This is a genomic window from Variovorax sp. GW458-11-26-14-LB1, from assembly GCF_059423965.1.
Window position 1 is genome coordinate 1 of the sequence record NZ_JBWKYW010000054.1, and the last position, 48,335, is coordinate 48,335.

Annotated in this window: 46 protein-coding genes and 1 tRNA gene; 28 read left to right on the forward strand and 19 right to left on the reverse strand. The window is 68.3% G+C overall.

All coding sequences use genetic code 11. The features are described from left to right. The first annotated feature begins 113 nt into the window (after positions 1-113). Together AC07YS_RS26510 and AC07YS_RS26515 are read left to right on the forward strand one after the other, a co-directional pair. Entirely contained in the window at positions 114-1,091 is a 978-nt protein-coding gene (locus AC07YS_RS26510) for a LysR family transcriptional regulator (RefSeq protein ID WP_493194739.1), read from the forward strand. 56 nt (positions 1,092-1,147) lie between these two features. After that, entirely contained in the window at positions 1,148-1,606 is a 459-nt protein-coding gene (locus AC07YS_RS26515; RefSeq protein ID WP_495269954.1) for a CopD family protein, read from the forward strand. Here AC07YS_RS26515 and AC07YS_RS26520 read toward each other — a convergent pair. From AC07YS_RS26520 to AC07YS_RS26530, 3 genes are read right to left on the reverse strand one after another with little or no spacing between them, the layout of a single operon-like run. Further along, on the reverse strand, positions 1,603-2,061 hold the full coding sequence (locus tag AC07YS_RS26520; protein WP_495269953.1) for a VOC family protein: 459 nt from the start codon (positions 2,059-2,061) through the stop codon (positions 1,603-1,605). The two genes, AC07YS_RS26515 and AC07YS_RS26520, sit on opposite strands and share 4 nt — an antisense overlap. A 13-nt stretch (positions 2,062-2,074) precedes the next feature. Further along, on the reverse strand, positions 2,075-3,313 hold the full coding sequence (locus AC07YS_RS26525) for a CaiB/BaiF CoA transferase family protein (RefSeq protein WP_492699807.1): 1,239 nt from the start codon (positions 3,311-3,313) through the stop codon (positions 2,075-2,077). A gap of 8 nt (positions 3,314-3,321) precedes the next feature. Continuing rightward, on the reverse strand, positions 3,322-4,521 hold the full coding sequence (locus AC07YS_RS26530; RefSeq protein WP_062470370.1) for an acyl-CoA dehydrogenase: 1,200 nt from the start codon (positions 4,519-4,521) through the stop codon (positions 3,322-3,324). 185 nt (positions 4,522-4,706) lie between these two features. Between AC07YS_RS26530 and AC07YS_RS26535 the strand changes: the two genes are divergently transcribed. From AC07YS_RS26535 to AC07YS_RS26550, 4 genes are all read left to right on the forward strand, one after another. Beyond that, positions 4,707-5,609 (forward strand): LysR substrate-binding domain-containing protein, encoded by a 903-nt coding sequence (locus AC07YS_RS26535; RefSeq protein ID WP_095948490.1) that lies wholly within the window; start codon positions 4,707-4,709, stop codon positions 5,607-5,609. 87 nt (positions 5,610-5,696) lie between these two features. Further along, on the forward strand, positions 5,697-6,167 hold the full coding sequence (locus tag AC07YS_RS26540; protein ID WP_495269952.1) for a helix-turn-helix domain-containing protein: 471 nt from the start codon (positions 5,697-5,699) through the stop codon (positions 6,165-6,167). After that, entirely contained in the window at positions 6,160-6,888 is a 729-nt protein-coding gene (locus AC07YS_RS26545; RefSeq protein ID WP_495269951.1) for a nucleotidyl transferase AbiEii/AbiGii toxin family protein, read from the forward strand. The genes AC07YS_RS26540 and AC07YS_RS26545 overlap by 8 nt, the downstream gene beginning before the upstream one ends. Before the next feature lie 95 nt (positions 6,889-6,983). Beyond that, positions 6,984-7,916, forward strand: a complete 933-nt coding sequence (locus AC07YS_RS26550; protein ID WP_070061451.1) for an AraC family transcriptional regulator — start codon at positions 6,984-6,986, stop codon at positions 7,914-7,916. A 35-nt stretch (positions 7,917-7,951) separates the two neighbouring features. On the opposite strand, the gene AC07YS_RS26555 is transcribed toward AC07YS_RS26550, so the two are convergent. Continuing rightward, a complete protein-coding gene (locus AC07YS_RS26555) occupies positions 7,952-8,458 on the reverse strand; it encodes a GFA family protein (protein ID WP_495269950.1) in 507 nt (168 codons plus the stop codon). Between the two features lie 120 nt (positions 8,459-8,578). Between AC07YS_RS26555 and AC07YS_RS26560 the strand changes: the two genes are divergently transcribed. Beyond that, entirely contained in the window at positions 8,579-9,292 is a 714-nt protein-coding gene (locus tag AC07YS_RS26560) for a 2OG-Fe(II) oxygenase (protein WP_495269949.1), read from the forward strand. A gap of 226 nt (positions 9,293-9,518) precedes the next feature. Further along, complete coding sequence (locus tag AC07YS_RS26565; RefSeq protein WP_495269948.1) at positions 9,519-11,483, forward strand: adenylate/guanylate cyclase domain-containing protein; 1,965 nt, start codon at positions 9,519-9,521, stop codon at positions 11,481-11,483. Positions 11,484-11,514: 31 nt separating this feature from the next. On the opposite strand, the gene AC07YS_RS26570 is transcribed toward AC07YS_RS26565, so the two are convergent. Next, on the reverse strand, positions 11,515-11,958 hold the full coding sequence (locus AC07YS_RS26570) for a YbaY family lipoprotein (RefSeq protein WP_095747385.1): 444 nt from the start codon (positions 11,956-11,958) through the stop codon (positions 11,515-11,517). 31 nt (positions 11,959-11,989) lie between these two features. After that, positions 11,990-13,984, reverse strand: coding sequence for an acetoacetate--CoA ligase (locus AC07YS_RS26575; protein ID WP_495269947.1), 1,995 nt, complete (start codon positions 13,982-13,984; stop codon positions 11,990-11,992). A 100-nt stretch (positions 13,985-14,084) separates the two neighbouring features. Between AC07YS_RS26575 and AC07YS_RS26580 the strand changes: the two genes are divergently transcribed. The 7 genes from AC07YS_RS26580 to fahA are packed head-to-tail and all read left to right on the forward strand — an operon-like array spanning position 14,085 to position 20,307. Then, positions 14,085-14,855 carry a TetR/AcrR family transcriptional regulator gene (locus AC07YS_RS26580; RefSeq protein ID WP_495269946.1) on the forward strand — a complete coding sequence of 257 codons (771 nt, stop codon included), beginning with the start codon at positions 14,085-14,087 and terminating at the stop codon, positions 14,853-14,855. After that, positions 14,852-15,799, forward strand: coding sequence for an ABC transporter substrate-binding protein (locus tag AC07YS_RS26585; RefSeq protein ID WP_492738627.1), 948 nt, complete (start codon positions 14,852-14,854; stop codon positions 15,797-15,799). The genes AC07YS_RS26580 and AC07YS_RS26585 overlap by 4 nt, the downstream gene beginning before the upstream one ends. Next, positions 15,796-16,581, forward strand: a complete 786-nt coding sequence (locus tag AC07YS_RS26590) for an ABC transporter ATP-binding protein (protein ID WP_139703481.1) — start codon at positions 15,796-15,798, stop codon at positions 16,579-16,581. Before AC07YS_RS26585 ends, AC07YS_RS26590 begins: the two co-directional genes overlap by 4 nt. Then, a complete protein-coding gene (locus tag AC07YS_RS26595) occupies positions 16,574-17,344 on the forward strand; it encodes an ABC transporter permease (protein ID WP_495269945.1) in 771 nt (256 codons plus the stop codon). The genes AC07YS_RS26590 and AC07YS_RS26595 overlap by 8 nt, the downstream gene beginning before the upstream one ends. Then, a complete protein-coding gene (locus tag AC07YS_RS26600; protein WP_495269944.1) occupies positions 17,341-18,135 on the forward strand; it encodes an ABC transporter permease in 795 nt (264 codons plus the stop codon). The genes AC07YS_RS26595 and AC07YS_RS26600 overlap by 4 nt, the downstream gene beginning before the upstream one ends. A 40-nt stretch (positions 18,136-18,175) precedes the next feature. Further along, positions 18,176-18,982, forward strand: coding sequence for a cyclase family protein (locus AC07YS_RS26605; protein ID WP_095743084.1), 807 nt, complete (start codon positions 18,176-18,178; stop codon positions 18,980-18,982). A 2-nt stretch (positions 18,983-18,984) separates the two neighbouring features. Continuing rightward, the gene (gene fahA / locus AC07YS_RS26610) at positions 18,985-20,307 is read left to right on the forward strand and encodes a fumarylacetoacetase (protein WP_495269943.1); all 1,323 of its coding nucleotides are present in this window, start codon (positions 18,985-18,987) and stop codon (positions 20,305-20,307) included. A 54-nt stretch (positions 20,308-20,361) separates the two neighbouring features. On the opposite strand, the gene AC07YS_RS26615 is transcribed toward fahA, so the two are convergent. The 3 genes from AC07YS_RS26615 to AC07YS_RS26625 form a co-directional block, all read right to left on the reverse strand. Then, positions 20,362-20,437: transfer RNA gene (locus AC07YS_RS26615), tRNA-Gly, on the reverse strand. Positions 20,438-20,500: 63 nt separating this feature from the next. Further along, positions 20,501-21,403: an NAD(P)/FAD-dependent oxidoreductase gene (locus AC07YS_RS26620; RefSeq protein WP_495269942.1), complete on the reverse strand. Its 903-nt coding sequence runs from the start codon at positions 21,401-21,403 to the stop codon at positions 20,501-20,503. Continuing rightward, a complete protein-coding gene (locus AC07YS_RS26625; RefSeq protein ID WP_495269941.1) occupies positions 21,393-21,854 on the reverse strand; it encodes an Rrf2 family transcriptional regulator in 462 nt (153 codons plus the stop codon). The genes AC07YS_RS26620 and AC07YS_RS26625 overlap by 11 nt, the downstream gene beginning before the upstream one ends. 689 nt (positions 21,855-22,543) lie before the next feature. On the opposite strand from AC07YS_RS26625, the gene AC07YS_RS26630 reads away from it, so the two are divergent. Next, positions 22,544-23,455, forward strand: coding sequence for a reverse transcriptase family protein (locus AC07YS_RS26630; RefSeq protein WP_495269940.1), 912 nt, complete (start codon positions 22,544-22,546; stop codon positions 23,453-23,455). A gap of 160 nt (positions 23,456-23,615) precedes the next feature. Then, positions 23,616-24,089: an adhesin gene (locus tag AC07YS_RS26635; RefSeq protein WP_307582592.1), complete on the forward strand. Its 474-nt coding sequence runs from the start codon at positions 23,616-23,618 to the stop codon at positions 24,087-24,089. Positions 24,090-24,189: 100 nt separating this feature from the next. Here AC07YS_RS26635 and AC07YS_RS26640 read toward each other — a convergent pair whose 3' ends face one another. The 5 genes from AC07YS_RS26640 to AC07YS_RS26660 all read right to left on the reverse strand — a co-directional run bounded on the left by AC07YS_RS26640 (position 24,190) and on the right by AC07YS_RS26660 (position 30,496). Beyond that, positions 24,190-24,636: a MaoC family dehydratase gene (locus AC07YS_RS26640; protein WP_495269939.1), complete on the reverse strand. Its 447-nt coding sequence runs from the start codon at positions 24,634-24,636 to the stop codon at positions 24,190-24,192. A gap of 10 nt (positions 24,637-24,646) precedes the next feature. Continuing rightward, positions 24,647-25,927: a benzoyl-CoA 2,3-epoxidase subunit BoxA gene (gene boxA, locus AC07YS_RS26645; RefSeq protein WP_095948536.1), complete on the reverse strand. Its 1,281-nt coding sequence runs from the start codon at positions 25,925-25,927 to the stop codon at positions 24,647-24,649. Between the two features lie 50 nt (positions 25,928-25,977). After that, positions 25,978-27,405 (reverse strand): benzoyl-CoA 2,3-epoxidase subunit BoxB, encoded by a 1,428-nt coding sequence (gene boxB / locus AC07YS_RS26650; RefSeq protein WP_062470322.1) that lies wholly within the window; start codon positions 27,403-27,405, stop codon positions 25,978-25,980. 34 nt (positions 27,406-27,439) lie between these two features. Further along, entirely contained in the window at positions 27,440-29,113 is a 1,674-nt protein-coding gene (boxC, locus tag AC07YS_RS26655; RefSeq protein WP_495269938.1) for a 2,3-epoxybenzoyl-CoA dihydrolase, read from the reverse strand. 438 nt (positions 29,114-29,551) lie between these two features. Then, positions 29,552-30,496 (reverse strand): helix-turn-helix transcriptional regulator, encoded by a 945-nt coding sequence (locus tag AC07YS_RS26660; protein ID WP_489062249.1) that lies wholly within the window; start codon positions 30,494-30,496, stop codon positions 29,552-29,554. A gap of 168 nt (positions 30,497-30,664) precedes the next feature. On the opposite strand from AC07YS_RS26660, the gene AC07YS_RS26665 reads away from it, so the two are divergent. The 9 genes from AC07YS_RS26665 (at position 30,665) to AC07YS_RS26705 (ending at position 39,691) form a co-directional block, all read left to right on the forward strand. Further along, complete coding sequence (locus tag AC07YS_RS26665) at positions 30,665-31,159, forward strand: DUF4863 family protein (RefSeq protein WP_495269871.1); 495 nt, start codon at positions 30,665-30,667, stop codon at positions 31,157-31,159. Continuing rightward, on the forward strand, positions 31,156-32,706 hold the full coding sequence (locus AC07YS_RS26670; protein ID WP_495269872.1) for a 3,4-dehydroadipyl-CoA semialdehyde dehydrogenase: 1,551 nt from the start codon (positions 31,156-31,158) through the stop codon (positions 32,704-32,706). Before AC07YS_RS26665 ends, AC07YS_RS26670 begins: the two co-directional genes overlap by 4 nt. 30 nt (positions 32,707-32,736) lie before the next feature. Beyond that, positions 32,737-34,290 carry a benzoate-CoA ligase family protein gene (locus AC07YS_RS26675; protein ID WP_495269873.1) on the forward strand — a complete coding sequence of 518 codons (1,554 nt, stop codon included), beginning with the start codon at positions 32,737-32,739 and terminating at the stop codon, positions 34,288-34,290. Continuing rightward, complete coding sequence (locus AC07YS_RS26680; RefSeq protein WP_495269874.1) at positions 34,287-35,111, forward strand: alpha/beta fold hydrolase; 825 nt, start codon at positions 34,287-34,289, stop codon at positions 35,109-35,111. Before AC07YS_RS26675 ends, AC07YS_RS26680 begins: the two co-directional genes overlap by 4 nt. Next, positions 35,108-36,283, forward strand: coding sequence for an ABC transporter substrate-binding protein (locus AC07YS_RS26685; protein ID WP_495269875.1), 1,176 nt, complete (start codon positions 35,108-35,110; stop codon positions 36,281-36,283). The genes AC07YS_RS26680 and AC07YS_RS26685 overlap by 4 nt, the downstream gene beginning before the upstream one ends. 105 nt (positions 36,284-36,388) lie before the next feature. Then, a complete protein-coding gene (locus tag AC07YS_RS26690) occupies positions 36,389-37,261 on the forward strand; it encodes a branched-chain amino acid ABC transporter permease (RefSeq protein ID WP_062470301.1) in 873 nt (290 codons plus the stop codon). After that, positions 37,258-38,241, forward strand: coding sequence for a branched-chain amino acid ABC transporter permease (locus AC07YS_RS26695; RefSeq protein ID WP_307582574.1), 984 nt, complete (start codon positions 37,258-37,260; stop codon positions 38,239-38,241). The genes AC07YS_RS26690 and AC07YS_RS26695 overlap by 4 nt, the downstream gene beginning before the upstream one ends. Then, positions 38,238-38,990 carry an ABC transporter ATP-binding protein gene (locus AC07YS_RS26700; RefSeq protein WP_159274280.1) on the forward strand — a complete coding sequence of 251 codons (753 nt, stop codon included), beginning with the start codon at positions 38,238-38,240 and terminating at the stop codon, positions 38,988-38,990. Before AC07YS_RS26695 ends, AC07YS_RS26700 begins: the two co-directional genes overlap by 4 nt. Next, positions 38,990-39,691 carry an ABC transporter ATP-binding protein gene (locus tag AC07YS_RS26705; RefSeq protein WP_062470291.1) on the forward strand — a complete coding sequence of 234 codons (702 nt, stop codon included), beginning with the start codon at positions 38,990-38,992 and terminating at the stop codon, positions 39,689-39,691. The genes AC07YS_RS26700 and AC07YS_RS26705 overlap by 1 nt, the downstream gene beginning before the upstream one ends. Before the next feature lie 86 nt (positions 39,692-39,777). On the opposite strand, the gene AC07YS_RS26710 is transcribed toward AC07YS_RS26705, so the two are convergent. Further along, complete coding sequence (locus tag AC07YS_RS26710; protein ID WP_447739862.1) at positions 39,778-40,863, reverse strand: Shedu immune nuclease family protein; 1,086 nt, start codon at positions 40,861-40,863, stop codon at positions 39,778-39,780. Between the two features lie 231 nt (positions 40,864-41,094). Here AC07YS_RS26710 and AC07YS_RS26715 point away from each other — a divergent pair, with 231 nt between their 5' ends. Next, complete coding sequence (locus tag AC07YS_RS26715; RefSeq protein ID WP_495269876.1) at positions 41,095-43,047, forward strand: sigma-54-dependent Fis family transcriptional regulator; 1,953 nt, start codon at positions 41,095-41,097, stop codon at positions 43,045-43,047. Here the strand turns inward: AC07YS_RS26715 and AC07YS_RS26720 are convergent. Together AC07YS_RS26720 and AC07YS_RS26725 are read right to left on the reverse strand one after the other, a co-directional pair. After that, positions 43,044-44,258, reverse strand: coding sequence for a glycosyltransferase (locus AC07YS_RS26720; RefSeq protein ID WP_495269877.1), 1,215 nt, complete (start codon positions 44,256-44,258; stop codon positions 43,044-43,046). The two genes, AC07YS_RS26715 and AC07YS_RS26720, sit on opposite strands and share 4 nt — an antisense overlap. Then, entirely contained in the window at positions 44,255-44,902 is a 648-nt protein-coding gene (locus AC07YS_RS26725) for a TetR/AcrR family transcriptional regulator (protein ID WP_495269878.1), read from the reverse strand. The genes AC07YS_RS26720 and AC07YS_RS26725 overlap by 4 nt, the downstream gene beginning before the upstream one ends. Positions 44,903-45,127: 225 nt before the next feature. Between AC07YS_RS26725 and AC07YS_RS26730 the strand changes: the two genes are divergently transcribed. Next, entirely contained in the window at positions 45,128-46,942 is a 1,815-nt protein-coding gene (locus AC07YS_RS26730; RefSeq protein ID WP_495269879.1) for an NAD(P)-binding domain-containing protein, read from the forward strand. A 39-nt stretch (positions 46,943-46,981) separates the two neighbouring features. Here the strand turns inward: AC07YS_RS26730 and AC07YS_RS26735 are convergent, their stop codons facing one another. Continuing rightward, positions 46,982-47,692, reverse strand: coding sequence for a Crp/Fnr family transcriptional regulator (locus tag AC07YS_RS26735; protein ID WP_062470280.1), 711 nt, complete (start codon positions 47,690-47,692; stop codon positions 46,982-46,984). A 14-nt stretch (positions 47,693-47,706) separates the two neighbouring features. Then, a complete protein-coding gene (locus AC07YS_RS26740) occupies positions 47,707-48,087 on the reverse strand; it encodes a DUF1090 domain-containing protein (RefSeq protein ID WP_487850390.1) in 381 nt (126 codons plus the stop codon). Positions 48,088-48,335: the final 248 nt, after the last annotated feature.

Consider the following 48,335-nt stretch of genomic DNA (forward strand, 5'->3'; position numbering starts at 1 on the left):
GGATGGGGCGTTTTCGAGGGGTGCCGGCGAGTTTCGGGCGGCGAGCCTCTTGCATCAATGACCGCAAATAAGGATAATCGTTGCATTGAATGCAACACTCGGAGACGACCGCCATGGACGACAAGCTCGACACCCGCCGGGTGCGCTACTTCATGCAGGTGCTCGACAGCGGCTCGGTGCGCGGCGCGGCCGACGTGCTCGACATGGACCCGTCGGCCGTGAGCCGCGCCATCGGCATCCTGGAGACCGAGTGCGGCCTGCCGCTGCTGGAGCGCCACGGACGCGGCGTGGTGCCCACCGACGCGGGCCAGCTGCTGGCCGGCTACGTACGCAGGCAGCAGGGGCAGAAGCAGCACCTGCTGGCGCAGATGGACAGCATCCGCAAGATCGAGAGCGGCCACATCGACATCGTGGCCGGCGAAGGCTATGTCGACTGGCTGATGCGGCACAGCCTGCGCATCTTCATGGCCAGCCACCCGAAGATCACGGTGAACCTCGACGTCGCCAGCACCGACGAGATCGTGCGCCGCGTGATCGAGGAACGTGCCCACATCGGCATGCTGTTCCAGCCGCCGAAGGACGAGCGGCTCACCTCGCACCAGTCGCACGCGCAGCCGATCCAGGCCATGGTGCTGGGCTCGCACCCGCTCGCGCAACTCGATCGCCCGCTGAAGCTGGCCGACCTGCTGCCCTACCCCGGCGCCACGCTGCACCGCAACTTCGGCGTGCGCCAGCACATCGAGGCGGCCGAGATCAGCGAGGGCGTGCGGCTGCCCGCGCTGCTGACCACCACCTCGTTCAGCGCGCTGGGCCACTTCGTGTCGGCGGGCCTGGGCTACACGCTGGGCACGCGCATCTCGCTCACGCCCAACGCCGACCACCCGTCGCTGGTCGAGCTGCCGATGAAGAACCCGCTGCTGTCGCAGGGGCGCTCGCACATCGTGTCGCGCCACGGCCGCCTGCTGCCGCCAGCCGCGGCGGCGCTGCTGCGCCAGGTGGTGGCGGACATGAAGCGCTATGCCGATTCGATCGCGGGCACGGGCATCGGCAAGCCCCGTGCGAGCACGCGCGGGCGCGGCGCGACGGGTTGAAGGGCATGGGGGCTTGCGTTGCGTGCGCGCACGGTTCGGTGTTCTGATCGGACCCCATGTCCTACCTCGCTCCCCTCTTCATTCACCTGCTGTGCGCCGCCTTCTGGGTCGGCGGCATGGCCGTCATGCACTTCGCCGTGCGCCCCGCCGCTGTCGCCACGCTGGAGCCGCCGCTGCGCCTGCGCATGATGGCCGCGACGCTGCGGCGTTTCTTCATCGGGGTGGACGCGTCGGTCACGCTGCTGTTCGCGAGCGGCTTCGCGATGATCCTCGCGACCGGCGGCTTTCGCGCCGTGCACTGGCGCGTCGAGGCCATGATGGGCATCGCGCTCGTGATGGCGGCGGTCTACGTCTACATCCGTGCCTCGGTGTTCCGCGCCCTGCGCCGCGCGGTGGACGACAGCGCCTGGCCCGTGGCGGCGGCGCGGCTCAACACCGTGCGCCAGCTGGTGACGCTGAACCTCGCGCTGGGCGTGGTGGTGTTCGCGGTGGCGGTGATCGGGCGCGGCGCTTAGGCCGCGGGGCCCTTCAGCTCGACGCCGTTGCCATCGGGATCTTCGATGTAGATCGAAGGACCACTGCCTTCGGCCCCAAAGTTGTTCTGCACCTCGCCCTGCACCGGCACGCCGTGCCGCGCCATGCGCGCGCGGATCGCAGCCTCGTCGAAGGGCTCGATGCGCAGGCAGAGGTGATCGACGTTGCGCCCCTCGCGCCCGGCCAGCGCGCCGCCCTGGCGGCCCAGCTTGCCGTCGTGCGTGACGAGGTCGATGAGGCTGCTGCCGGCGCGCAGGTGCACAAGGCCGAGGTCGTCGCGGCGCTTCTCGAGCGTGCAGCCGAGCACGTCGCAGTAGAAGGCCATGGACCGCGCGGCGTCGCGCACGCGCAGCACGACGTGGTCGATGCGCAGCACCGCGAACGGGGCTGCGTCGGTGGCAGTGTCAGGAGACGACGGATCAGGCGGGCGCGTCATGCCCGCCAGTGTGTCAGACCACCCCGGCGGCGCGCAATGCCTCGAAGCGCGTGGCGTCGACGCCCATCTCGGCCAGCACCTCCTGCGTGTGCTGTCCGAGCGCGGGCGGTGCGCGGCGCAGCACCGGCGGCGTGGCCGTGAGGCGCAGCGGGCTGGCCACGCCGGTGATGCTGGCAATGCCGTCGCCCGCATCGCGCGGCAGCGTGACGGCCAGGCCGCGCGACTTGACCTGCGCGTCGTCGAAGGCCTGCGCGATGTCGTTGATGGGGCCGCAGGGCACGGCCTTGTCTTCGAGCAGCGCGACCCAGTCGGCGGTGGTGCGGGTGCGCGTGAGCTCTTCCATCATCGGGATCAGCACGCCGCGGTGTTTCACGCGCAGCGTGTTGGTCGCAAAGCGTTCGTCGGCGGCCCACCCGGCGTGGCCGGCAGCTTCGCAGAAGCGCGCGAACTGGCCGTTGTTGCCGATGGCCAGCAGCATCGCGCCGTCCTGCGTCGGAAAGTCCTGGTAAGGCGCGAGGCTCGGGTGCGTGTTGCCCTGGCGGCCCGGCGCCTTGCCGGTGTTGAGAAAAGCACTCGCCTGGTTGGCGAGGATGGCCATGCCCACGTCGAGCAGCGCCATGTCGATGTGCTGGCCTTCGCCGGTGCGGTCGCGCACCTGCAGCGCCGCGAGGATGGCGGTGCTGGCGTACACGCCGGTGAAGAGATCGGTGAGCGCCACGCCCACGCGCAGCGGGCCGCCGCCGGGTTCGCCGTCGGGGCGGCCGGTGATGCTCATCATGCCGGTCATGGCCTGGATCATCAGGTCGTAGCCGGCGCGCTCGGCGTAGGGGCCGTCGTGGCCGAAGCCGGTCACGCTGCAATAGATGAGGCGCGGGTTGGCCGCGCGCAGGCTTTCCTGGTCGAGGCCGTACTGCTTCAGGCCGCCGGTCTTGAAGTTCTCGACCACGATGTCGGCCTGCGCCGCCATCTGCTGCAGCAGCGCCTGCCCTTCGGGCGTGGCCATGTCGATGGTGACCGAGCGCTTGTTGCGGTTGCAGGACGTGAAGTAGCTGGCCTGGTCGGTGTCGTGGCCGTTCGCGTCCTTCACGAACGGTGGGCCCCAGGTGCGCGTGTCGTCGCCGACGCCGGGGCGTTCGATCTTGACGACGTCGGCGCCCAGGTCCGCGAGGATCTGCGTGCACCACGGGCCCGCGAGCACGCGGGACAGATCGAGGACCTTGATGCCGTCGAGTGCTGCGGGCTTGGTGCTCATGCGTTCGTTCAGTTCGCGAAAGCGGCGATGCCGGTGATGGCGCGGCCGAGGATGAGCGCGTGGATGTCGTGCGTGCCTTCGTAGGTGTTGACCACTTCCAGGTTCACCAGGTGGCGGGCCACGCCGAACTCGTCGCTGATGCCGTTGCCGCCCATCATGTCGCGCGCCATGCGGGCGATGTCCAGCGACTTGCCGCAGTTGTTGCGCTTCATGATCGAGGTGATCTCGACCGCGGCAATGCCTTCGTCCTTCATGCGGCCCAGGCGCAGGCTGCCTTGCAGGCCCAGCGTGATCTCGGTCTGCATGTCGGCCAGCTTCTTTTGAATGAGTTGGTTGGCGGCGAGCGGGCGGCCGAACTGCTTGCGGTCCAGCGTGTACTGGCGGGCGCGGTGCCAGCAGTCTTCGGCGGCACCGATGGCGCCCCACGAGATGCCGTAGCGGGCGCTGTTCAGGCAGGTGAACGGGCCCTTGAGGCCTTGCACTTCGGGGAACGCGTTCTCTTCAGGGCAGAACACGCCGTCCATCACGATTTCGCCGGTGATGCTGGCGCGCAGGCCGACCTTGCCGTGGATGGCGGGGGCGGTCAGGCCCTTCATGCCCTTTTCGAGCACGAAGCCGCGGATCGGGCCGACCGTGCCGCTTTCGCTGACTTCCTTGGCCCACACGACGAACACGTCGGCGATGGGCGAGTTGCTGATCCACATCTTCGAGCCGCTGAGCGAGTAGCCGCCCGGCACCTTCTTGGCGCGCGTGGCCATGCTGCCGGGGTCGGAGCCGTGGTCGGGTTCGGTCAGGCCGAAGCAGCCGATCCATTCGCCGGTGGCGAGCTTGGGCAGGAACTTCTGCTTTTGCGCTTCGGTGCCGAATTCGAAGATCGGCACCATCACCAGCGAGCTTTGCACGCTGGCCATCGAGCGGTAGCCCGAATCGACGCGCTCGACTTCGCGGGCGATCAGGCCGTAGGCCACGTAGTTCAGGCCGGGGCCGCCGTACTGCTCGGGGATCGTCGGGCCGAGCAGGCCGAGCGCGCCCATTTCGCGAAAGATGGCCGGGTCGGTTTCGCCGGTGCGGAAGCCTTCGATGACGCGGGGCGCCAGGCGCTCCTGGCAGTAGGCGTTGGCCGCGTCGCGGATCATGCGTTCTTCGTCGGTCAGTTGCTGGTCGAGAAGAAGGGGGTCGTCCCAGTGGAATTGCGCTTTGGCGGCCATGTGGATGTCTCCGGAAAAGGAAGAAGAAACAAAAGAAGGGGGAATGCGGTCGATCGTAGCCACGCAGGAGGCCCGGTGCAAACGATGAATCCTCACCCAGATATGCGTCTGACGCACATCTTGAGAGATACATCTTGTTGATTTACTGGTGAAACCAATCCGCCAGTCATACACTTCCGGCATACATGCGCCGCAAGATCCCGCCCCTGCAGACCCTCGTGTGCTTCGACGCCGCCGCGCGCCACGAGAGCTACACGCGCGCCGCGCAGGAACTGGCGCTCACGCAGAGCGCGGTGTCGCGCCAGGTCGGGGCGCTCGAGGCCTTCCTGGGCGTGGCGCTGTTCCGCCGCACGCGGCATGGCGTGGCGCTCACGGCCAGCGGCGCCGCCTACGCGCGCCAGATCGCCCGCCGCCTGGAGGCCATGGAGCGCGACACGCTCGACGCCATGGCGCACCAGGGCGAAGGCGGGTCGCTGTCGCTGGCGGCGGTGCCCACCTTCGCCACGCGCTGGCTGGTGCCGCGCCTGCGCGGCTTTGCGGCGCTGCAGCCCGACGTGGTGGTGCACATCGAGACGCGCACCCGCCCCTTTCTGTTCGCCGACGCGGAGTTCGACGCCGCGCTGTACGCCGGCACGCCCGCGCAGGTCGAGAACTGGGCCGGCACGCGCGCGCTGCTGCTCATGCATGAAGACGTGGTGCCCGTGTGCAGCCCTTCGCTGCTGCCCCACGGCAAGGCCGTATCGCCCGAAGCCATCGCACAGATGCCGCTGCTGCAGCAGAGCACCCGCCCCGACGGCTGGCGCCAGTGGTTCGACGCGCAGCAGGTCGACGCGCCCACCGCCCGCGGCGGCCCGCGCTACGAGCTGTTCTCGATCCTCGCCGCGGCGGCCTCACACGGCCTGGGCGTGGCGCTGATGCCGACCATGCTGGTGGCCGACGAACTGGCGCGCGGCGAGCTGGTGGTGGCCTGCCCGCGGCCCTTGTCGGGCGAGCGCAATTACTACCTGGTGACGCCGGAGCGGGCGGACCAGCGGCCGTTGCTGAAGTTGTTCAGTGATTGGCTGTTGGGGCAGGCGCGCGAAGGTTGAAGCAGCCAAAGATGTATCTCGTACTAGACATTTCATTAGTTTTGCCTAATATGAGATACACATATGCCATCCGCCGCCCCGCCGACCTTGGACAGAGCCAACCGACGCCTTGAAGCGTTCGGCCGGCATATCCATGCCCGTCGGAAGTCGCTCAGGATCAGCGCCACCACGGCCGCCGAGGCGGCGGGCATGTCGCGCATGACGCTGCATCGCATCGAACGCGGCGAGCCCTCCGTCACGATGGGGGCCTACATGAACGCCCTGGCGGCATTGGGTCTGGATGTCGAAGTGACGGCGCCGATCGCAGGTACCGCCAAGGAGATGGCGACGCCGGCGTCTTCACACACGCCGACGAAGACCGTCCGGGTGGGCGACTTCGCGCAGTTGCGCCGCCTCGCATGGCAATTGCCGGCGGATGCAGAGCTCACCCCCGAAGAGGCCTGGGGCACCTACGAGCGCAACTGGCGTCACGCCGATCCGTCCGCGCTCGAGGCCAACGAACGCCAGCTGCTGGCCGAGCTGGCCCGCCTGCTGGGCCGAAAGCCACTCGATGTTTGAGCGCGCACACCATCGCCAGGTGGCCGAGGTGCTCGCGGCGCTGAATGCGCCCCTGCTGGCGGACAACCATTGCCTGTTCGGCGGCGGCACCGCCATCGCGCTGCGCCATGGCGAATACCGCGAGTCGGTGGACATCGACTTCCTCGTGTCCGATGTGGCGGGCTACCGTTGCCTGCGCCAGCTCGCCACCAGCAGCGAGGGGCTGCGCGCACTGGCCCGGGAAGGCGCGACCTTGCAGCAGGTCCGCGAGGTGCGCGCCGATCAATACGGCATCCGAAGCGCCGTTCGCGTGAGCGAGACGGACATCAAGTTCGAGATCGTGCTTGAGGCACGCATTGCACTCGAAGCCCCCGGTGCTGCAGACCGCATCGACGGCATCGCCACCCTCACGCCGCTGGACATGGCGGCGAGCAAGCTGCTCGCCAACTCCGACCGCTGGGCCGACGACAGCGTGTTCAGCCGCGACCTGATCGACCTGGCGATGATGCAGCCCGGCAAGCCCTTGCTGCAGCGCGCGGCAAGCAAGGCGCGGCTCGCCTACGGGGACAGCATCGATGCCGATCTTGCGAAGGCGGCCGATGCGCTGCTGGAGCGGCCCGGACGCATGGAGCGGTGCATGCACATGCTGCAGATGACCGCGATTGCGCCGGCCTTGCTGCGAAAGCACATCAAGGCCCTGCTGCCGCGAACGCCGCGCGCGAAGCGCAGCCCCGGCACTTGAGAGACACCCGCTGCGATGTACGACCAGCGGCCGCTGCTGAAGTTGTTCAGTGATTGGTTGCTCGCGCAAGCCCGCCAAGGTTGAGAATGCGCGCCATGCCGCGCGACAGCCGCTCCGAGTACGAATGGCGCATGCACAAGGTGCTGACGCACATCGACGACCACCTGGACGAGGCACTCGATCTCGCGGCGCTGGCCGACGTGGCGCATTTCTCGGCGTACCACTTCCATCGCCTCTTCGCAGCCTGGGCCGGCGAGACGCTGGGCGACTACATCCGGCGCCGCCGCGTGGAGGTGGCCGCGCTGCGGCTCGCGACACAGCCGCGCCTGTCGGTGCTCGAGGCGGCGGTGTCGGTGGGCTTCGGTTCGGGTGAGGCGTTCACCCGCGCGTTCCGCGCGCATTTCGGCAGCGCGCCCAGCGCGTGGCGTGCATCGCACGACTGGTCCTTGCCCTGCGACGACCCCTCACGCAATAGCAATCCTGATCAGATCGCCCTGCACGGCTTCACGAAGAATGGATCTCCATCGCGCAACGCCGCGCATCATCAGGAGCCACCCGTGAATGTCCAACTGATCACCCGCTCTCCCGTCACCATCGCCTACCTGCGCTACACCGGCCCGTTCGGCGCGCCGGTGGGCGCGTTCTGGGCCGAGAAGGCCGCGCCCTGGATCGGCGCGCACAAGCTGTGGTCGCATGCGCGCTACGGCATCAGCCACGACGACCCGAGCATCACCGCACCCGAGCACTCGCGCTACGACGCCTGCGTGGAAGTGCCCGACGATTTCGTGCCCGATGGCGGCTTCCAGAAGACGGTGCTGCCGGGCGGACGCTATGCCGCGCTGCGGTTCCAGGGCCTGCCCGAAGAGATCAACGACGCATGGACGCGCCTCATGCGCGACTGGCTGCCCGCGAGCGGCTTCCAGTTCGACAGCCGGCCCGCGTTCGAGTACTACGCGCCCGACATGGCCTTCGACGAGAAGACGAGCGCGTTCGAATGCGACATCTGCATTCCGATCGCGCCGCTCTGAAAGGCGCGGGACGGCAACTGGTCAGCGCGGCGCGATCAGCCCTTCGCGGGCCGGGCGCCTTCCCGCGCATAAGCTTCGATCATCGCCGGAAAGGCCTCCATCGCAGGCAAGGTGCCGAAGCTGTGCTTCGCAGGCGTCGTGGCCCACGGCAACTTCTCGTCGGTCCAGGTTTCCGCAAAGGGCGCGACCCATTCGTGCCGGTCGAGCATGGTGGCGCGCAGGTTGACGAAATAGTCCATGCCCTCGGTGCGCGTGAACATCCAGCTCTTGCAATGCGGGCAGAAGAAGTGGTGCGACTCCTCGCCGTGCAGCCCGCCGATGACGGGTTCGCCCGACACCACTTCGAAGCCCGGCGTGGGGATGGCCAACGACAGCGAGAACGCACTGGCGCTCATGCGCTGGCAGCCGGTGCAGTGGCAGGCCATGGCCAGCAGCGGCGGCGCGGTGATCCGCAGGCGCACCTGGCCGCAGCGGCAGCCGCCGGTCCAGGGGAGTTGCCAGTCGTTGGCGGTGTCTTGGGGGGTGTGGTTCTGGGTGCTCATTGAATGTGAATGCTTTCAGGCTGGGTCTCCGGGATGATCGCTCAAGCCGGACACTGCCCCACCGAAACCCGCGTCCGAAAACGGCGAGCCCGCACCCGGCGGCCGCGCGACACTGCCCGCATGAGTTCTTCCGTCGCCGCCCGCATCCACGCCCTCGACTGGCCCCGCATCGATGCCGACCTCGCCGCGCGCGGCTGTGCCGTCACCGGGGCGTTGTTCACGCCCGCGGAATGCGCCGCGCTCACGACCATGTACGACGAAGGCGCGCGCTTTCGCAGCCGCGTGGTCATGCAGCGCCACGGCTTCGGCCAGGGCGAGTACCAGTACTTCGCGAACCCGCTACCGTCCAAACTCGTGGCGTTTCGCAGCGCGCTGTACGAGCGCCTCGCGCCGCTGGCCAATGCCTGGGCCACTGCGATGGGCCAGCCGGCCGACTACCCGCCGGACCACGCGGCCTACCTCGCGCGCTGCCACGCAGCGGGACAGCTGCGCCCCACCCCGCTGCTGCTGCGCTACGGCGAGGGCGACTACAACTGCCTGCACCAGGACCTGTACGGCGACCTGCAATTTCCACTGCAGCTCACGGTGCTGTTGAGTCGGCCCGGCGAAGACTTCACGGGCGGCGAGTTCGTGTTGACCGAGCAGCGCCCGCGCATGCAGTCGCGCGCAGAGGTGGTGTCGCTCGCGCAGGGTGAGGCCGTGATCTTCGCGGTGAACCAGCGGCCCGTGGCGGGCACGCGCGGCAGCTACCGCGTGACGATGCGCCACGGCGTGAGCCGCGTGCGCAGCGGGCAACGCCACACGCTGGGCCTGATCTTTCACGACGCGCGCTGAATAGAACGAACGTCCGTTCGCAATCAAGCCCTCGGGCGCAGCAACATCGCACCAAGCGTGCAAAGTTGCACACATGTACCAAATACAGGCGAAAATCCCGCGCGCATCCGGGGGATTGCCAGGATGGCCGGCGCACACGATCGGCCCCGCAACCCCCTCCGGACGCCGGACCACGACCTCGTGAGGAGGAGCCGGGGTCCGTTCCGAGTTGTCGTCAGGGAGCTGTATGTACAAGGAATCGTCCGGGCCTCCGGATGCGGCGGGTCGCCCGTCTTTCGCGCACGTCACCACGCCGTTGCCACCGTCTCCGTCACCCTCTTCCGCTGAAATCCCACCGCCCCGACGCCCGCGTCGCTTCCGGGTCGATGTCGGCTCCATCGTCAGTGCCGTGGCGCTCGCGCAGTCGCTGCTGCTGGTCACGCTGGGCTACTGGGGCTCGCAGCGGCTGGTGACGACGATCGGCACCTCCGCGCACAAGTCGAACCACGACCGCACTGAAGACAAGGTGCTGGCCTTCCTGGCCAAGGCCGAGTCGGCGGTCGGCGCGATCGGCAGCTCGCCCAGCCTCACGCCCGCGGGCGAGAACGTGGACCGCACGGCCGAGCTCCTGTGGACGCTGCTGCAGCAATCGCCCGAACTCGACAGCGTCTACGTGGCGAACGTCGAGGGCAAGATGCTGATGGCGCTGCGCTACCCGGTGCCGGCGATCCGGCACATCGCGCGCGGCGACGGCTTCACCACCGAGACCTGGCAGTACAAGCTGCCGCTGGGCTCCGAGGCCGACGTGCAGCAGCGCTTTGCCACACAGCGCGTGGAGGCTTACCGCAGCAACTACAACCCGACGCAGCGCAGCTGGTTCGTGCAGGCGCGCAAGACGCAGGGTCCGGTCTGGACCGTCCCCTATGTATTCGCCGCCGCGCAGGAACTGGGCGTGACCTACGCGCTGCCCAGCCAGCGCCGCCAGGCCGAGGGCAGCCCACAGGCGATGGTGGTGGCGGGCGACGTGTCGCTGGGCCGGCTGTCGGAGTTCGTGCGCCTGTTCAGCCGCAACGGCAACGGCAACAGCGCGCTGCTGAGCGCCGACCACAAGGTGCTCGCGCGCAGCGACATGCCGGGCGTGCTGCACACGCTGGAAGCGCCCACGGGCGCGCTCGGCGCATTGAACGCACAGATGGTGACCGACGGCATCGCCGGCAGCGGCAGCGACAAGGCCTTCGCCTTCAGCCACGAGGGGCGGCGCTACCTGGTGCAGGCCTCGCGCATTCCCGCCACCGGCTGGCAGCTGGTCAGCTGGGTGCCCGAAGACGTGCTGCTGGGTGGCCTGCGCCGCGCGGTGGCGTGGTCGCTGCTGCTGGCGCTGGTGTTCCTGGGACTGGCGCTGTACATGTCGCTGAAGCTCTCGAAGCTGGTGACGGCGCCGGTCGAGAACCTCTCACGCATCGCGCACCGCATCGGCCGCCTCGAGCTCGACGACCTGCCGCGCGAGCCCAGCCGCGTGCTCGAAATCCAGCACCTGGACCAGGCGCTCGACGACTCGGCGCGCAGCCTCAAGGCCTTCAGCAAGTTCGTGCCGGTGGACGTGATCAACCAGCTGGTGGCGCAGGGCCACGCGCTCGCGCCCAACGGCTCGCCGCGCCAGGTGACGGTGATGTTCACCGATGTGGAAGGCTTCACGTCGATCTCCGAATCGATCGCGGCCGATGTGCTGGTGCGCCAGCTGACCGAGTACTTCAACCTCGCGGCCGCGGTGTTCGCGCGCCACGGCGGCGTGATCGACAAGTTCATCGGCGACGGCATCATGGTGCTGTGGGGCGCGCCGGCCGACCTGGAAGACGCCGAGTACAAGGCCTGCTGCGCCGCACTCGAGCTGCACGCCGAGATGCATCAGCTCAACCGGCAGTGGGCCGAACAGGGCCTGCCCGAGTTCCGCACGCACATCGGCATTCACACGGGCGTGGTGGTGGCGGGGGTGCTGGGCTCGAACGACCGGCTGTCGTACACGGCGTTCGGCGACGTGGTGAATGTGGCCAGCCGCATCGAAGGCGCGAACCGCCAGCTGGGCACGCGCATGCTGATCTCGGAAGTCACCTACGCGGCCCTGAATGGCCGGCTGGCCACGCGGCGCATCGAAGAGTTGGTGGAGCTGCGCGGCCGACAGACGCGCATGGTGCTCCACGAACTGCTGACCTGATCCGCGCGAGCCTGTCGCGCGGGTCGGTCGATCAGCGCGAGGGGCGCGGCGGCGGCGGTGGCGTGGCCACGCGCACCAACATCAGGTTGGCGCTGGTGCCGTTGCCCTGCGTGAGCACCGAATACTGCGTGTCGTTGATGAACAGCAGCTGCTCGCCGCGCGTGATGCGCGCCGCCACGGCGTAGCGCATGCGCGGGTCGATGCGCGCGGCATCGACGCTGAGCTCGAAGGCGAAGGGCGGCTGCTTGCCGTTGGCGGGAATGCGCTGCTCGGCGAGCACGACCGAGGGCGCATCCATGCGCGACACGTCGAGCAGTTGCACGCGCACTTCGGCCGCGGGGTCGAGCGCGATGCGCTCGCGGTAGGCCACGGTGCCCGTCACGCGCAGCGGTGCGGCGGCGGGTTGGGCCGGCGTGCCCGGCGAGCCGCCCGCGCAAGCGCTCAGGACGGAGGCGCCGGCAACGGCGGAGAGCATGAGGAGGCTGGTGCGTCTTTTCATCGCCCCATTATGCGGAGGCCCGCTGTGCGGCGAAAGCCACATACCAATCCAGGCTGCCGGGGTTTGCCATCGCCTCGCGGTTCACGACCTTCTCGATGGGCTGGCCCAGCAGCAGCTTCTTGATCGGCAGCTCCTGCTTCTTGCCCGACAGCGTGCGCGGAATCTCGGCCACCTGGAAGATGTCGTTGGGCACGAAGCGCGGCGACAGCGAGGTCTTGATCGCGTTGTTGATGCGCGCGCGCATGGCCTCGTCGAGCGCCACGCCGGGGCGCAGCACCACGAACAGCGGCATGTAGCTGTCGCGGCCCAGGTATTCGAGGTCGACCACCATCGAGTCGAGCACCTCGGGCAGGCCTTCGACCGCGCTGTAGATCTCGCTGGTGCCCATGCGCAGGCCCTGGCGGTTGATGGTGGCGTCGCTGCGGCCGTAGATGATGCAGCCGCCGTCGCTGCCGACCTTGATCCAGTCGCCGTGGCGCCACACGCCCGGGTAGGTGTCGAAGTAGCTCGACACGTAGCGCGCGTTGCCCTCGTCGCCCCAGAAGTACAGCGGCATCGACGGAATGGGCTGCGTGCACACCAGCTCGCCGACCTCGCCGACGACCGGTTGACCCTGCTCGTTCCAGGCCTCGACCGCATGGCCGAGTTCGCGGCACTGCATCTGGCCCGGCACTTCGGGCAGCTCGCGGTTGCCGCCGACGAAGGCACCGCAGAAGTCGGTGCCGCCGGAGATGTTGCACCACCACACCGCCGTCGAGCCCGCGTCGAGGATCTGCTGCGAGCCCCAGCGCTGCACCTCGTCGGGCAGCGGCGAGCCGGTGCTGCCGAGCGCGCGCACGCGCGACAGGTCGCCGCAGTCTTTCGCGACGAGGCCGGCCTTCATGCAGTTGGTGAAGTAGGCCGCGCCCGCGCCGAAGAAGGTGACGCGGTGCTTCGCCACGAAGCGCCACAGCACGCCCCAGTCGGGCTTGTCCTTGCTGCCGGCCGGGTTGCCGTCGTAGATGCAGATGGTGGCGCCGAAGGCCAGGCCCGAGAGCTGCGAGTTCCACATCACCCAGCCCGTGGAGCTGTACCAGTGGTAGCGCTCGCCGAAGTTGTTGGCGCCGTAGCTCGCGCCCACGTCGTTGTGCAGGCCGCAGGCGTGCATGGTCAGCAGGATGCCGCCCTGCCCGTGCACGATGGGCTTGGGCAGGCCGGTGGTGCCGCTCGAATAGACGATCCAGATCGGGTGGTCGAAGGGCAGCCACTCGGGCTCGAAGGCTGCGACTTCGGCGTCGTCGCGCGCAATGGCCTGCTGCCATTCGACGTCGTGCGCCACCGCGTTCGCAGCAAAGGGCGACTGCACGAGCAGCAGCTTCTGCACGCTCGGCAGCTGGCCGCGCAGCTCCTGCAGCACGGTGCTGCGATCGAGCGGCTTGCCGCCGTAGTGCACGCCGTCGACTGCGATCAGCAGCGTGGGTTCGATCTGGCGGAAGCGGTCGGCCACGGCGGCCGTGCCCATGTCGGGCGCGCACACGCTCCACACCGCGCCGATGCTGGAGCACGCGAGAAACGCCACCATGGTCTCGGGCACGTTCGGCATGTAGGCGGCCACGCGGTCGCCGCGGCGCACGCCGAGCGACTTCAGCGTGAGCGCCACCGAGGCCACCTGCCGGCGCAGTTCGGGCCACGACAGCTCGCGCACCTCGCCGCGTTCGTTGTCGCTCACGATCGCGGGCAGGCCGGCCGCATGGGCCGCGTCGGCGTGGCGCAGCACCTCGCGCGTGTAGTTGACCTGCGCACCGGGAAACCAGCGCGCGCCGGGCATGCGGCGTTCGGCGAGCACCGCGGTGTGCGGCGTGGGCGAGTGCAGGCCGGCGTAGTCCCAGATGCTCTGCCAGAAGGCATCGAGGTCGGTGACGGACCAGCGCCACAGCGCGTCGTAGCTGTCGAAGGCCAGGCCGCGCGTGTCGCGCAGCCAGTTCTGATAAAGGCGGATCTGGGGGATGTTGGGAGCGGGCATGCCACGAGCGTAGCGCCGCGAACGGCCGTGCTCAATGAGGGTTGACCTCAGGGTTTGTACGTGTGTTCAACATTTTTGTACAGCCGTTCAATACGCCCCCATGAACGCTCGCACACCGCCGGCCCGAAAACGCAGCGCCTCGCCTGCAACACGCGCCCCGACCGTCGCGCCCGAGCCCGCGCGGCCCGACCGCCGCCAGGCCATCCTGCTGGCGGCCGAAAAGCTCTTTGCGCAGCACGGCTACCACGCGGTGACGATCCGCCAGATCGCCGAAGAAGCGGGCGTTCCGCTCGCGCTGGTGGGCTACTACTTCGGCCCGAAGCACGAGCTGTTCCACGCGATCTTCGAACACTGGAGCCACACCATCGACGAGCGGCTGGCGCGCCTGGCGGCCGTGACCATCGACCCCGACGACGCGCGCACGCTGACGCGCATCATCGAGGCCTTCACCGCGCCCGTGCTGGCGCTGCGCGCGAGCACCGAGGGCGAGTACTACGCGCTGCTGGTGGCGCGCGAGCTGTACCACGCGACTGAAGAAGCCGACCGCGTGCTGCGCGGCTACTTCGACCCGCTGGCCGAGGCCTACATCGACGCACTGCACGTGGCACTCCCGCACGCCACGCGCAGCCAGGTCGCATGGGGCTACCAGTTCGCGCTGGGCGCGCTGCTGCACCACCTGACCGACAGCCGCATCGAACGACTCTCGCGCGGCGAGAACACACGCGCCGACCCGGCCGTGGCGCCGATGCTCGTGAACTTCATCGCCGGCGGCCTGCGCGCCGCGCTGCCGAAGCCGAAGGCGGCGTCAAAGACCGTCGTCGCCAAGTCCTCACGCACGAAAAAGACCATCCCCAGGAGACCCCAGCCATGATGAAAAGACGCACCCTGCTGTCGGCGCTCGCGGCCGTATCGGCCACCGCCTCGTTGCCTTCGCGCGCACAGCAGGCCCACCCGAAGATCGTGTTCGGCTACACGGCGGTGACCGACTTCGCCTCGGTCTTCGTGGCGGCCGAAGAGGGCTACTTCAAGAAGCGCAACCTCGACGTGGAGCTGAAGTTCATTCCGCTGAACTCCACCATCCCGGCCGCGCTGCAGTCCGACTCGCTGCAGATCGGCGGGCCCACGCCCTCGGTGTTCCTGCAGGCGGTGGACGGCGGGCTCGACCTGGTGCTGGTGGCCGGCGGCGGCCTCACCTCGAAGACGATCACGGGCTTCGGCCTCGTGGCGCGCGCGGGCTCGGGCATCAAGAGCGCGCAGGACTGCGTGGGCAAGAAGATCGGCGTGCCGGGGCTCGGTGCCTTCCTGCACGTGACCTTCCGCGCGTGGCTGAAGGACAGCGGCGTCGACTACCGCAAGGTCAACTTCATCGAGGCCGCGTTCCCGCAGCATGCCGACCTGCTGCGCGGCGGCTCGGTCGATGCGGTGGTGTCGGCCGACCCGTTCATGAGCCGCATCACCGAGAGCGGCGCGGGCTACGTGGCTTCGTACTACTCGACCTTCCTGCCCGAGAACAACCAGACCATCGTGCACGCGGCCAAGCGCGAGTGGGTGGCGAAGAACCCCGCCACCGCGCGCGCCTTCCGCGAGGCGCTGGTCGAGGCCGGCGCCTTCATCCAGCAGCCGAAGAACGACGCCAAGGTGCGCACGGCCATCGGCAAGTACATCAAGCTGCCGCCCGAGGTGCTGGCCAAGGTGCAGGTCTCGCCGCCCGGCCCGGTCGTCACCGACAAGCAGCTGGGCTACTGGACCGGGCTCATGAAGGAGCAGGACATGCTCAAGACGAACATCGACGTTGCGAAGCTGATCGCCAAGTGAGCGCGGCCGCCGATTCCTTCCTGCGCTTCGACGGCGTCACCATCCGCCTCGGCGGGCGCGAGATCCTGTCGCCCACCTCGTTCGACGTGGCGCGTGGCGAGTTCGTCTGCATCGTCGGCCCGAGCGGCTGCGGCAAGACCACGCTGCTGCGCGCGGCCAGCGGCCTCGTCACCGCCAGTGCCGGCGAGGTGCGGCGCAAGGGCGTGCCGATGACGGCGCCCTCGCGCGAAGTGGCCTTCGTGTTCCAGGACTACGGCCGCGCGCTGCTGCCGTGGCGCACGGTCGAAGGCAACGTGAGCCTCGCGCTCGAAGCCGCGGGCGTGCCCGCGGCCGAGCGCGCGCCGCGCATTGCCGACGTGCTCGGCAAGGTCGGGCTCGCCAAGCACGCGCACAAGTTTCCGGTGCAGCTGTCGGGCGGCATGCAGCAGCGCGCGCAGATTGCGCGCTGCCTCGCGCAGAAGCCCGAGCTGATGATGATGGACGAGCCTTTCGGCGCACTCGACGCACTCACGCGCCAGAGCCTGCAGGACGAGCTCGCGCGGCTGGTGCGCGACGACGGGCTCACGGTGCTGTTCGTCACGCACGACCTGGAAGAGGCCATCTACCTCGGCGACCGCGTGATCGCGCTGCAGGCCAACCCCGGGCCGGGGCGGCCGAGCCTGGCGCGGATGATCGACGTGAAGATCCCGCGCCCGCGCGACCAGCTGACGACCAAGGAGCATCCGGAGTACCTGCAGTTGCGGCGTGAACTGTTCGCCTTCATCGAGCAGGGCCATGACTGAAGGCCGCCTCTTGCGCTGGTTGCGGCCGTGGGTGTTTCCCGCGCTGCTGGTCGGTGCCTTCGAGTGGTACGCGCGGCGCGCGGCGGCGTTGGGCAGCGATGCGCTGGCGCCGCCGAGCGCAGCAGCCAAGGCCTTCGTCGGCGCGGCCATGGACGGCTCGCTCTGGCAGGCCACGGGCTTCACGCTGGGCACGGCGGCGCTGGGCCTGCTGCTGGGTGCGGTGCTCGGCATTGCACTCGGGCTGGTGCTCGGGCTCTCGCGCCGTGCGGCGCAGCTGGGCGCCGTGTCCATCGAGGTGCTGCGCCCTGTGCCGTCGGTCGCGCTGATCCCGCTCGCGATGCTGGGCTTCGGTTTCGGCGTGCGCATGGAAGTGGCCATCGTCGCCTTCGCCACCTTCTGGCCGCTGCTGGTGCTGGTGCAGTCGGCGGTGCAGCAGATCGAGCCCCGGCTGCTCGAGGTGAGCCGCGTGCTCGGGCTGTCGGCGCGCGAACGTGCCCTCAAGATCGTGCTGCCGGCCATCGTGCCTCGCCTGTTCGTCGCGCTGCGCCTCGGTGTGGCCGTGGCACTGGTGGTGGCGGTGACGGTCGAGATCGCCGCCAATCCGCACGGCATGGGCTACGCGATGATGATCGCGCAGCAGAGCTTCGACCCCGCGCTGATGCTCGCGTGGCTCGGCTGGATCGGCGTGGTGGGCTTCGCAGTCAACGCGGGCATGGTGCGCTTGCAGGCCTGGGTCGCACGCCGCATGGGGGTGCAGCCATGAACAACCACCGCAACGGCCGACTGGGTCTGGGATGGCTGGGCTCCGTGGCCGTGCTGCTCGCGCTGATCGCGCTGTGGTGGGTGGCGAGCAACGCGGGCTGGGTCAGCCGCGTGTTTTTGCCGACGCCGCAGGCCACCTTCGCGAGCCTGCTCGAAGGGCTCAATCTCTCTTCCGGCAATTCAGGCAACGGCGAGCTGCTCGCCTTCACGCAGGCCACGGTCGGTCGCATGGTCGAAGGCTGGCTGCTGGCGTCGCTGTTCGGCGTGCTGCTGGGCGCGGCCATCGGCGTGTCGCCCGCCGTGCGCGCCTGGGTGCAGCCGACGCTGGAGTTCATCCGTCCGCTGCCTGCTTCGGCGCTGCTGCCGCTGGCCATTTCGATCTTCGGGCTGAACCCCGGCATGGTGCTGTTCGTGGTCGCCTTCGGCGCGATGTGGCCGGTGTTGCTGGCCACGGTGCACGGCTTCGCGGCCGTGGAACCGCGCCTGTCGGAAGTGGCGCGCTGCCTGCAGATGTCGCGCGCCGCGTACATCTGGAAGATGGGCCTGCCCAATGCCATGCCCGACATCCTGGCCGGCATGCGGCTGGCGCTGACCATCGCGCTCATCGTCGCGGTGGTGGGCGAAATGATCGCCTCGCAAAGCGGCCTGGGCCAGGCCATCTTGCTGGCGGCGCGCGCCTTCCGTGCCAGCGATCTGTTCGCCGGCATCGTGCTGCTCGGGCTCATCGGCTTCGTGAGCAACGCGCTGCTGGCCTTTGCCGAAAAGCGCCTGCTGCGTTGGCAGCAGCCCTGACCAATGCCCTCCAATCCAACACCCCACAAGGAGCCTCGCCATGCCACGCAAGTTCGTCGACCTGTCGATCTTTCTCGAAAACGACGTGCTGTCCGATCCGCCGGCCTTCGCGCCGAAGATCCAGTACTTCACGCACGAGCACACCTTCGAGCAGATCGAGCCCTTCTTTCCCGGCCTGAAGAAAGAAGACCTGCCCGACGGCGAAGGCTGGGCCGTGGAGTTGGTGCAGCTGTCCACGCACAACGGCACGCACCTCGATGCGCCGTATCACTTCCACTCGACGATGGACAAGGCGCTGGGTGAGAAGAAGCCCGCCATCGCCATCCACGACGTGCCGCTCGAGTGGTGCTTCCAGCCCGGCGTGAAGCTCGACTTTCGCCACTTCGCCGACGGCTACGTGGTCACGGCTGCCGACGTCGAAGCAGAACTGAAGCGCATCAACCACACGCTGAGCCCGCTGGAGATCGTGGTGGTCAACACGCGCGCCGGCTCGCGCTACGGCAACCCCGACTACGTGTCGGCCGGCGCAGGCATGGGCTACGAAGCGACGATGTATCTGCTGGAGCGCGGCGTGCGCCTCACGGGCACCGACGCCTGGAGTTGGGACGCGCCCTTCGTGCACACCGCCAAGAAGTACGGCGAGACGCACGACGCCTCGCTCATCTGGGAAGGCCACAAGGCCGGGCGCGACATCGGCTACTGCCACATCGAGAAGCTGCACAACCTCGAGGTGCTGCCGCCCACGGGCTTTTTCATCAGCTGCTTCCCGCACAAGATCCGCGGCGCCTCGGCGGGCTGGACGCGCGCGGTGGCGATCTTCGATGACGCGCTGATGGCGTCGGTGTGAACATGATCGAACTCAACCACACGCACGACGCCGGCGCCCGCAGCTGGGTCGCCTCGGCCAACGTCGCGGGCAGCGACTTTCCGATCCAGAACCTGCCGTATGCGATGTTCCGCCGCACCGGCCGCCCCGAGCCGTTTCGCGGCGGCGTGGCCATCGGCGACCAGGTGCTCGACCTCGCGGCGCTGGCCGCGGGCTCGCACGTCGACGGCCTGGCGCTCGATGCAGCACGCGCCGCCGCCCTGCCCGCGCTGAACGATTTCTTCGCGCTCGGCCCGCCCGCCTGGCAGGCGCTGCGCCATGCGGTCTTCGCGCTGCTGCACAGCGACGCGCCGGCCGCGACCGCGGACGACCTGCGCGGCTGCCTCGTGCCGCAGGCCGAGGTCGAATACACCGTGCCCGCGCGCATCGGCGACTACACCGACTTCTACACCTCGATCGACCACGCGCTGAACATCAGCCGCCTGATGAACCCCGACGGCGACGTCACGCCCAACTTCCGTTGGGTGCCGACCGCGTACCACGGGCGCGTGTCGACCATCGGCGTGAGCGGCCAGCGCTTTCACCGGCCGATGGGCCAGACCATGGCACCCGGTGCGAAGGCGCCGACCTACCAGGCCTGCGCGCGGCTCGACTACGAACTGGAGCTGGGCGTGTGGATCGGCCAGGGCAATGCGCAAGGCGAGGCGATTCCGCTCGCGCGCGCGGAAGAGCACATCTTCGGCCTCTGCCTGCTCAACGACTGGTCGGCGCGCGACATCCAGTTCTGGGAAATGGCGCCGCTCGGGCCCTTCCTGGCGAAAAACTTCGCGACCACGATCTCGCCGTGGATCGTGACGATGGAAGCGCTGGCGCCCTACCGCCAGGCGTGGACGCGGCCCGCGAACGAGCCGCAACCGCTGCCGTATCTGGAAAGCAGCGCGAACCGCGAAGGCGGCGCGCTCGACATACGCCTGGAGGTCTGGCTCGAAAGCGAAAAGGCGCGCGCGCAGAAGACCGGGCCGTCGCGCCTGTCGGGCACGAGCTTCCGGCACCAGTACTGGAGCATTGCGCAGATGGTGGCGCACCACACGGTGGGCGGCTGCAGCCTGAACCCGGGCGACCTGTTCGGCAGCGGCACCATCTCGGGCCCCGGCGAGGGCGAGGCCGGCGCGATCATCGAGCTGACCCGCGCGGCCCAAACCCCGGTGACGCTGGCCAACGGCGAGACGCGCGGTTTCCTGGAAGACGGGGATGCGGTGCTGCTGCGCGGCTGGTGCGAGAAGCCCGGCCATGCGCGCATCGGTTTCGGCGAGAGCCGGGGGACCGTGCTGCCGGCGCGAGGTTGAAAGCGGCGCGCCAATGAAAAAGGCCACCTGGTGAGGTGGCCTTTTCATGCGATTTGGAGCGGGAAAAGAGTCTCGAACTCTCGACCTCAACCTTGGCAAGGTTGCGCTCTACCAACTGAGCTATTCCCGCGTGAGCCTCAGATTATAGGGTGGTTTGAGGCTGTTTGCCATCTTCCCCCGAAAAAATTTGAAATCAGGCGCCGAACACCAGCGCGCGGTGCATCGACACCCCGGCGAACAGCCCGTCGGCCGAGGCCAGCGTGGCGTTGGAAAAAGCCATCGCCACGTCGCCCGCCGCGTACACGCCGGGCACCGTGGTCGTCTTCATCGCATCGACGCGCAGCACCCGGCCGGTCGGGCCGTCGTCGAACGCGCAGCCCAGCTGCTCGGCCAGCGGACTGGTCGGCCGCGTGTGCGGCGCCACGAACAACGCCTCGATCGGCACGCGCCGCCCGTCGTCCAGGCGCACGGCCGCCAGGTCCGTCCCCTGCCCTTCGACGCCGGCGATGCGTCCGGGCTCGAGAGTCACGCCGCGTGATTGCAGCCGGGCGCGCGCCTCGGTGTCCGGCCCTGCGTCGCCATTCAGGAAGAGCGTGGTCGGGCCCCACTCGGCGATCAGCAGCGCGTGGTCCGGCGGGTGCGCGCTGTGAAAGAGCACGCCCAGCGGACGGTCGCCGAACTCGTAGCCATGGCAGTAAGGACAGTGCAGCACGCTCTTCCCCCAGCGTTCGCCGAGGCCCGCGATGTCCGGCAGGCCGTCCTGCACGCCGAAGGCCAGCAGCAGCTTGCGCGTCGACAGCTGTTCCCCGCCGTTCAATGAAACCGTGAAGCCCTCCGCGCCATCGGCCGTCGCCGCAGTCACCGTGCCTTCGACGAAGGTGACCGACGGATAGGCGAGCAGCTTGTCGCGCGCGTCGGCAATCATCTGCAGCGGCGGCATGCCGTCCTGCCCGAAGAAGCCGTGCGAGGCCGCGGCGAAGCGGTTGCGCGACGCGCCCGCATCGACCACGCAGACCTTCCTGCGTGCGCGCGCCAGTTGCATGGCGGCGGAGAGGCCGGCAAAGCTGCCGCCCACGATGAGTGCGTCATGACGCATGTGCGATGTCCTTCGCTGTGAAGCCGCCGCTCGTCATGCGGCGATGAAAGTCCTTGGAGAGATCGGCCAGCGTGATGCCGTTGAGCCGCCGCAGCAGCAGCGCCTCGGCCTCCTGGCAGGCGCCGTCGAGCGCCGCGTTCACCGCCTGCTCGACGATGCAGCCCGGGCTCTCGGTGCGGTTTCCCATGGCCAGCAGCGCGGGCGCGCCGACGGCGTTGTGGATGTCGCCCAGCGTCACCGAGCCCAGCGAACACGACAGCACCCACCCGCCGCCATGCCCCTTCGCCGAGCTGACGAAGCCGGCCTGCCGCAAGCCCGCCATGAGCCGGCGCACGACCACGGGGTTGGTCTGCATCGCCGCGGCGAGCGCCTCGGAGGTGATGGGGGCGTTCAACTCGGCCATGTGCAGCAGCACGTGGAGCACGCCGGAAAGCTTGCTGTCTCGTTTCATGCAACATTATGAGTTGCATGTTTTCCGGAAATAGGCCTTGCCCTCGCTAGCCCCTGAAATGGACATGGACTTTGTGCGCGCGGAAGCTGGATTGAAGCACTCGGCTTTTTCTTGTTTTCAACTTCGAGCGCGTGTAGATTTGCGCCCACTTGGGCTAAAGGGTGCAACGGCAAAAGTGGAGTCTCGGAAAAGAGACTCGTGGAAATCGAGAGATTTCTGGCACCTTCCGGGCGCGTAGTTCTTGTACAGCCGCCATCCTCGACAAAGACGGCCTTCGCAAGCGCAATGCGTCTGGACGGCATTGGCTTCAGACGAGCCTGAAGCCAACACTGACGGCCCAGAGGTAGAACTGCTGGTGCACACCCACTTTCTCAGTGCCAACGAGAGGTCCCGCATGTCGCGGGGCCCAACCTGAGAAAGGAGCCATGACATGGCAAGGAAGAAGCGCAGGCGCCCAAGTCGCCGGCAGGCATCGCCGAAGCGTATGAGCATCCGGATTGTCCGGTGCGTCATTTGGGTCATCCGGCTCATTTGCACGCTTCTTGAAGTCTGGAGCTTGCCGAGGATGACCTCTGGGCCCCTTACTCGACGCATGCGAGCGCCAACAGTTTCAGCTGCATGCGGCACGCCTTCGTGAGTTCGTTCTGTCTTTGCATGCGTTTCACATGCTCTGTGCAAAAAGCTACCCGTTGGACCAGAGTCCGCTCTACAAGTTGAAGAGCAAACGGAAGCTGGCGAGACTTCTCTCTGCCAGTCGATCGAGCCTGCAGACATTGGTGGATCGAGGCAACAACTACCGATCCCATGACACTGTTCATGCAGAGAAGAAGCGCTTCGTGGAAGCGCCGAAGCCCGCGCTAGAGCGGATTCAACGAAAGCTATTTCAGCTGCTGAATCGCATCGAGAAACCAGACTATCTTCATTCGGGACAAAAACGGCGCTCCTACATAACAAACGCACGCATGCACGTTGGGGCGGTCCGCCTCATCAAGCTCGATATCAAGAAGTTCTTTGCCTCGGTTTCTGTCGCACGCGTCTACAGATTCTTTTGCGATGCATTGAAATGCAGCCCCGATGTGGCCAGCCTCCTGGCCAAGCTCTGCACAGTTGACGGTCATCTTCCCATCGGCTGTCGTACCAGTGAACTGCTGGCGTTCCTTTCGGCAAAGCCAATGTTCGATGAACTCCACAGGCATGCACTCCAGCATGGCGTCAGGGACAGCTACTACGTCGACGATCTGACATGGTCAGGCATGGGCGCGACACCTCGGTTTCTGTGGACTGCGAAGCAGATCATTCATCGGCATGGTTTCAAGTACCACGGGGACCGCGTCTATGCACCAGATCAACCCAAGGTCGTGACAGGTGTGCAGATCGTCGCCGATCAAATCAAGGCCAGGTCCTGCAGAGACTTGGAACTCTGGAATGCAATCAAGGCCCTGGACAAGCTTGATGCCGCGGCTGGATTGAAAGAGATCGACAGCCTGATCGGCAAGGCAGCGGCGAACGCGCAAATCGAAGAGCGCTTTCGCCGGCAGCTGCAGCAACTGCGCGCGCGCAAGATCGCGATGCTGCGCATGGCCGCGAGAACGCCGCCCTAACGCACGAGCCCCCCATTCCGCCGACGGCCGATTCCCACAGCGTCGAGCGAACGCGCCGCACATGGCGACAACCTGCCGGCCCGTCATGGTTGCCCCCGAATCGATCGAACCCCGGTCGGTTCTGCAACCCGTGACTCAGCAACGAAAGGAACTGTCACTCATGACTACACATGCAACCAACCGCATCTTCATCGGCGCCATGCTGGCGGGCCTGCTGGCCCTCGGCGGGACGGCCCAGGCGCAAGGCGTCGGGGTCGGCGTGGGGGTCAACGCCGATGTGAAGGCCTCGGGCAGCACCGGCGCGACGCAAGGCGGCGCCGCAGGCGCACGCACGCAGACCGGTGCGTCGGCCGATGCCAACGCGGACACCTCCACCTCCGGCGCGACCGGCGGCGTGGGCAATGCCGTCGGTGGCGTGCTCGGCACGGCCACGGGTGCGGTCGGCGGTGCCACCGGCGCCGTGGGCGGCGCGACGCAGGCCGTCGGCGGTGTGACCAACACCGTGGGCAGCACCGTGAACAGCGCGACCGGTGCCGCTGGCGCCGTGGGCGGTGCCGTGAAACCGGCCACGGCCGGCGCCAAGGCGAGCGGCAAGGCCCAGGGCTCCGGCGCGGTCGACCTGCACAAGAAGTAAGCAGGTCCAAGCTGCAGCGGCCGGACGCGGCGGCTGCAGCGCATCGCTCCGCAAGAAGAAATCAAGCCCGCAGCGCTAGCGCGTTGCGGGCTTGTGTCGTTCAGAGGTCGGGGGCGGACAGCTTGAAGAGGCTGGTGACTTCGGTGTCGAGCACCACCAGCGCGCGCTGGTTGAACAGCCGCCAGCGCCAGCGCAGGATGCCGAGCGTGGGGCGCTTTTCGGAACGGCGCACCTCGATCACGTCGGCCACGAGCCGAAGCGCATCGCCGGGGCGCACGGGGTTTGGCCAGCGCACGTGTTCGAGCCCGAGCGAGGCGAACGATTCGGAACCGGCCAGCGCCGCCTCGACCACCAGCCGCATCGCGATCGAGCAGGTGTGCCAGCCGCTCGCGATGAGCCCGCCGAAGGGGCTGCCTGCCGCCGCCTCGGCGTCGGTGTGGAACCACTGCGGGTCGTAGGCCCGCGCGAACTGCACGAGTTCGGCTTCGGTGAGCACATAAGGCCCGGCCTCGATGACCTGGCCTGCATGGAAGTCGGCGAACTGCATCCGCCGCAGCTTAGTACGTTTCGAGGTGCAGGCGGCCTTCGCGCTTGAGTTGCGCACCGACGGTGTCCCAGTCCAGCCCCGCTTCCTTCGCCACGTCGCGCAGTGCGAGCACCACGCCCTCTTCCATGCTCTTGAGGCCGCACACGTAGAAGTGGCTGGCGCCGTCTTTCAGCAGCGCGGCCAGGTCGGCGGCGCGTTCGCGCATCAGGTCCTGCACATAGCGCTTGGGTTGGCCCGGCGTGCGCGAGAACGCGAAGTTGATGTCGATGAAGTCCTTGGGCAGCGATTGCAGCGGGCCGAAGTACGGCAGCTCCTGCTGCGTGCGCGCGCCAAAGAACAGCATGAGCTTGCCGCCTTCGAACTTGCCGCTCTTGCGCAGGCGGCGGCGCCATTCGGTCATGGCGCGCATGGGCGCGCTGCCGGTGCCGGTGCAGATCATCACGATGTGCGACTTGGGGTGGTTCGGCATCAGGAACGACGCGCCGAAGGGCCCCACCACCTGCACGGTGTCGCCCACCTTGAGGTCGCACACGTAGTTGGAGCACACGCCGCGCACCGGGTCGCCCTCGTGGTCCTCAGTGACGCGCTTCACGGTGAGCGAGACGTTGTTGTAGCCGGGCCGCTCGCCGTTGCGCGGGCTGGCCACCGAGTACTGGCGCGCATGGTGGCGCTTGCCGATGGCATCGACGCCCGGCGGCACGATGCCGATCGACTGGCCTTCGAGCACCGGGAACGGCACCACGCCGAAGTCGAGCACGATGTGGTGCGTCTCGCTGTCGAAGCCGGCCTCGGTGCAGTTGAAGTTGCCCACCACGGTGGCGGTGGTCGGCGTCTTCGGCGGAAAGAGGTTGGTGTAGGCGTGCGCGGCCGACCAGGGCGGCACGCTGGCGCCGTACTGCGCGGAATTGAAAGCGGGCTCGGTGCCCTGCACGGCGGCCTGGGCCTGCGTCTGGGCGGGCACTTCCGCGGCGTCGGCCGCAGCGCCGGACACGCCCGCCGCCTCGAGTTCCTCGGGCGAGAGCTCGGCGGGAAGTTCTTCCCACGTGAGCTGTTCTTCGATGGTGTACGCACGCACCAGCGGCATGGTGCGCCAGTTGTCGATCGAGCCCGTGGGGCACGGCGAGATGCAGGCCATGCAGCCATTGCAGACGTCCGCACGAACGACGTAGTTGTTGTCGTCGTGCGTGATCGCGTTCACGGGGCAGGTCGCCTCGCAGGTGTTGCAGCGGATGCAGATCTCGGGGTCGATCAGGTGCTGCTTGATGACCCCGGCTTCAACGACCATGTCCATGTTGTTCTCCATGCCCTCGCCGTGGGGACGAGGGCTTCATATCCAGACGCTCAGCCGAAACGCACGTACTCGAAATCCACCGGCTGTCGATTGATGCCCATCACCGGCGGCGAGATCCAGCCTGCGAACTTGCCCGGCTCGATCACGCGGCCCATCAACGATGCCACGAAAGCGAAGTCTTCGGAACTCGGCAGCCATTCGTCGCGCTTGGCGGCCCATTCGATGTCGTTCACCACACGGCCCTCGGGCGACATCTTGATGCCGGCGAGTGCGCCGATCTGGCGGTTGAAGGCCTTGTGCGGCACGACCAGGCGGGTGGGAATGCCGGCCTTCTCGAGCACCTTGTTCCAGCGGCCGACGCCGGCCACCGAGTCCTTGATGAAGTCGTCGCGCAGCACTTCGTTCAGGGCGTTGAGCATCGGCACGTCCTTCTCGACGAGCTGGCCGTCCTTGACCTCGAGCACCTTGTAGGTCTGGCCCTTGAGCACGTGGTCGTCGTCGCGCTTGCCTTCTTCGTAGCGGCCCTTCAGGCCCGAGCTGTAGAAGATGGCGGCGTTGCTCGACTGGTCGGCGCCGAACAGGTCGATGGTCACCGAGTAGTGGAAGTTCAGGTAGCGCTGGATGGTGCCCAGGTCGATGCAGCCGGCGGCGCGGATCTTCTGCGCGTCGTCGGTCTTGAGCTCGTTCATGACCTGCGCGGTGCGCGCGATGACGCGCGACACGCCGCTCTCGCCCACGAACATGTGGTGCGCCTCTTCGGTCAGCATGAACTTCGTGGTGCGCGCCAGCGGGTCGAACGCGCTCTCGGCCAGCGCGGCCAGCTGGAACTTGCCGTCGCGGTCGGTGAAGTAGGTGAACATGAAGAACGCGAGCCAGTCGGGCGTCTTCTCGTTGAAGGCGCCCAGGATGCGCGGGTTGTTGGCGTCGCCCGAGGTGCGTTGCAGCAGCGCGTCGGCCTCTTCGCGGCCGTCGCGGCCGAAGTGCTTCTGCAGCAGGTAGACCATGGCCCACAGGTGGCGGCCTTCCTCGACGTTGATCTGGAACAGGTTGCGCAGGTCGTACATCGACGGCGCCGTGAGGCCCAGGTGGCGCTGCTGCTCGACCGACGCAGGCTCGGTGTCGCCCTGCGTGACGATGATGCGGCGCAGGTTGGCGCGGTGTTCGCCGGGCACGTCCTGCCAAACCTTCTCGCCCTTGTGGTCACCGAAGTGCACTTCGCGGTTGGCGTCGCCCGGGTTCAGGAAGATGCCCCAGCGGTAGTCGCGCATCTTCACGTGGCCGAACTGCGCCCAGCCTTGCGGGTCGACGCTCACGGCCGTGCGCAGGTACACCTCGTGGTTGGTGGAGCCTTCGGGGCCCACGTCGTCCCACCAGTTGATGAAGTTGGGCTGCCAGCCTTCGAGCGCGCGCTGCAGCGTGCGGTCTTCGCCGAGGTTGACGTTGTTGGGGATCTTCTCGCTGTAGTTGATCGTGCTCATCGTTGTTCCTTGGGTTGTGCGGACTGCTCTGTGCTCAAACGCGGTTCAGGTCGAAGCCGGCTTTCTGGCCGGTGCCGTAGACCTTCAAGGCGCCCTTTTCGCCGACGGCGTTGGGGCGGTTGAAGATCCAGTTCTGCCAGGCCGTGAGGCGGCCGAAGATGCGGGTGGCCATGTTCTCTTTGCTGGCGAAGCGCAGGTTGGCTTCGAGGCCGGTGAGTGCGTCGGGCGACATGGCGGCGCGCTCTTCGATGGCGATGCGGATCTCGTCGTCCCAGTCGATGTCGTCGGGCGCGGCGGTGACGAGGCCGAGCTTCACGGCTTCGTCGGCGTCGAGCGCCTGGCCGGCGGCGGCGCGCGCGGCTTCGAGCGGTGCGGTCTCTTCATAGAAGCGGCGCTGCAGGCGGCTCTGGTCGTTCACCATCGGGAAGAAGCCGAAGTTGAATTCGTTGAGCGTGAGCTTGGGTGCGCGTGCGGCGTCGTCGGGCAGCGCGAGCATGTAGGTGCGGTCGGCCGCGAAGGCCAGCTCGGCCAGCGTGCCGGCGAAGCACGAGCCGGCCTCGACCAGCGCGAACAGGCTGCGCGACGACACGTCCAGGCGCGCCAGCGTGCGGCGCAGCGCGCCGATGGTTTCGCGCACCAGCCAGTGGTCCTTGTTGGCGAACATCACGGCATCCGATGCGAGCACGGCGGCGGCGTCGCCTTCGGTCTTGAGCAGCCAGGTGCCGACGTCGAGTTCGTTGGTGCGCAGGTTGAGGATGGCGTCGTCGAGCTCGCGGCACACGGCCAGCGGCCACCAGGCGGCGCCCGCGGCTTCGATGGCGGCGATGTCGGCCGGCTGCGCGCCGGTGGGCGCCTTCACGGTGATGGTCGCGGTGCGCTTGCTGCGGTCGATCTGCACGTTGACGTGGGCATACGCGATGCCGTCGGCGCTGTCGGTGCGTTCGACGCGGGTCAGGGCCACGCCCTTGGCGCCGGCGGGACGGTCGCTGCCGGCGGCGAGTTGCTTGGCGCGTTCCTGCACGGCGGCGGGGAACTGCGCGGGCTTGGCCACGGCGTCGACCAGACGCCAGTCGACCGCGCGCTGGCCGCGCACGCCTTCGACGCTGGTGCAGAAGATGTCGGCGAGGTCATGGCGCACGTGGCGCTTGTCGGTCACGCGGGTGAGGCCGCCGGTGCCGGGCAGCACGCCGAGCAGGGGCACTTCGGGCAGCGAGACGGACGAGGAGCGGTCGTCGACCAGCAGGATTTCGTCGCAGGCCAGTGCCAGTTCGTAGCCGCCGCCGGCGCAGGCGCCGTTCACGGCCGCGAGGAACTTCAGGCCCGAGTGCTTGGAGGTGTCTTCCATGCCGTTGCGCGTCTCGTTGGTGAACTTGCAGAAGTTCACCTTCCAGGCGTGGCTGGAAACGCCGAGCATGAAGATGTTGGCGCCGGAGCAGAAGATGCGGTCCTTGCCGCTGGTGACGATCACGCTGCGCACTTCGGGATGCTCGAAGCGGATGCGGTTGAGCGCGTCGTTCAGCTCGATGTCCACGCCCAGGTCGTAGCTGTTGAGCTTGAGCTTGTAGCCGGGGCGGATGCCGCCGTCTTCCGCGATGTCGAGCGTGAGGCGCGCAATGGCGCCGTCGAAGCTCAGCGACCAGTGGCGGTACTGGGCGGGTTCGATGCGGTAGTCGACGCGCTGGGGCGCCTGGAGCGTGGTGTCGGTCATGCGGAAGTCTCCTGTGGGGCTGTGTTCAGAAAACCGTGAACAGGAATAATAATGCACTTCCTTGTTCCGATGACATGCATCATGCTGCATGCAAACAGGCAAGTCAATGCCTGTTGTGCTTTTTTTCAGATTTCAGGCAGATGAGAGATCAGGGGGCGTGCACAGGACACCGGGTACTTCCCTCCGCGAATGTCCCCCGGGCTTCGCCCTCCTCCTTGATTTCGCTGCGGGAAGCACCCGGTGCCCTGCGCACGGGGGCACGCGGTCGGTTCACGGCCGATCAACAACTGCTCTGAAACGCTCACGCCGATGGGGTGCCTTGCGCAGCGAAATCAAGGAGGAGGGGCGAAGCCCCGGGGGACATTCGCGGAGCAAGGTACCCCGTCGGCGGGAGCGTCGCCCTGAACAGCGAGCGCCCCAACGCCAGCAGCAAGAAACTCAGGCCAGCCCCATCGACTGCCGAGCAACCGCGCGCAAGGCCTGGAAGCTCTGCGGCAACGTCTTCCCACTGGTATCGACCGACAGATCGGCCTTCGAATAGAAAGCGGCGCGCCCGTTCAGGATGCGGCGCAGGTCTTCCATGGCCTCCTTGCTGGCGGCCATCGGGCGGGTGTCGCCCTGCGCGGCCACGCGGCCCATGTGCTCCTCGGGCGCGGCCTGCAGCCACACGGTGGTGCAGTGGGCCAGCAGCTCGTTGAACGTGGCCGGGTCGGACACGATGCCGCCGGGCGTGGCGATGACCACCTCGCTGTAGATCTGCACCGCTTCTTCCAGCGCGCGGCGCTCGTAGCGGCGGTAGGCGTTGGTGCCGTACAGGTCGTGGATTTCCCGCACGCTGCAGCCCGCGAGCTTCTCGATCTCGCGGCTCAGCTCGATGAACGGAATTTCGAGGTCTTCGGCCAGCATCTGCCCCAGCGTCGACTTGCCCGCGCCGCGCAGCCCCACGAGCGCGATGCGCCGGTGCCGCGCCGGGTCGACCGAGGCCGTGCCCAGCATCTCGCCGAGCGCCACGCGCACGCGGCGCAGGTCGGCCTCGCTGCGGTGCTCCAGCAGTTCGCGGATCAGCAGCCACTCGGGCGAGCTGGTCGTCACGTCGCCCACCAGCTCGGCCAGCGAGCAGTGCAGCGCCCCGGCCACCTGCTGCAGCACCAGGATCGATGCGTTGCCGATGCCGTATTCCAGGTTCGCCAGATGGCGCTCCGACACGTCGGCCGCCAGGGCCACCGCCTTGCGCGTGAGACCGCGCTGCGCGCGCAGGTTGCGCACGCGGTCGCCCAGTGCCACCAGCAGCGGGTTCTTGGCCTCCCCGGCCACGGCGGCGCCGTGGTTGCCGGTGCCGCCCTCGGGCGCGGTGGCCAGCACCGCGTCTACATGCTCGTTCATGCCATTCCTCGTTCTTCGCCGGGATTGTGCGCGCTCAGGGTAAACACCATAGATGCACTATATTGCTTGACACCTGTTGTCTCGCTGCTTATTGTTCGATCACACGCAAGATACTGCACACGCAGACTTCCTGCAAGAAGACGATAGTTCATCCGTTCGAGGCCCACGATGTCCGAAACCCCCACGCCCGCCACCGGCAAGGCGGCATTTCACCAGCTGATCGCAGACCTGACCGCCGAGATCGCCGGCCAGCCGCTGGACGCCGCGCTCGACCAGTGGCTCAACGCCACCCACGGCGCCGGCAGCGCCCGTTTTGCGCAACTGCGCCAGGCCTGCATCGGCGGCGTCGCCGAGGGCTGGCTGTGCGATCGCGAAGGCGGCGGCATCAAGTACGGCCGCGTCTTCAAGGCCGAGGACGCGCTGCACCGCTTCTCGGTCGACGTGGTCGACATGCAGGACCTCGCCGGCCCGCACCACACGCACCCCAACGGCGAGATCGACCTGATCATGCCGCTGGACGACACCCCCACCGCCACCTTCGACGGACGGCCCGCGGGCTGGTGCGTCTACGGGCCCGGCACCGCACACCGCCCGACCGTGGCCCAGGGCCGCGCGCTCGTCCTTTATTTGCTGCCCGAAGGGCAGATCAAGTTCACCCCATGACCGACCTTCTCGCCAACCACGTCGCCGGCCGCTGGCAAAGCGGCACGGGCGCCGGCACGCCCCTGTTCGACCCGGTGCTCGGCACCGAACTCGCGCGCGTCGACGCCACCGGCCTCGACCTGCCCGAAGCCTTCGCCTTTGCGCGCGAACAAGGCGGCCGCGCGCTGCGCGCCCTCACCTACCGCCAGCGCGCCGGCCTCCTAGCCGCGCTCGTGAAAGTGCTGCAGGCGAACCGCGACGCGTACTACGAGATCGCCACCGCGAACTGCGGCACGGTGAAGAACGACTCGGCCGTCGACATCGACGGCGCGATCTTCACGCTCGGCCAGTACGCCAAGTGGGGCGACGCGCTCGGCGACGTGCGCGCGCTGCGCGACGGCGAGGCCGTGAAGCTCGGCAAGGAGCCCGTGTTCCAGTCGCAGCACCTGCAGGTGCCGACGCACGGCGTGGCGCTGTTCATCAACGCCTTCAACTTCCCCTCGTGGGGCCTGTGGGAAAAGGCCGCGCCCGCGCTGCTGTCGGGCGTGCCCGTGATCGTGAAGCCCGCCACGGCCACCGCCTGGCTCACGCAGCGCATGGTGAAAGACGTGGTCGATGCGGGCGTGCTGCCGGCCGGCGCGCTGTCGGTCATCTGCGGCAGCTCAGCCGGCCTGATGGACCAGCTCCAACCTTTCGACGTGGTCTCGTTCACCGGCTCGGCCGAGACGGCCGCCATCATCCGTTCGCACCCGGCCGTGGCCGAGCGTTCGGTGCGCGTGAACATCGAGGCCGACAGCCTCAACAGCGCCCTGCTGCTGCCCGGCGCCGCGCCCGGCAGCGAGGCCTTCAACCTGCTCGTGCGCGAAGTGGTGCGCGAGATGACGGTCAAGTCAGGCCAGAAGTGCACCGCCATCCGCCGCATCCTCGTGCCGGCCGAGGTGTACGACGCCGCCGCCGAAGCCATCGGCGCCAAGCTCGCGGGCGTGACGGTCGGCAACCCGCGCAACGAGAGCGTGCGCATGGGCTCGCTCGTGAGCCGCGCGCAACTGAACGCCGTGCGCGACGGCCTCGACGCCCTGGCCGCGCAGACCACCGTGCTGCACGACAGCCGCAACAAGCCCCTCATCGACGCCGACCCCGCCGTGGCCGCCTGCATCGGCCCCGTGCTGCTGGGCGCACGCGATGCCGATGCGGCGCAGCGCGTGCACGATGTGGAAGTGTTCGGCCCCGTCGCCACGCTGCTGCCCTACAACGACCTCGCGCACGGCATCGCGCTCGCGCACCGGGGCCAGGGCTCGCTCGTCACCTCCCTGTACGGCAGCGACGACGCCGCGCTGGCCCAGGCCGCGCTGTCGGTCGCACCGAGCCACGGCCGCGTGCACGTCATCACGCCCGAGGTCGCGCAGGCCCACACCGGCCACGGCAACGTGATGCCGATGTCGCTGCACGGCGGCCCCGGCCGCGCGGGTGGCGGCGCCGAACTGGGCGGCCTGCGCGCGCTCGACTTCTATCACCGCAGGAGCGCGGTGCAGGCGAGCCCCGGCGTGCTCGCCGCGCTCGGCTTCTAGCGCCACGCACAGGCCCCAAGGAGACACACGATGAACAGCAGCCTGCCCGCACGATTCAACTTTGCCGAACACCTGTTCGCCCTCAACCGCGGCCGCGCCGCACGCACCGCCTACATCGACGACCGCGGCACGCTGGGCTACGGCCAGCTCGAAGACCGCGCGCGCCGCCTGGCCGCCGCGCTGAAGGCCGCGGGCATCCGCCGCGAAGAGCGCGTGCTGCTGCTCATGCTCGACGGCAACGACTGGCCCGTGAGTTTCCTGGGCTGCCTCTACGCGGGCATCGTGCCCGTGGCCGTGAACACGCTGCTCACGCCCGACGACTACGCCTACATGCTCGACCACAGCCGCGCGCAGGCGGTGCTGGTGTCGGGCGCGCTGCTGCCGACCCTGCAAGATGCGATGGCGCGCGGCAGCCATGAAGTGCAGACGCTGTTCGTGTCGCAACCGACGGGCCCGCTGCCCGAAGGTGCGCAAGAGTTCGAAGCCGCGCTCGCCGCCGCCGAGCCCCTGCCCGCCCCCGCGCCCACCGCGTCGGACGACCCCGGCTTCTGGCTCTATTCCTCCGGCTCCACCGGCAAGCCCAAGGGCACGGTGCACACGCACGCCAACCTGTGGTGGACCGCCGAGCTCTACGGCAAGCCCGTGCTCGGCCTCACCGAAGGCGACGTGTGCTTCTCGGCCGCCAAGATGTACTTCGCGTACGGCCTGGGCAATGCGCTGACCTTCCCGCTGTCGGTCGGCGCCACCGTCGTGCTGATGGCCGAGCGGCCCACGCCCGACGCGACCTTCCGCCGCTGGACGGAGCACCAACCCACCGTGTTCTTCGGCGCGCCCACGGGCTTCGCGGGCATGCTCGCCTCGCCGAAGCTGCCGGCGCGCGAAGCCGTGGCGCTGCGCATGTGCTCGTCGGCCGGCGAGGCGCTGCCCGGTGAGATCGCACAGCGTTTCAAGGCGCACTTCGGCTGCGAGATCATCGACGGCATCGGCTCGACCGAGATGCTGCACATCTTCATCTCCAACCGCCCCGGCGACGTGCGCTACGGCACCACGGGCAAGCCGGTGGACGGCTACGAGGTCGAGCTGCGCGGCGAAGACGGCCGCCCCGTGCCCGACGGCGAGGTGGGCGACCTGTACATCCGCGGCCCGAGCTCGGCGCTCATGTACTGGAGCAACCGCGAAAAGTCGCGCGACACCTTCCAGGGCGGCTGGACCAAGAGCGGCGACAAGTACACGCGCGACGCCGACGGCTACTTCACCTATGCGGGGCGCAGCGACGACATGCTCAAGGTCAGCGGCATCTACGTCTCGCCCTTCGAGGTCGAGGCCACGCTGATGCAGCACCCGGCCGTGCTCGAGGCCGCCGTCATCGGCAAGGACGACGCCGACGGGCTCACGAAGACCAAGGCCTTCGTCGTGCTGAAAGACGGCGCCGCCGCCACCGAGGACGAACTCAAGGCCTTCGTGAAGGAGCGCCTGGCGCCCTACAAATACCCGCGCTTTTTGGAGTTCGTGAGCGAGCTGCCCAAGACGGCCACCGGCAAGATCCAGCGCTTCCGGCTGCGCGAACGCGAGAAGCAGGCATGAGCACGCCGACGGTTGCCACCGACTTCGCCACCATCGACTGGCGCGGGCGCACCGTGCGCATCGAGTGCCAGTGGATCGCCCCCGAGCGCGGCGCCGACGCCCCGCTCATCGTGTTCCTGCACGAAGGCCTGGGCTCCGTCGCGATGTGGAAGGACTTCCCCGCCCAGGTCTGCGAAGCCGCCGGCGCGCGCGGGCTCGTGTTCTCGCGCCCCGGCTACGGCCGCTCCACGCCGCGCGCCGAGGACGAGATCTGGGACGTCGACTTCATGCACCGCCAGGCGCACGAGGTGCTGCCCGCGCTGTTCGCCGCGCTGAAGCTCGGCGACGAGAAGCCCTGGCTCTTCGGCCACAGCGACGGCGGCTCGATCTCGCTGCTGTACGCCTCGCGCTTTTCCGACAAGGTCGCGGGCCTCGTGGTGCTCGCGCCGCACATCTTCGTGGAGGACAAGACCGTCGCGAACATCGAAATCGCGCGCACCGCCTACCGCACCACCGACCTGCCCAGCAAGCTCGGCCGCTACCACGACAGCGCCGACTCGGCCTTCTGGGGCTGGAACCGCATCTGGCTGCACCCGCCCTTTCGCGACTGGAACATCGAGGCCGAGCTGGCCACGATCCGCTGCCCCGTGCTCGCGGTGCAGGGTATCGACGACGCGTACGGCACGCTCGCGCAGATCCGCGACATCGCCCCGCGCGTCGGTGGAGTTTGCGAGCTGCTCGAAATCCCTGAATGCGGGCATTCCCCGCATCGCGATCAGCCGGATCGTGTCATCGTCGCGACCGCTTCTTTCATCACCAACAACAGGAGACAGACACCATGACGAACCTTCGCACCGCGCGCCTGGCGCTCACGGCCATCGCCTTCGCCGCCCTGGCCTCCGCGGCCGGCGCACAGGGCACGGCAAAGCTCAAGGTCGGCCTCATGCTGCCCTACAGCGGTACCTACACCGCCCTGGGCGTGGCCATTGAAAACGGCTTCAAGCTCTACGTGGAACAGCAGGGCGGCAAGCTCGCCGGCCGCGAGATCGAATACTTCAAGGTCGACGACGAGTCCGACCCCGCCAAGGCGACCGACAACGTCAACAAGCTCATCAAGCGCGACAACGTCGACGTGATCGTGGGCACCGTGCACTCGGGCGTGGCGATGGCCATGGCCAAGGCCGCCAAGGAAAGCGGCACCGTGCTCATCGTGCCGAACGCCGGCGCCGACGCGGTGACGGGCCCCATGTGCGCGCCCAACATCTTCCGCAGCTCGTTCAGCAACTGGCAGCCGGCTTTCGCCATGGGCGAGGTGGCGGCCAAGCAGCAGGGCAAGAAGAAGGTCATGACCATCACCTGGAAGTACGCGGCCGGCGAAGAGTCGGTCAACGGCTTCAAGGAAGGCTTCGAGAAGAACGGCGGCAAGGTCGACAAGCAGCTCACCCTGCCCTTCCCCAACGTCGAGTTCCAGGCCCTGCTGACCGAGATCGCCGCGGCCAAGCCCGATGCGGTGTACGCCTTCTTCGCGGGCGGCGGCGCGGTGAAGTTCGTCAAGGACTACCAGGCCGCCGGCCTGAACAAGACCATCCCGCTGTACGGCCCCGGCTTCCTGACCGACGGCACGCTCGACGCGCAGGGCGAATCGGCGCAAGGCATGCTCACCACGCTGCACTACGCCGACGGCCTGAACACCCCGCGCGACAACGCCTTCCGCGTGGCGTACGCCAAGTCGTTCAAGCTGCAGCCCGACGTGTACGCGGTGCAGGGCTACGACGCCGCGCAGATGCTGGGCGTGGGCCTGAATGCCACCAAGGGCGACATCTCGAAGAAGGCCGAGTTCACGGGCGCGATCGAGAAGGCCAAGATCGACAGCCCGCGCGGCACCTTCACGGTGAGCAAGTCGCACAACCCGGTGCAGGACATCTACCTGCGCAAGGTCGAGGGCAAGGAAAACAAGCTGGTGAGCACCGCGATCAAGGGTCTCTCCGATCCGGCCCGCGGCTGCCGGATGTAAGCCAGGCCACAGGCCTTCGGTTCTCTCTCGTTCCCTCGCGGCCCCGATCAACTTCACGGGGCTGCGAGCCGCCTTGCGGCAACCACAACCAACTGGGATCTCACGGTGGATTTCGGAACCTTTCTCGTGCAGTGCCTGAACTCCGTTCAGTACGGCCTGCTGCTCTTTCTCGTGGCCTCGGGGCTGACGCTGATCTTCGGGATCATGGGCGTCATCAACCTCGCCCACGGGAGCTTCTACATGATCGGCGCCTACATGGCGTTCTCGCTGGCGCCGCTGTTCGGCGATCAGTTTCTGCTGATGCTGGTGGCCGGCGTGGTGCTGGCGGCGATCTTCGGCTACGTGCTGGAGTGGGCCTTCTTCAGCTACCTCTACCAGCGCGACCACCTGCAGCAGGTGCTCATGACCTACGGGCTCATCCTGGTGTTCGAGGAACTGCGCTCCATCTTCGTGGGCAACGACGTGCACGGCGTGAAGGTGCCCGCATGGCTGGACGGCAGCTTCGCGCTGGGCAATGTCATGAGCTACCCGTGGTATCGCCTGTTTGCCTCGGCCGCCTGCATCGTGCTGGCCGTGGGCCTGTACTACGTGGTGAACCGCACGCGCCTGGGCATGATGATCCGCGCTGGCGCCAGCAACCGCGACATGGTGCGCGGCCTGGGCATCGACGTGAAGCGGCTGTACCGCATCGTGTTCGCGGCCGGCGTGGCGCTGGCGGCACTGGCCGGCATGATCGCCGCGCCGATGTCGTCGGTGTACCCGAACATGGGCGCCAGCGTGCTCATCATCTGCTTCGTGCTGGTGGTGATCGGCGGCATCGGCTCGATCACGGGGGCGCTCGTGGCCTCGCTGCTGGTGGGTTTTGTCGACACCTTCGGCAAGGTGTTCTTCGCCGACCTGGCGGGCATCGGCATCTACCTGCTGATGGCCATCGTGCTGATCTGGAAGCCCGAAGGCTTGATGGGGAGGCGGCCATGAGCCCCGTGGTTGCATCCGCACCGTCGTCGCCGCGGCGTGGTGCCTTCATCGTGCCCGTGCTGTGCGCCATCGCCCTCGCCGTGGCCGGCCCGCTGCTGGGCAACTACGCGTCGGACTTCATCGTCAAGGTGATGATCCTGTCGATCTTTGCGCTCAGCCTGGAGCTGCTCGTGGGCATGACCGGGCTCGTGAGCCTGGGCCATGCGGCCTTCTACGGCATCGGGGCGTACGTCACCGTGCTGGCCTCGGGCAACGAGGGCGGCAACTTCGCGGTGCTGCTGGTGCTGTCGATGGGGGCAGCAGCGCTGTATGCGCTGTTCGTCGGTGCGCTGAGCCTGCGCACGCGCGGCGTGTACTTCATCATGGTCACGCTGGCCTTCGCGCAGATGGCCTTCTTCGTGTTCCACGACACCAAGGTCGGCGGCGGCAGCGACGGCATCTACCTGTACGTGCGCCCGGCCCTCGGCGCGCTCGACATGGAGAACCGCACGGTGCTGTTCTACGTGGTGCTGGCGGCGCTGGTGTTCACCTACGGCCTGCTGGCGCTCATCCGCCGCTCGCGCTTCGGTGCGGCGCTCGCGGGCATCCGCGTGAACGAGCAGCGCATGCGCGCGGCGGGCTTCGCGGTGTACGGCTACAAGCTCGCGGCCTTCGTGCTCGCGGGCGCGCTGGCCGGGCTCGCGGGCTTTCTGCTGGCCTCGCGCGACGGCGTGGTCAACCCCGAGCTGATGGCCTGGCACAACTCGGGCGAGGTGCTGCTGATGGTGATCCTGGGCGGCCTGGGCCACCTGCGCGGCGCGGTGATCGGCGCCGTGGCCTTCACGCTGCTCAAGGAAATCTTCTCGACCCACGCCGTGATGGGCCCGCTGGCCGACCACTGGCAGCTCACGCTGGGCATTGCCATCATCGTGTTCGTGGCGCTGCTGCCCAAGGGCCTGATCGGCCTGGTGCAGCGCCTGTCGCCGAAGGGAGGCGCATGACCACCGCACTGCTGTCCGTGGACAAGCTCACGCGCCGCTTCGGCGGCCTCACGGCCGTCAACGCCGTCACGCTCGACCTGCACATCGGCGAGGTGCATGCGGTGATCGGCACCAACGGCGCCGGCAAGTCGACGCTCATCAACATGCTCTCGGGCGAGATCGAGGCCTCCGAAGGCCGCATCGCGCTGGACGGCGTGGACATCACCGCGCGCGCGCAGTCGCGCCGCGCCCGCGACGGCGTGGGCCGCAGCTACCAGCGCACCACCATCTTCCCGGAGTTCACCGTGCACGAGAACTGCCGCCTCGCCGCGCAGGCCGCCACGGCCAAACCGTGGGCGATCTGGCAGTCGTCGCAGCGCTGCGCCACCAGCAACGCCTCGGCCGACGCCGCGCTCGAAGCGGCCGGCCTCGCGGCCGAAGCCCGGCGCGTCGCCGGCACGCTGAGCCACGGCGCGCAACGCCAGCTCGAAGTGGCGATGTGCCTGGCCACCCACCCGCGCGTGCTGCTGCTGGACGAACCGCTTGCCGGCATGGGCGCCGAGGAAACCGACCGCATGCTCACGCTGCTCGCGCGGCTGAAGGCCACGCACGCCATCCTGCTGGTGGAGCACGACATGGACGCCGTGTTCCGCATCGCCGACCGCATCACGGTGATGGTGAACGGCACCGTCATCGCCACGGGCAACCCCCAGGAAATTCGCGAGAACCCCGAGGTCCGCACCGCCTACCTCGGCGAGGAGCAACACTGATGCTGATCGTTCGCGACCTCAACACCTACTACGGCAACAGCCACATCCTGCGCGGCGTGCATGCCGGCATTCCAGCGGCGACCTCCGTCGGCCTGCTCGGGCGCAACGGCATGGGCAAGACCACGCTCATCCGCACCATCATGGGCTACGTGCGTCCGGCCTCCGGCGAAGTGCAGGTCGACGGCCGCACCGTCACCGGCCTGCCGCCCGAGAAGATGGCGCGCCTGGGCATCGGCTATGTGCCCGAAGGGCGCGGCATCTTCCCGAACCTGTCGGTGCGCGAGAACCTCGTGATGAGCGAACGCGCCGGCATCGACGGCCAGCGCGCCTGGACCTTCGACCGCGTGATGGCCACCTTCCCGCGCCTGTCGGAACGGCTCTCGCACGGCGGCCAGCAGCTGTCGGGCGGCGAGCAGCAGATGCTCTCCATCGGCCGCGCGCTCATGACCAACCCGCGCCTCTTGATCCTCGACGAAGCCACCGAAGGCCTCGCCCCGCTGATCGTGGCCGAGATCTGGCGCGTGATCAGCGAAATCCGTGCGACGGGCATCGCCACGCTGATCGTCGACCGCGACTACCGCAAGGTGCTCGCGCACACCGACCTGGCGGTGGTGATGGAGAAGGGGCAGATCGTGCGGCATGGGGCGTCGGCGGAGTTGCTGGGGCAGCCGCAGGTGCTGGAAGAATTGCTGGGCGTTTGAAGGTCCACAGGGCCATGCGCAACGCTACGGTCCGCCGCTTCCAACTGTCTACAGGCAGGTTTCAAGCGGCCTGTGATGGAGGGACTTCACTGACGCTGAAGTTTCCGAATCCATGTGTCCCATGACTCGATGCGTATGGGCGGCGACATGCCGTGCTCGAAATCGTGCCGTTTCTTGCTCTCGGAGAAGTCGTCGCGTGTCCGGCCGCCGATAACCACCGAGCGAATCTCGATGTCCTTGTCGGGGTCGACCAACAACTTCGGATGCGGTCCCATGAAGGCACCGTGACGAGCAGCGCCTGACTCGACCGCGTGCCGTACTTTGTGGGCGTAGCGCCGGAACGTCGACATGTCTCTGTAGATGGCCCCGATCCGACGTCGTATCTGGCCCGCCGCTTGGTTGACCTTGTGCGAGAACTCGGCATAGCTGTCATCGTTTACCAGAAAGAAATCCGCTCCTTTGATCTCTATCAGCACGACCTCCATCCGTGAGCGCCCCGTGAAGACAACGAAATCAATGAATCCATCGGCCAGCGGATACTCGGCAAGGACGATGTACTCCTCATGGGGATCTCCGTAGACCTCCCCGAAGAAGGAAGGGTCTTGCTTAAACAACTCCTGAAGCTGTCGTTCCGTTGCGCCCGCATTGACAAGCTGAGAAAGCATGGCTTTGGAGATCATTCCGCTTTCTATGGTTTCCCGTCGGTTGACGATCTCGGGTTCTTCCAACCATGGCGCATCAGCAAAGGGATCGATCGCATTTCGCAGACGTTCGATTTCCGCGACCAACCGCAGGTTCATCGCTGTCGAGCTTTTGAACTCGCTTGAATCACAAGAAAGAGTCGACAGCGCGTCTTGCATGGACATCCGCGTCCACGACGGATCGCCCGTGGGTCCAAAGCTGACCCGCGAGAACGATCCCCCGTCGCTATCGGGCCTCTCGTAGTGCTCAACGACACGCGCGTCGGGCGGAATCATTCCGCGCAGCAGCAGTGCTTGGTGAATGTGTTCAACGGAGTTCGTTATCGACGACCCCACAGCAAACTCACCGATATCCGTCAGAAGCGCGGTGACGCCACTTTGAGGACCAAAGAACGTGCGGACGCGACAAAGGCCTTGCCTCGTGTGAGCGATGCCAATAGGGAACTGAAATATGAAGTCCGACAGCTTCATCCTGCACCTCGCGAATTAGTGGGTTACTTTTCTACAGTTTGTAGCAAGCCATGTCTTGGCGACGACGTGCTGTCTTAAGTTGAGAAAATTTCTTCTTGAGCAGGCGATAAGCGGACAGATCAAGTCGGCCCACCGGGTTTCACCTCTGTCCTGCGACAGCGCGACAGCCGAATCATGTCCGGCTGCGCAGCCCCTCCCCGTGCCGCGCCCACTCCACGCACGAGGCTGCGCATGACGTCCCTGCAATCGCGCCACATCGACAACGTCTATTCGATCGCCACCGGCACGGCGCTGCGGGCCGATCCGGCGGCGAGCCTGGTGCACAAGTCGTGGGCGCGCTGCGTGCGCGACCACGGGCTCGATCCGTCGCGGCCGACGCCGGCGCGCATCCTGCCGGCGCAGGAGGTGCGCGTGCACCAGCAGCAGCTCGAACACTTCCTGCGCGCCGCGCGCGCGGGCATGGAAGACATCTACCGCCGCGTGGCCGAGCTGGGCTACATGGTGCTGCTGACCGACGCCGAGGGCATCACGGTCGACTACATCGGCAACCCGGCCTGGGACGACCAGCTGCGCCGCGCCGGCCTGTACCTGGGCGCCGACTGGAACGAGGCGCACGCCGGCACCTGCGGCGTGGGCACCTGCCTCATCGAGCGCCAGCCGATGACCTGCCACCAGACCGAGCACTTCGATGCCACCCACATCGGGCTCACCTGCACGACGGCGCCGCTGTTCGACCACAGCGGCAAGCTCACGGCCATCCTCGACGTGTCGGCGCTGCGCTCGCCCGAGGCGCGCGAGAGCCAGCACCTGGTGCGGCACCTGGTGTCGATCTACGCGCGGATGATCGAGGACGCCGACTTCCTGCGGCACTTTCGCGGCCACTGGATACTGCGGCTGGGCAGTGCCTTCGGGCTGGTCGACGTGGCGGGCGAGGTGATGCTGGCCTTCGACGAGGGCGGCACGGTGGTGGGCGCCAACGGGGGCGCGCGCGAGGTCTTCTTGGGGCCGCAGCAACCACTGCTGGGCGGTGCGGTGTCGGAGCTGCTGCACCTGCCGATGGACGCGATCTGGCGCCTGGGCAGCGGCGGCGCGTCGGCCCTGCCGTTTGCGCACACGGTGCTGCTGCCCGGCGGCGGCGAGTACCACGCCTCGCTGATCGCGCCGCGCCTGCGGCGCTCGCCGGTCACTGCGTCCACATCGCCGGCGCCCCAACCTTCGGACCGCCTGCCGCCGCTCGAGCGCATCGCGGGCGACGACGACCCCGCGATGCAGCAGCTGATCGCGCAGGCGCGCCGGCTCGTGGACCGCGGCATCCATGTGCTGGTCGAGGGCGAGACCGGCAGCGGCAAGGAGGTGCTGGCGCGCGCGCTGCACGGCGCGAGCCGGCGCGCGGCGCTGCCCTTCGTGGCGGTGAACTGCGCGGCCATTCCCGATTCGCTGATCGAGAGCGAGCTCTTCGGCTACACGCCCGGCAGCTTCACGGGCGGTCGCGCCAAGGGCATGAAGGGGCTGATCGCGCAGGCCGACCGCGGCACGCTGTTTCTCGACGAGATCGGCGACATGCCGATGGCACTGCAGACGCGGCTGCTGCGCGTGCTGTCCGAAGGCGAGGTGCTGCCGCTGGGCGCGGAGTCGCCGCAGCGCGTGGACCTTGCGGTGGTGGCGGCCACGCACCGCGACCTGTCGGCGCTGGTCGCGGCCGGGCGCTTTCGCGAAGACCTGTACTACCGCCTGTGCGGCGCGGTGCTGAAGCTGCCGCCGCTGCGCGCACGGCGCGACCGGCGCTACCTGATCGAGGCGATGTTCCATGAAGAGGCCGCGGCGATGGGCGCGACCGCGCGGCTGTCGGAGGCGGCGATGCTGCGGCTGATGGCGCACGACTGGCCGGGCAACCTGCGCGAGTTGCGCAATGTGCTGCGGCTGGCGCTGGCGCTCTGCACGGGCGCGAGCATCACGCCCGAGGAGCTGCGCCTGGCGCCGCATCGTCCGTCGCTCGACCACCGCGACGCCGCGCCTTCCACAGTCGACGCTGAAGACAGCGCCGCCGACGCCACGCGCCTGCTCGACGCGTTGCAGCGCCACCGCTGGCATGTGGCGCGGGCCGCGCAGGCGCTCGGTATCAGCCGCGCCACCGCGTACCGCCACATGAAGCGCTTCGGCATCGTGGCGCCGCAGCGCGGCTAGCGCCTCAGGATCTGCGCGATCACGCGCACGGCCGTGCCCAGGCCGTCTTCCGCGCGCATGCGTTCGCCCAGTGCCCGGGCCCGCGCGCGCACCTGCGGGTCGTGCGCGAAGGCGATGCCGCGCGCCAGGTCGTCGGCGCCGAACCGCCCCCCCGCCACAGCGGGCGGCGCCACGCCCGCCTGCGCGAGGTGGTGCGCCCAGAACGCCTGGTCGCCCGCGAAGGGCACGACCACCGAGGGCACGCCCGCGCGCGCGGCCGAGTGGCTGGTGCCCGAGCCGCCGTGGTGCACCACCAGCGCCATCCGCGGAAACAGCCAGTCGTGCGGGGTGTCGCCGATGACGTGGAAGTTCGGCGGCAGCTGCTGCACTTCGAGGCCGCTCCATCCGGGGTGCAGTACCGCGCGCCGCCCGGCCATGCCGTCGACGAGGGCCGCGAGCAGCCGTGCCTTGTCGAAGCCCGTCATGCTGCCGAAGCCGATGTAGACGGGCGCCTCACCTGCCGCGAGGAAGTCGCGCAGCGCCGCCGGTGGCTGCCAGTCGGGCGCGGGCGCGAGCCACTGGCCGCACACGGCGGCGTTGGCGGGCCAGTCGGCGGGGCGCGGCAGCAGGCTCGGCGAATAGCCGTAGAGCGCGGGGTGCGTGGTCCACAGGCGGCGGCGCGGCGGCAGGCCGCAGACCTCGGCGCGCGCGGCATTCACGGCCGGCCGGAAGGCGCGCCAGAGCAGCCCGTTGACGAGGTGGTGGCTCGCACGGTTCAAAAAGCGCGGCACGCGGGCGGGCGGCAGGAAGGGCGAGGCGAACGCGGCCGTCGGCGTGAGCGGGAACATGCCCGCGCCGATGGCCGGCACGCCCAGCGCCTCGGCCGCCGACAGGCCCACGAAGGCCGCGAGCCCCGCGCAGACGATCGCGTCGCAGCCCTGCGCGGCCTCGACGGCCTGGCGCAGCCAGGGCGTGGCGTTGGCATTGGCGATGTCCGCGAGCGCCTTGGCGGCGGCAGCCGGCTTGTCGCCCTGCGCGATGACGCCGCCGAGCGCCTGCCGGATGTCGCCGGCCAGCGCCTGCGAGCGCACGCCGAGCCGTTCGGCCGCGCCGAGCGTGGTGGCGTCCGCCAGCAGCACCGACGCATGGCCCGCATCGTCCAGCGCGCGGCACAGCGCAGCGAGCGGGCGGGCGTCGCCCTCGGTGCCGTAGGTGAGCACGGCGAGTTTCATGGGGCGCGCCTCCTTGCAGCGGGTGGCTTCGGGGCCGTGCGCGCGCCGCCGACGAAGAGGTCGACCACCACCGCGAACTCGTCGCGCAGCACGAGGCCCGGCAGCGTGAGCCAGCGCATCAGCGCACCGAAGTACAGGTGGTGCAGCAGGCTCGCGAGGTGCGCGGCCGAGACGTCGGTGCGCAGCGTGCCGGCCTGCTGGGCGGCGGCGATGAGCGCTTCGAACAGCCCCGAGAGGTCGCGCGGCGTGCTGCGGTCGCCGCCGCCGAGTTCGCTCTCGATGTTGAGGAAGCGAAAGCGGAAGTAGTCCAGCAGGTAGGCCCGGTAGCGCTCGGACCATTCGGCCGACGCATCGAGCAGGCCGGTGAGCTGCGCCGTGAAGCCCGCCTTCGGGTCGATGGCCTCGTGCAGGCGCTGCGCATCGACCACGAGTTCGAGGTGCACCCAGTGCGCCAGGATCGCTTCCTTGGTCGGGAAGTGGTTGTAGAGCGTGCCCTTGGCCACGTCGGACTGCTGCGCGATCTGCTCCATGGTCGTCGCGTCGTAGCCCTGGGTTTCGAAAAGGCGCATGGCGGTGGACGCGACGTGGTCGAGCGTCTGGGTGCGGCGGCGCTCGCGGCGGCCTGGCAGTTCTGGTTCGGTCACGGTTTTGGGCCCTTGAATTTGAACGTCGTCCAATTTTATACGTCGTTCAAATTCTCATGCATCGTCTCAGTCTCGGTGAGACAGCGACAGCCGCCTGCGACAAAACCCCCGCCAACCCCTTGATTCTTCGTCGCCCTCCGCACGGCACGAAAGCTGCGCCACGCCCTTCGCGTGCGCCTTGCCGCGCCGCGATTCGATTCGTTCAACGACACACGGAGACATGCAATGACAGACCCGACCACCGGCCCCACCCGGGCCGCCGCCCAATGGCTGGCCGACTTCGCCGCCGCGCTCGCACGCGGCGACATCGATGCGGCCGTCTCGCTGTTCGAGGCCGACAGCTACTGGCGCGACCTCGTCGCCTTCACCTGGAACATCCGCACGCAGGAAGGCGCGGGCGCCATCCGCGCGATGCTGCAGGCGCGCCTGGCCGACACGCAGCCCACGGCCTTCGCGCTCGAAGGCGAGGCGACCGAGGCCGACGGCGTGGTCGATGCGTGGTTCGGCTTCGAGACGCGCGTGGCGCGCGGGCGCGGCCACCTGCGCTTGCGTTCACATGACGGTGGTGGCAAGGCCTGGACGCTGCTCACCACCATGACCGAGCTGAAGGGCTTCGAGGAAAAGACCGGCGACAACCGCATCAAGGGCGCGGAGCACGGCGTGCACAAGGGCCGCAAGAACTGGCTTGAGAAGCGCCGCGACGAAGAGGCCGCGCTGGGCTACACCGAGCAACCCGAGGTGGTGATCATCGGCGGCGGCCAGGGCGGCATCGCGCTGGGGGCGCGGCTGCGGCGGCTGGGCGTGCCGACGATCATCGTGGAGCGCAACGCCAAGGCCGGCGACTCCTGGCGCAAGCGCTACAAGTCGCTGTGCCTGCACGACCCGGTCTGGTACGACCACCTGCCCTACATGCCCTTCCCCGACGACTGGCCGGTGTTCGCGCCCAAGGACAAGATCGGCGACTGGCTCGAGATGTACACGAAGATCATGGAGCTCAACTACTGGAGTTCCACCAACGCGACCAAGGCGCGCTTCGACGAGGCCACGCAGCGCTGGGAGGTGCAGGTGGAGCGCGAGGGCAAGCCCGTGACGCTGCGCCCGAAGCAGTTGGTGTTCGCGCTCGGCGTGTCGGGCTACCCGAACGTGCCGAAGATGGCGGGCGCCGAGAACTTCCTGGGCGACCAGCACCACTCCAGCCAGCACCCCGGGCCCGAGGCCTACGCGGGCAAGAAGTGCGTGGTGCTGGGCTCGAACAACTCGGCGCACGACATCTGCGCCGCGCTGTGGGAGCACGGCGCCGACGTGACGATGGTCCAGCGCTCGTCCACGCACATCGCACCCTCGCAGTCGCTCATGGAGCTGGCGCTGGGCGGCCTGTACTCCGAGCAGGCGGTGAAGAGCGGCATCGACCATCACAAGGGCGACCTGATCTTTGCCTCGGTGCCCTACAAGATCATGCACACCTTCCACATCCCGGTGTACGAGGAGATGAAGAAGCGCGACGCCGACCTGTACGCGCGGCTGGAGAAGGCGGGCTTCCTGCTGGACTTCGGCGTGGACGGCTCGGGCCTGTTCATGAAGTACCTGCGGCGCGGCTCGGGCTACTACATCGACGTGGGCGCCTCGGAGCTGGTGGCCAACGGCAGCATTCACCTCAAGAGCGGCGTGAACATCGAGCGCGTGAACGCGCGCTCGGTCACGCTCACCGACGGCACCGAGCTGCCGGCCGACCTGCTGGTGTACGCCACGGGCTACGGCTCGATGAACGGCTGGCTGGCCGACCTGATCTCGCCCGAGATCGCCGACAAGGTCGGCAAGTGCTGGGGCCTGGGCTCCGACACGCCGAAGGACCCGGGTCCGTGGGAAGGCGAGCTGCGCAACATGTGGAAGCCGACGCAGGTGCCCCAGCTGTGGTTCCACGGCGGCAACCTGCACCAGTCGCGCCACTACTCGCAGTTTTTGGCGCTGCAGCTGAAGGCGCGCATGGAAGGGATCGACACGCCGGTGTACGAGCTGGCGGCGTCGCACCACAAGCGCTGAGCGGCCCGGTTTCCTCTCCCCTCGGGGAGAGGGAGTCATTCACTCCTGGATGAAGCGCCGCAAGCCTTCGAGGTCGGTCACGGTGATGCCGCCGTACTCGATGTGCAGAAACCCGGCCTCCTTCAGCCGGTTGAGCGCCGCGTTGCAGCGCTGGCGCGACACGCCCGACAGGTTGGCGATTTCTTCCTGCGAGGTCTGCAGGTGCGGCTCGCTGCCCGGGTGCAGCCAGGGATGGAACAGGCCGGCCAGCGCGCGCGCCACCTGGCTGTCGGCGTCGAGCAGCCGGTGCGCGGCGTAGCTGCCCATGAACCAGTGCAGCCGCTCGTTGATCTGCTGCAGCAGGAAGTGATCGAAGCCGCGCTGCGTGCGGTGCAGCCACTCGAAAGTTTCCAGCGGCAGTTGCGCCACGCGGCTGGGCCGCAACGCGATGATGTCGGCCGAGCGCGGCACGGCGCGCAGCAGCGTGCCCTCGCCGAACCAGCTGCCCACCGACAGCCCGCCCAGCGTGACCGAGCGGCCGTCGCTGGAGGTGATCGACCACTTGAGCAGCCCTTCGAGCGTGCCGTACCAGTGCAGCGGCGTGTCGCCGCGCCGGCACAGCGCGGCGCCGGCGGCCACCTCGACCTCGCGCATCTCGTCGAGCACGCGCTCGCCCGCGCCCACGTCGAGCAGCGGAAACCAGGCCGAGCCCTGCAGCAGCTGGGGAATGGTCAGGGAGGCCGCGGGGATCGCCGGCTTGGTCGAGGGCATGCTGTCTTTTTTGTTTACTGCGCGCCCTTGAGCTGCTGCAGCTCGGCCTGCGCCTCGTGCAGCTTCTTCTCGCGGTCGGCGATCTTGCTGGCGCGTCCCTTCTCCTGCGCCGCGCGCAGGTCGCGTTCGCGCTCGGCCACCTTGCGCTCCTGGGCGCGGATGCGCTTCTGGTGCTCGGCCGCCAGCTTGGCGTCGGTGCAATTGCGGTTCACTTCGGCCAGCGCCGTCTCGAGCCCGCGCACGCGCTGCTTCTGGCCCTTGGACTTGGCCATCTCGATGTCGCGGCCGATGGCCTCGCGCTTGGCGTCGCAGGTGGCGGGGCCCGCGGGTTGCGCGGCGGCGCCGAGGGTGGTGAACGCGGCCGCGGCGGCCAGCACGAGGGGCAGAAATTTCATGGAGAGGTTCCTTGTGTGCGCAACGGCGCAGGGGCGACTTTAGCGGCTGGCGCCGCGTAAACCCTGCCCCGGAATGTCGTCGCGATGACTGAGTACGAACGCATCACAAAAAATAATGGCGCGCCCCCCTGACTGACTGACTGACCGAACGACCGACCCCAGGAGCCCCGAGCATGTCGAAGCGCAAAGTGATCGTGACCATCGCCCCCACCGGCGGCATGGCGCACAAGTCGCAGAACCCCCACCTC

Excerpts from the sequence above, each read along its gene's own strand:
- AC07YS_RS26550 (WP_070061451.1), top strand. The coding sequence starts at position 6,984 with ATGCCGCGCGACAGCCGCTCCGAGTACGAATGGCGCATGCACAAGGTG.
- AC07YS_RS26535 (WP_095948490.1), top strand. The coding sequence starts at position 4,707 with ATGCGCCGCAAGATCCCGCCCCTGCAGACCCTCGTGTGCTTCGACGCC.
- AC07YS_RS26705 (WP_062470291.1), top strand. The coding sequence starts at position 38,990 with ATGCTGATCGTTCGCGACCTCAACACCTACTACGGCAACAGCCACATC.
- AC07YS_RS26675 (WP_495269873.1), top strand. The coding sequence starts at position 32,737 with ATGAACAGCAGCCTGCCCGCACGATTCAACTTTGCCGAACACCTGTTC.
- AC07YS_RS26575 (WP_495269947.1), bottom strand. The coding sequence starts at position 13,984 with ATGCCCGCTCCCAACATCCCCCAGATCCGCCTTTATCAGAACTGGCTG.
- fahA (WP_495269943.1), top strand. The coding sequence starts at position 18,985 with ATGATCGAACTCAACCACACGCACGACGCCGGCGCCCGCAGCTGGGTC.
- AC07YS_RS26560 (WP_495269949.1), top strand. The coding sequence starts at position 8,579 with ATGAGTTCTTCCGTCGCCGCCCGCATCCACGCCCTCGACTGGCCCCGC.
- AC07YS_RS26570 (WP_095747385.1), bottom strand. The coding sequence starts at position 11,958 with ATGCTCTCCGCCGTTGCCGGCGCCTCCGTCCTGAGCGCTTGCGCGGGC.
- AC07YS_RS26510 (WP_493194739.1), top strand. The coding sequence starts at position 114 with ATGGACGACAAGCTCGACACCCGCCGGGTGCGCTACTTCATGCAGGTG.
- AC07YS_RS26680 (WP_495269874.1), top strand. The coding sequence starts at position 34,287 with ATGAGCACGCCGACGGTTGCCACCGACTTCGCCACCATCGACTGGCGC.
- AC07YS_RS26585 (WP_492738627.1), top strand. The coding sequence starts at position 14,852 with ATGATGAAAAGACGCACCCTGCTGTCGGCGCTCGCGGCCGTATCGGCC.
- AC07YS_RS26660 (WP_489062249.1), bottom strand. The coding sequence starts at position 30,496 with ATGAACGAGCATGTAGACGCGGTGCTGGCCACCGCGCCCGAGGGCGGC.
- AC07YS_RS26700 (WP_159274280.1), top strand. The coding sequence starts at position 38,238 with ATGACCACCGCACTGCTGTCCGTGGACAAGCTCACGCGCCGCTTCGGC.
- boxC (WP_495269938.1), bottom strand. The coding sequence starts at position 29,113 with ATGACCGACACCACGCTCCAGGCGCCCCAGCGCGTCGACTACCGCATC.
- boxA (WP_095948536.1), bottom strand. The coding sequence starts at position 25,927 with ATGGACATGGTCGTTGAAGCCGGGGTCATCAAGCAGCACCTGATCGAC.
- AC07YS_RS26635 (WP_307582592.1), top strand. The coding sequence starts at position 23,616 with ATGACTACACATGCAACCAACCGCATCTTCATCGGCGCCATGCTGGCG.
- AC07YS_RS26565 (WP_495269948.1), top strand. The coding sequence starts at position 9,519 with ATGTACAAGGAATCGTCCGGGCCTCCGGATGCGGCGGGTCGCCCGTCT.
- boxB (WP_062470322.1), bottom strand. The coding sequence starts at position 27,405 with ATGAGCACGATCAACTACAGCGAGAAGATCCCCAACAACGTCAACCTC.
- AC07YS_RS26515 (WP_495269954.1), top strand. The coding sequence starts at position 1,148 with ATGTCCTACCTCGCTCCCCTCTTCATTCACCTGCTGTGCGCCGCCTTC.
- AC07YS_RS26730 (WP_495269879.1), top strand. The coding sequence starts at position 45,128 with ATGACAGACCCGACCACCGGCCCCACCCGGGCCGCCGCCCAATGGCTG.
- AC07YS_RS26670 (WP_495269872.1), top strand. The coding sequence starts at position 31,156 with ATGACCGACCTTCTCGCCAACCACGTCGCCGGCCGCTGGCAAAGCGGC.
- AC07YS_RS26620 (WP_495269942.1), bottom strand. The coding sequence starts at position 21,403 with ATGCGTCATGACGCACTCATCGTGGGCGGCAGCTTTGCCGGCCTCTCC.
- AC07YS_RS26735 (WP_062470280.1), bottom strand. The coding sequence starts at position 47,692 with ATGCCCTCGACCAAGCCGGCGATCCCCGCGGCCTCCCTGACCATTCCC.
- AC07YS_RS26625 (WP_495269941.1), bottom strand. The coding sequence starts at position 21,854 with ATGAAACGAGACAGCAAGCTTTCCGGCGTGCTCCACGTGCTGCTGCAC.
- AC07YS_RS26605 (WP_095743084.1), top strand. The coding sequence starts at position 18,176 with ATGCCACGCAAGTTCGTCGACCTGTCGATCTTTCTCGAAAACGACGTG.
- AC07YS_RS26665 (WP_495269871.1), top strand. The coding sequence starts at position 30,665 with ATGTCCGAAACCCCCACGCCCGCCACCGGCAAGGCGGCATTTCACCAG.
- AC07YS_RS26640 (WP_495269939.1), bottom strand. The coding sequence starts at position 24,636 with ATGCAGTTCGCCGACTTCCATGCAGGCCAGGTCATCGAGGCCGGGCCT.
- AC07YS_RS26580 (WP_495269946.1), top strand. The coding sequence starts at position 14,085 with ATGAACGCTCGCACACCGCCGGCCCGAAAACGCAGCGCCTCGCCTGCA.
- AC07YS_RS26520 (WP_495269953.1), bottom strand. The coding sequence starts at position 2,061 with ATGACGCGCCCGCCTGATCCGTCGTCTCCTGACACTGCCACCGACGCA.
- AC07YS_RS26720 (WP_495269877.1), bottom strand. The coding sequence starts at position 44,258 with ATGAAACTCGCCGTGCTCACCTACGGCACCGAGGGCGACGCCCGCCCG.
- AC07YS_RS26530 (WP_062470370.1), bottom strand. The coding sequence starts at position 4,521 with ATGGCCGCCAAAGCGCAATTCCACTGGGACGACCCCCTTCTTCTCGAC.
- AC07YS_RS26555 (WP_495269950.1), bottom strand. The coding sequence starts at position 8,458 with ATGAGCACCCAGAACCACACCCCCCAAGACACCGCCAACGACTGGCAA.
- AC07YS_RS26695 (WP_307582574.1), top strand. The coding sequence starts at position 37,258 with ATGAGCCCCGTGGTTGCATCCGCACCGTCGTCGCCGCGGCGTGGTGCC.
- AC07YS_RS26685 (WP_495269875.1), top strand. The coding sequence starts at position 35,108 with ATGACGAACCTTCGCACCGCGCGCCTGGCGCTCACGGCCATCGCCTTC.
- AC07YS_RS26710 (WP_447739862.1), bottom strand. The coding sequence starts at position 40,863 with ATGAAGCTGTCGGACTTCATATTTCAGTTCCCTATTGGCATCGCTCAC.
- AC07YS_RS26715 (WP_495269876.1), top strand. The coding sequence starts at position 41,095 with ATGACGTCCCTGCAATCGCGCCACATCGACAACGTCTATTCGATCGCC.
- AC07YS_RS26525 (WP_492699807.1), bottom strand. The coding sequence starts at position 3,313 with ATGAGCACCAAGCCCGCAGCACTCGACGGCATCAAGGTCCTCGATCTG.
- AC07YS_RS26595 (WP_495269945.1), top strand. The coding sequence starts at position 16,574 with ATGACTGAAGGCCGCCTCTTGCGCTGGTTGCGGCCGTGGGTGTTTCCC.
- AC07YS_RS26545 (WP_495269951.1), top strand. The coding sequence starts at position 6,160 with ATGTTTGAGCGCGCACACCATCGCCAGGTGGCCGAGGTGCTCGCGGCG.
- AC07YS_RS26740 (WP_487850390.1), bottom strand. The coding sequence starts at position 48,087 with ATGAAATTTCTGCCCCTCGTGCTGGCCGCCGCGGCCGCGTTCACCACC.
- AC07YS_RS26600 (WP_495269944.1), top strand. The coding sequence starts at position 17,341 with ATGAACAACCACCGCAACGGCCGACTGGGTCTGGGATGGCTGGGCTCC.